At 43.2% G+C, this 57,671-nt stretch carries 44 protein-coding genes, 2 pseudogenes and 1 CRISPR repeat array (1 of these 47 running past the window's edge); of the genes and pseudogenes, 25 read left to right on the top strand and 21 right to left on the bottom strand.

Translation table 11 applies throughout. The features are described from left to right. Together WS42_RS01180 and WS42_RS01175 are read right to left on the bottom strand one after the other, a co-directional pair. Positions 1-969: the 5' portion of a sensor histidine kinase gene (locus WS42_RS01180; protein WP_022160744.1), read on the bottom strand. It extends 354 nt beyond the left edge of the window; the window shows 969 of its 1,323 coding nt (coding positions 1-969); it begins with the start codon at positions 967-969; its stop codon lies off the left edge, out of view. Next, positions 969-2,327 (bottom strand): sigma-54-dependent transcriptional regulator, encoded by a 1,359-nt coding sequence (locus tag WS42_RS01175; protein ID WP_013611591.1) that lies wholly within the window; start codon positions 2,325-2,327, stop codon positions 969-971. Before WS42_RS01175 ends, WS42_RS01180 begins: the two co-directional genes overlap by 1 nt. Positions 2,328-2,526: 199 nt before the next feature. On the opposite strand from WS42_RS01175, the gene WS42_RS01170 reads away from it, so the two are divergent. The 4 genes from WS42_RS01170 (at position 2,527) to WS42_RS01155 (ending at position 10,259) form a co-directional block, all read left to right on the top strand. Next, the gene (locus WS42_RS01170; RefSeq protein ID WP_022160745.1) at positions 2,527-4,041 is read left to right on the top strand and encodes a TolC family protein; all 1,515 of its coding nucleotides are present in this window, start codon (positions 2,527-2,529) and stop codon (positions 4,039-4,041) included. A 5-nt stretch (positions 4,042-4,046) separates the two neighbouring features. Next, the gene (locus tag WS42_RS01165) at positions 4,047-5,297 is read left to right on the top strand and encodes an efflux RND transporter periplasmic adaptor subunit (protein ID WP_022160746.1); all 1,251 of its coding nucleotides are present in this window, start codon (positions 4,047-4,049) and stop codon (positions 5,295-5,297) included. Between the two features lie 128 nt (positions 5,298-5,425). Beyond that, positions 5,426-7,837 carry an ABC transporter permease gene (locus tag WS42_RS01160; RefSeq protein WP_195426742.1) on the top strand — a complete coding sequence of 804 codons (2,412 nt, stop codon included), beginning with the start codon at positions 5,426-5,428 and terminating at the stop codon, positions 7,835-7,837. A gap of 31 nt (positions 7,838-7,868) precedes the next feature. Continuing rightward, positions 7,869-10,259: an ABC transporter permease gene (locus tag WS42_RS01155; RefSeq protein ID WP_046450655.1), complete on the top strand. Its 2,391-nt coding sequence runs from the start codon at positions 7,869-7,871 to the stop codon at positions 10,257-10,259. A 149-nt stretch (positions 10,260-10,408) separates the two neighbouring features. On the opposite strand, the gene WS42_RS01150 is transcribed toward WS42_RS01155, so the two are convergent. Next, positions 10,409-10,741 (bottom strand): translation initiation factor, encoded by a 333-nt coding sequence (locus WS42_RS01150; RefSeq protein WP_046404985.1) that lies wholly within the window; start codon positions 10,739-10,741, stop codon positions 10,409-10,411. Positions 10,742-10,959: 218 nt separating this feature from the next. On the opposite strand from WS42_RS01150, the gene WS42_RS01145 reads away from it, so the two are divergent. Next, on the top strand, positions 10,960-13,242 hold the full coding sequence (locus WS42_RS01145; RefSeq protein ID WP_022159422.1) for a bifunctional dihydroorotate dehydrogenase B NAD binding subunit/NADPH-dependent glutamate synthase: 2,283 nt from the start codon (positions 10,960-10,962) through the stop codon (positions 13,240-13,242). Between the two features lie 55 nt (positions 13,243-13,297). On the opposite strand, the gene lepB is transcribed toward WS42_RS01145, so the two are convergent. Next, positions 13,298-14,176 (bottom strand): signal peptidase I, encoded by an 879-nt coding sequence (lepB, locus tag WS42_RS01140; RefSeq protein ID WP_046404983.1) that lies wholly within the window; start codon positions 14,174-14,176, stop codon positions 13,298-13,300. Between the two features lie 900 nt (positions 14,177-15,076). Here lepB and WS42_RS01135 point away from each other — a divergent pair. After that, a complete protein-coding gene (locus WS42_RS01135) occupies positions 15,077-16,357 on the top strand; it encodes a sensor histidine kinase (protein WP_046450654.1) in 1,281 nt (426 codons plus the stop codon). Between the two features lie 9 nt (positions 16,358-16,366). Further along, complete coding sequence (locus tag WS42_RS01130; RefSeq protein WP_013611582.1) at positions 16,367-17,032, top strand: response regulator transcription factor; 666 nt, start codon at positions 16,367-16,369, stop codon at positions 17,030-17,032. Here WS42_RS01130 and WS42_RS01125 read toward each other — a convergent pair. The 3 genes from WS42_RS01125 to WS42_RS01115 form a co-directional block, all read right to left on the bottom strand. Continuing rightward, complete coding sequence (locus tag WS42_RS01125; RefSeq protein ID WP_022159419.1) at positions 17,008-18,063, bottom strand: O-antigen ligase family protein; 1,056 nt, start codon at positions 18,061-18,063, stop codon at positions 17,008-17,010. The two genes, WS42_RS01130 and WS42_RS01125, sit on opposite strands and share 25 nt — an antisense overlap. Before the next feature lie 1,050 nt (positions 18,064-19,113). Continuing rightward, positions 19,114-20,184, bottom strand: coding sequence for a BF3164 family lipoprotein (locus tag WS42_RS01120; RefSeq protein WP_022161355.1), 1,071 nt, complete (start codon positions 20,182-20,184; stop codon positions 19,114-19,116). Between the two features lie 8 nt (positions 20,185-20,192). Then, entirely contained in the window at positions 20,193-20,438 is a 246-nt protein-coding gene (locus tag WS42_RS01115) for a hypothetical protein (RefSeq protein ID WP_046404977.1), read from the bottom strand. Between the two features lie 95 nt (positions 20,439-20,533). On the opposite strand from WS42_RS01115, the gene WS42_RS01110 reads away from it, so the two are divergent. Together WS42_RS01110 and WS42_RS01105 are read left to right on the top strand one after the other, a co-directional pair. Continuing rightward, positions 20,534-21,880 (top strand): sensor histidine kinase, encoded by a 1,347-nt coding sequence (locus WS42_RS01110; protein WP_022161356.1) that lies wholly within the window; start codon positions 20,534-20,536, stop codon positions 21,878-21,880. After that, positions 21,868-22,539 carry a response regulator transcription factor gene (locus WS42_RS01105; protein ID WP_013611576.1) on the top strand — a complete coding sequence of 224 codons (672 nt, stop codon included), beginning with the start codon at positions 21,868-21,870 and terminating at the stop codon, positions 22,537-22,539. Before WS42_RS01110 ends, WS42_RS01105 begins: the two co-directional genes overlap by 13 nt. A 133-nt stretch (positions 22,540-22,672) precedes the next feature. Here WS42_RS01105 and WS42_RS01100 read toward each other — a convergent pair whose 3' ends face one another. The 10 genes from WS42_RS01100 to WS42_RS01055 all read right to left on the bottom strand — a co-directional run bounded on the left by WS42_RS01100 (position 22,673) and on the right by WS42_RS01055 (position 36,201). Beyond that, positions 22,673-23,212 (bottom strand): redoxin domain-containing protein, encoded by a 540-nt coding sequence (locus WS42_RS01100; protein WP_022161357.1) that lies wholly within the window; start codon positions 23,210-23,212, stop codon positions 22,673-22,675. 58 nt (positions 23,213-23,270) lie between these two features. Beyond that, entirely contained in the window at positions 23,271-24,452 is a 1,182-nt protein-coding gene (locus WS42_RS01095) for a hypothetical protein (protein ID WP_013611574.1), read from the bottom strand. A 59-nt stretch (positions 24,453-24,511) separates the two neighbouring features. Beyond that, the gene (locus WS42_RS01090) at positions 24,512-25,012 is read right to left on the bottom strand and encodes a hypothetical protein (protein ID WP_022161358.1); all 501 of its coding nucleotides are present in this window, start codon (positions 25,010-25,012) and stop codon (positions 24,512-24,514) included. A 20-nt stretch (positions 25,013-25,032) separates the two neighbouring features. Then, positions 25,033-26,082 carry a TolB-like 6-bladed beta-propeller domain-containing protein gene (locus WS42_RS01085; RefSeq protein WP_022161359.1) on the bottom strand — a complete coding sequence of 350 codons (1,050 nt, stop codon included), beginning with the start codon at positions 26,080-26,082 and terminating at the stop codon, positions 25,033-25,035. A 449-nt stretch (positions 26,083-26,531) separates the two neighbouring features. Then, positions 26,532-27,725, bottom strand: coding sequence for an FprA family A-type flavoprotein (locus WS42_RS01080; protein ID WP_046450652.1), 1,194 nt, complete (start codon positions 27,723-27,725; stop codon positions 26,532-26,534). 133 nt (positions 27,726-27,858) lie between these two features. Further along, positions 27,859-29,052: a C1 family peptidase gene (locus WS42_RS01075; RefSeq protein ID WP_013611570.1), complete on the bottom strand. Its 1,194-nt coding sequence runs from the start codon at positions 29,050-29,052 to the stop codon at positions 27,859-27,861. Between the two features lie 125 nt (positions 29,053-29,177). Further along, positions 29,178-30,095 carry a CPBP family intramembrane glutamic endopeptidase gene (locus WS42_RS01070; RefSeq protein WP_046404971.1) on the bottom strand — a complete coding sequence of 306 codons (918 nt, stop codon included), beginning with the start codon at positions 30,093-30,095 and terminating at the stop codon, positions 29,178-29,180. 40 nt (positions 30,096-30,135) lie between these two features. Continuing rightward, positions 30,136-32,766 carry an FtsK/SpoIIIE family DNA translocase gene (locus WS42_RS01065; RefSeq protein WP_013611568.1) on the bottom strand — a complete coding sequence of 877 codons (2,631 nt, stop codon included), beginning with the start codon at positions 32,764-32,766 and terminating at the stop codon, positions 30,136-30,138. Positions 32,767-32,820: 54 nt separating this feature from the next. Next, positions 32,821-34,467: an AMP-binding protein gene (locus WS42_RS01060; protein WP_013611567.1), complete on the bottom strand. Its 1,647-nt coding sequence runs from the start codon at positions 34,465-34,467 to the stop codon at positions 32,821-32,823. Between the two features lie 87 nt (positions 34,468-34,554). Beyond that, positions 34,555-36,201 (bottom strand): AMP-binding protein, encoded by a 1,647-nt coding sequence (locus tag WS42_RS01055; RefSeq protein ID WP_022161363.1) that lies wholly within the window; start codon positions 36,199-36,201, stop codon positions 34,555-34,557. Between the two features lie 297 nt (positions 36,202-36,498). Between WS42_RS01055 and gad the strand changes: the two genes are divergently transcribed. Beyond that, positions 36,499-37,896 carry a glutamate decarboxylase gene (gene gad / locus WS42_RS01050; protein ID WP_013611565.1) on the top strand — a complete coding sequence of 466 codons (1,398 nt, stop codon included), beginning with the start codon at positions 36,499-36,501 and terminating at the stop codon, positions 37,894-37,896. 359 nt (positions 37,897-38,255) lie between these two features. Then, positions 38,256-38,390 carry a hypothetical protein gene (locus tag WS42_RS15225; protein WP_157741830.1) on the top strand — a complete coding sequence of 45 codons (135 nt, stop codon included), beginning with the start codon at positions 38,256-38,258 and terminating at the stop codon, positions 38,388-38,390. 9 nt (positions 38,391-38,399) lie between these two features. On the opposite strand, the gene WS42_RS01045 is transcribed toward WS42_RS15225, so the two are convergent. Both WS42_RS01045 and WS42_RS01040 read right to left on the bottom strand, forming a co-directional pair. Continuing rightward, on the bottom strand, positions 38,400-38,987 hold the full coding sequence (locus WS42_RS01045) for an acyl carrier protein phosphodiesterase (protein ID WP_046450651.1): 588 nt from the start codon (positions 38,985-38,987) through the stop codon (positions 38,400-38,402). Positions 38,988-39,058: 71 nt separating this feature from the next. Beyond that, a complete protein-coding gene (locus WS42_RS01040) occupies positions 39,059-40,432 on the bottom strand; it encodes an FAD-dependent oxidoreductase (RefSeq protein WP_013611563.1) in 1,374 nt (457 codons plus the stop codon). A 139-nt stretch (positions 40,433-40,571) separates the two neighbouring features. Between WS42_RS01040 and WS42_RS01035 the strand changes: the two genes are divergently transcribed. From WS42_RS01035 to WS42_RS01010, 6 genes are all read left to right on the top strand, one after another. Beyond that, positions 40,572-41,399, top strand: coding sequence for a PepSY-like domain-containing protein (locus tag WS42_RS01035; RefSeq protein WP_013611562.1), 828 nt, complete (start codon positions 40,572-40,574; stop codon positions 41,397-41,399). A 776-nt stretch (positions 41,400-42,175) separates the two neighbouring features. Then, complete coding sequence (locus WS42_RS01030) at positions 42,176-42,475, top strand: sugar phosphate isomerase family (protein WP_140398583.1); 300 nt, start codon at positions 42,176-42,178, stop codon at positions 42,473-42,475. A gap of 92 nt (positions 42,476-42,567) precedes the next feature. Next, entirely contained in the window at positions 42,568-43,827 is a 1,260-nt protein-coding gene (locus WS42_RS01025) for a metal-dependent hydrolase family protein (RefSeq protein ID WP_041557234.1), read from the top strand. A gap of 674 nt (positions 43,828-44,501) precedes the next feature. Further along, positions 44,502-45,272 (top strand): CRISPR-associated endoribonuclease Cas6, encoded by a 771-nt coding sequence (gene cas6 / locus WS42_RS01020; protein WP_022161367.1) that lies wholly within the window; start codon positions 44,502-44,504, stop codon positions 45,270-45,272. A gap of 242 nt (positions 45,273-45,514) precedes the next feature. Next, positions 45,515-47,335 carry a hypothetical protein gene (locus WS42_RS01015; RefSeq protein WP_197699709.1) on the top strand — a complete coding sequence of 607 codons (1,821 nt, stop codon included), beginning with the start codon at positions 45,515-45,517 and terminating at the stop codon, positions 47,333-47,335. Between the two features lie 16 nt (positions 47,336-47,351). After that, positions 47,352-47,594, top strand: coding sequence for a type I CRISPR-associated protein Cas7 (locus WS42_RS01010; RefSeq protein ID WP_046450650.1), 243 nt, complete (start codon positions 47,352-47,354; stop codon positions 47,592-47,594). Here WS42_RS01010 and WS42_RS01005 read toward each other — a convergent pair. Continuing rightward, a complete protein-coding gene (locus WS42_RS01005) occupies positions 47,568-49,007 on the bottom strand; it encodes an IS4-like element IS943 family transposase (RefSeq protein WP_007844251.1) in 1,440 nt (479 codons plus the stop codon). The two genes, WS42_RS01010 and WS42_RS01005, sit on opposite strands and share 27 nt — an antisense overlap. Before the next feature lie 123 nt (positions 49,008-49,130). Between WS42_RS01005 and WS42_RS01000 the strand changes: the two genes are divergently transcribed. From WS42_RS01000 to cas2, 6 genes are read left to right on the top strand one after another with little or no spacing between them, the layout of a single operon-like run. Continuing rightward, positions 49,131-49,856: a type I CRISPR-associated protein Cas7 gene (locus WS42_RS01000; protein WP_286728028.1), complete on the top strand. Its 726-nt coding sequence runs from the start codon at positions 49,131-49,133 to the stop codon at positions 49,854-49,856. After that, a complete protein-coding gene (gene cas5b / locus WS42_RS00995; protein ID WP_013611556.1) occupies positions 49,853-50,632 on the top strand; it encodes a type I-B CRISPR-associated protein Cas5b in 780 nt (259 codons plus the stop codon). The genes WS42_RS01000 and cas5b overlap by 4 nt, the downstream gene beginning before the upstream one ends. Before the next feature lie 2 nt (positions 50,633-50,634). Further along, positions 50,635-53,358 (top strand): CRISPR-associated helicase/endonuclease Cas3, encoded by a 2,724-nt coding sequence (locus tag WS42_RS00990; protein ID WP_046450649.1) that lies wholly within the window; start codon positions 50,635-50,637, stop codon positions 53,356-53,358. Beyond that, positions 53,355-53,867: a CRISPR-associated protein Cas4 gene (gene cas4, locus WS42_RS00985; RefSeq protein WP_013611554.1), complete on the top strand. Its 513-nt coding sequence runs from the start codon at positions 53,355-53,357 to the stop codon at positions 53,865-53,867. The genes WS42_RS00990 and cas4 overlap by 4 nt, the downstream gene beginning before the upstream one ends. A gap of 41 nt (positions 53,868-53,908) precedes the next feature. Further along, positions 53,909-54,913 carry a type I-B CRISPR-associated endonuclease Cas1b gene (cas1b, locus tag WS42_RS00980; RefSeq protein ID WP_013611553.1) on the top strand — a complete coding sequence of 335 codons (1,005 nt, stop codon included), beginning with the start codon at positions 53,909-53,911 and terminating at the stop codon, positions 54,911-54,913. Beyond that, positions 54,913-55,173: a CRISPR-associated endonuclease Cas2 gene (gene cas2 / locus WS42_RS00975; protein WP_013611552.1), complete on the top strand. Its 261-nt coding sequence runs from the start codon at positions 54,913-54,915 to the stop codon at positions 55,171-55,173. Before cas1b ends, cas2 begins: the two co-directional genes overlap by 1 nt. A gap of 218 nt (positions 55,174-55,391) precedes the next feature. Continuing rightward, positions 55,392-56,609: direct repeats of the CRISPR family, unit length 30 nt; unit sequence CTTTTAATTGAACTAAGGTAGAATTGAAAC. A gap of 62 nt (positions 56,610-56,671) precedes the next feature. On the opposite strand, the pseudogene WS42_RS15220 reads toward cas2, so the two are convergent. Then, a pseudogene (locus WS42_RS15220) lies at positions 56,672-56,944 on the bottom strand (AraC family transcriptional regulator); the annotation flags it as partial. Positions 56,945-56,952: 8 nt separating this feature from the next. Here WS42_RS15220 and WS42_RS00965 point away from each other — a divergent pair. Together WS42_RS00965 and WS42_RS00960 are read left to right on the top strand one after the other, a co-directional pair. Continuing rightward, entirely contained in the window at positions 56,953-57,153 is a 201-nt protein-coding gene (locus WS42_RS00965; RefSeq protein ID WP_286728025.1) for a nitroreductase family protein, read from the top strand. 170 nt (positions 57,154-57,323) lie between these two features. Then, a pseudogene (locus WS42_RS00960) lies at positions 57,324-57,671 on the top strand (maltose acetyltransferase domain-containing protein); the annotation flags it as partial.

Genomic DNA, 57,671 nt, shown 5'->3' with positions numbered 1-57,671 from the left:
AAATTCACAGGGAATAACAGAGGTCGCATGGAGTTTCCGAAGACCGGTGAATAATTCTTCCAGCGAGAGCGGGACTAATTCGGGAGCCGGGATACGGGTAAGTTTCCGGTAATTTTGTACAAATTCGAGTAATCCCTTACTACGCCGGTGGATCGCTTCTAAAGCCTGGAGCATGACCGGTGAGGTCGCATCTTCGGTCGTTGTCCGGGCAACCCGTTCCGTCAGGGTTTCGGATAGAGAAATGATGGGGGCCAGGGAGTTCATGATTTCATGGGTCAGCACCCGGATCAGTTTTTGCCAGGCTTCGATTTCATTGTTTTCCAGTACCGAATGAATGTTTTTCAGGCTGATCAATAATAATTCTTTGCCCTGTATTCTGAAAATGACCGGATTCAGAGCGATTTCACGGACACGCCCGGATTGTTCCAGACGCAGAATATGAGTTTCTCCGGGGATAAGCCGCAGCAATAGGTCGGGTAAGTCAGGGGTAATCGCTGCCAGTTCTGAAAGTTGGCGAAGGCTGGTCAGGCCGAATTCCCGAAGCACGGTTTTATTATACCATTCGATGGTGCCGTTCCGGTTGAGGACCAATATGCCCGAATCGATGGTACTCAACAAGGTATTATAATATAGGTGTTGTTCTTCGAGGGTGTACATTTTTTCCCGGAATTGCTTTAAAGCTTGTTCCATCGCCTGCGTTAACCGAGGGTCTGCCTGTTTTTTACTCCCCGGACGGAAAGATAACGAAAAATCTGAAAAACGGATAGCCGTAATGAGCCGCATGACCATTTCGGTCAACTTTTGTTGCTGCTTGTCGATATGGAGGATAAACAGGAGAATGACGAAAAAAGTAAAGAGCGAACAAAACCAAAGCGATTTCATCAATAGGCTTCCCAACAAAACAGAAAGGAAGACCAACGATCCGCTTTGTAAGAGTAAGATCAGACGGGAGTTTTGGAAAGATTTCATCAGATTTCGTATTTTTCCAGTTTACGGTAAAGGGCAAAACGGGTGATGCCCAGCATTTCGGCAGCCCGGCTGATATTACCTTCACATTTTTTCATCGCTTTCTCTATCGCTTTTTGTTCCAATTCCATCAGGTTTAAGGTTTCCAGGTCACCGGTAGTACTACTATATGGGGGACGTAACATAAAATTGTCCGGTTCTAACAGCTTGCCCGGGGCCAGGATAACGGCCCGTTCGACAGCATGCTGTAATTCCCTTACATTACCCGGCCAATTGTATTGGAGCAATTTTTGTTGGGTGTCTCGTGTAAAGCCGGTAATTTCTTTTTTGTATTTATAGCAATAGCGGTTGAGAAAATGCCGGGCCAGGAGTAAAATATCCTTTCCCCGTTCCCGGAGGGGAGGAATCGGGATTTCGATGGTATTGATGCGGTAAAGAAGGTCCTGGCGGAATTTTCCTGTAGTGACCATATTGTGGATATCGGCATTGGTGGCACAGATCAAACGGATATCGATGTTTTTAGGCTGAGTAGAACCTAAACGGGTGATTTGACGTTTCTCGATCGCTGTCAATAGCCGGGCTTGCATGGGAAGCGAGAGATTTCCGATTTCGTCCAGAAACAGGGTTCCCCCCGAGGCGGTTTCCATACGTCCTGCTTTGTCTTTCCGGGCATCGGTGAAAGCTCCTTTTTCGTAACCGAAAAGCTCGCTTTCGAATAAGGTTTCCGGGATTGCCCCCAGGTCGATCGGGACAAAAGGAGCTCCGTTGCGGGGAGAGTTTTGGTAAATGGCTCTGGCTATCAGGTCTTTCCCCGTACCGTTTTCACCCAATAGAAGAATGTTGGCGTCGGTGCCCGAGATCTTTTTGATGGTGTGAATTACTTCCAGTATGGCCGGCGATTCACCGATGATTTCTACTCCTTCGTCCGGAGCGGAAAGGGCTGTCAGCTGCTCTTTCAAAGCCACTACTTCGGTCCGGGTTTGGCGGAGACGGATAGCCGAGGAAATGGTGGCCAGCAGTTTTTCGGTTTCCCAGGGTTTAGGAATAAAATCGATCGCGCCGGCACGAATAGCTTTCACGGCTTTCTCGGTGTCGGCATATGCGGTGATAAACAACACGACGGCTTGCGGGTCTTTTTGTAAAATTTTTTCCAGCCATAGAAAGCCTTCTTGTCCACTGCTGGCATCCCGGCTGAAATTCATGTCCAGTAAGATAATGTCCGGGTTGAAATTGTCCATAAAATATTCTATACGCGCAGGAGAAGTAGTGACCTTTATTTTTTCCACATAAGGCTCTAATAATAGATTCAAAGCAAAAAGCACATCTTCATTATCGTCTACAATCAGAATTTTTCCATCCATGGTTTTAGGATTGAACAGGTGTTGTTATTCATTTCAAACAAATGTAGGAATAATATTTACAGCTTGTATGTGCGGATTCGAACATTTTTTGTGCGGATATGCACATCTATTTTATCGCTTTTGTTTTGTAAGTTGTTGATTATTATATTATTTTGTTTATGGCACGTTGTTTGCCTCCCTGATTTGTAAAAAGAAACCTATGAACCTGAAATTATGCTATATCACAGGATGGTCATTACTGGTAGCTACCGGGCTTTCGGCCCAGAATAGGGGCGATCTTGCGGTTAAAGTAGCCCGGGATAGCGGTCAGGTGATCGAATTGACTTTGCAGGAGGCTGTCGACATGGCCCGTACAAATTCACCCTCGGCAGTATCTGCCCGTCACACTTTCCGTTCGGCTTATTGGAGTTATCGTTCTTTTCGGGCGAATTATCTGCCTTCATTGACGTTTTCGTCTAATCCCGATCTGACACGAACGATTAGTAAAGTCACCTTGGGGGATGGTTCGGAGAAATACGTCAGTCAGAATATGTTGACGGTAGACGGTGAATTGTCGATTTCCCAAAATGTCTCCCTGACCGGAGGTAGTTTTTTTGTACAGAGTTCGTTACAACGGATGAAATTGTTCGATTCTAATTCGGTATCCTTCCGTTCTTCCCCGATTATTATCGGTTATAGCCAATCCTTGTTCGGATACAATAGCCTGAGATGGGACCGCCGGATCGAACCGGTACGTTATCGGGAGGCGAAAAAGGCCTATGTGGAATCGCTCGAGCTGGTATCTGCTGAAACGGTGAATAAATTTTTCGCTTTGGCACAGGCTCAGAGTAATTACGATATGGCCCGGTTCAATTACAATAATGCGGATACTCTGTATAAATTCGGTAAAGGTAGGTATGAGATCGGACGGATCACAGAAAACGAACTTTTACAGTTGGAGATCAATCGGTTGAACGAATCGACCAACGTGATGGATGCTTCCATTGAAATGGACAACTGCCGTCAGGCTTTGTGTGTGTATTTGGGTCTGGATAAAAATGTTATTCTGAAAGTCCGGGTAAATGTCGAAGTTCCCCGGATCCGGGTGAATCCGGAGCAAGCCTACGAATTATTCAACCGTAATAGTCCCGATATAGATGATCTCGAACGGCAATTATTAGAAAGTAAGAGTGGTGTGGCACAGGCCAGGGCGAATGCCGGATTGAAGGCCGATCTGTATGTGCAGTGCGGATTGTCACAGACGGGGACCACTTTTAACCAGGCCTATACAAATCCCAACGATCAGCAACAGGTTCGTGTCGGGATTTCCTTACCGATCCTCGACTGGGGCCGTGGACGCGGACGGGTGAAAGTGGCGAAATCCAGGGAAGAATTGGTGAAAATACAGGTGGAACAACAACGGAACAACCTGGAAATGAATGTCCGTAAATTGGTATTACAATTCAACTTGCAGGCCGAACGGGTACAGATTGCTATGAAAACAGACCAGACAGCCCGCCGCCGCCATGAGGTGGCCCGTAAACTGTACTTATTGGGAAAATCCACTATTCTCGACTTGAATGCATCGGTCACCGAGAAAGACAGTGCCAGCCGTAATTTCCTTTATGCTTTGAGTAATTACTGGAATTTGTATTATATGCTCCGGAGTATGACGCTCTATGATTTTGCCCGCCATTCGGAGATCAGTGTAGATTATAAAAAACTTGAAAATTAAATAGTATGGACCGGATTCTTGAAAAAAAACCTTTTATCATCCGCTATCGGAACTATCTGATTGCCGGTGTCGTTTTTCTCGCCTTTTTGATTTACGTGGTCGTAAATTCGATGGGAGGACGCAAGCTTCGTACAGAGGCCGATAAACTGTCGATCGAAACGGTGAGACAAGATAAATTCCTGGAGTATGTGGATGCCGAAGGGATTGTACAACCGATCCTGACGTTGAAAGTAAATACCCGTGAAGGGGGAAGTGTCGATAAGATCATCGGCGAAGAAGGGGTGATGCTGGAAAAAGGAGATACTATCCTGGTACTGACCAATCCGGAACTGATCCGTTCTATCGACGACCAAAGGGATGATTTGGATAAACAAATTACTGCATTCCGCGAGAAAGCGATCGAGATGGAACAAAAAAGCCTGAATTTGAAACAACAGGTATTACAGGCCGCTTATGAATTGGAGCGCCTCGAAAAAAGCTATGTTTTGGATCAGGAAGAATATAAGATGGGAGTGAAAAGCAAGGCGCAGCTCGAAGTTGCCCGGGATGAGTACGAATATAAAAAGAAAAGTACGGCTTTACAACTCGAGGGATTACAGCACGATTCTACCGTGACGGTGATCCGGAAAGAATTGATGCAAGGCGATCTCGAACGCGAAAAGAAAAAATTTGCCCGGGCCTGTGAACGTCTGGATAAATTGGTGGTCAGAGCTCCCGTGAAGGGACAACTGAGCTTTGTCAAAGTGACCCCGGGACAACAGGTAGGCCCGAATGAAAGCATTGCCGAGATCAAAGTGCTCGACCAGTTTAAAATCCACACTTCTCTAAGCGAATATTACATCGACCGGATTACTACCGGACTACCCGCCACCGTCAATTATCAGGATGAAAAATATCCGCTGAAAATTACCCGGGTGGTTCCTGAGGTGAAGGATCGTACCTTTGATGTCGATTTGGTATTTTGTGAAAAGATGCCCGATAATGTACGCATCGGGAAAAGCTACCGGGTACAGGTCGAACTGGGACAGCCCGAAGATGCCGTCGTTATTCCGAAAGGCAATTTCTTCCAGTATACGGGAGGACAATGGATCTACAAATTGGACGAATCCGGTAACAGAGCGGTGAAAGTACCCATTACGGTAGGCCGGCAGAATCCGCGTCAATATGAGATTATCGAAGGATTGAAAGCAGGGGATCGGGTGATCACCTCGGGTTACGATACTTTTGGAGATGCCGAAGAATTGATTCTCAAATGATAAAAGAGCAGGCAGGCATGTTGAGACAGGATTTGTAGATCGTCTGGCGGTGGCTCTGCAAATGGACAGGGCTGTCGGTAGCGATCCTGCAAGGGCCCTGAAAGAAGGAAAGTAGAAATTACAGAAAATTGAATAAAGAGATGAGTTGTCATGGACTGAAAATGGCATACCGGAATTTATTGAAGTACAAGTTACAATCGGTGATTTGTGTACTCGGGTTAGCCGGAGGATTATCCTGCTTTACGGTATGTAATTATATGTTGAGGAAAGAGTTGGCCTGGAATAAACAGTTACCCCATTACGGGGAGACTTATAAATTGGTCACTATCCGGGAAAATGGGGAGGTCGACGGGTTGGTCAGCCTGGATCTGGCTGAACAGTTGAAACAGGAGTTTCCTGAGATTGAAAAATCGGTATATTATGTCGGTATGTCCGGGGTCAGCGATAAATTATGTGTCGTCGGGCAGGAAAATGGGAAACAGACAGCTGCGAAGGCTTTCTTTGTGCTGACGGATAGTTCTTTTTTCGATTTTTATGATTTTCGGCTGACGGCGGGGAATGGGGAGAAATTGAAAAAGCAACCCGATGTTTTGATACTGACATCCGAAGGGGCCGATAAAATTTTCGGTACTTCGGAAGCGGTCGGAAAGAGTTTTACAGAAGTAAATGATTTTAAGAATACTGAGCGTTCCTGGACTGTGGCGGCGATGATGGAAAATTTTCCGCATCGTACGGATTTTCAGTATGGGGACGGGGTGGTCCTGAATTCCGATGTATTGCGTCAGGCCCGATACAGGGATTATGTTTTCGTATACTATCGCTTGCGGGAGGGGACTTCCTATGAATTGCTGAACCGTAAAATCGGTGTTTATATGGAGAAACATCCGGAGTGGAGGGGAAATACACCTTTGACTGTGAAAGTTTATCCTTACAAAGACTATAAGAAACTGACCGGGAAGCCTCTATTGAGTAAGGCGGGATTGATATTTTCCGGGATCGGGTTGCTGGTCTTGCTGACAGCGCTGTTCAATTTCCTGTTGTTTACGGCCGGCAGGATGTTCAACCGCAGGAAAGAACTGGGTATCCGGGAACTCCACGGAGCGACATCAGGGAGGCTGCTTCAGCTGTTTATGGTCGAAATAACCCTGACTTTGCTCATCACCGGAGTGATAGCGGCGGCCATGCTGGAACTGATTTCGATGTATTTTGCCGGGGAATGGACCTATTATATGAATTTTTCCGAGGGTGGGAGTTGGGTGATTAAAATGGGAGGTGATTTAGCCGAATACCTGATCGGAGTGTGGCTGTTGATGTTGGTTGTCGGATACGGAATTATCCGGCAGGTACGGCAAGCGACTATGTTACGTAATTTACAAGGAGGAGGGATTGCTTACCGTGCCCGTATGCAGACAGTGCTATTGGGAATCCAACTGGTCATTTGTATGTTCCTGATCGGTCTCTCCTGGTTTATGCAGAATCAGCAAAAAGCCTTGGAAAGCCAGATGGCCGGGGGGATGACCCGGGCGGAGATGGAGCGTATTTATGCCTTTAATCTGAATGGTGAGAGTCTCGAGCCGATCCGGAAACAAATGCGCGATATGCTGGCGGCGAATCCCTATGCCGAAGAATGGTGCCGGAGTGGTACCGGATTACTCGCTCCCTGGATGATGTATCCCAAAGGCTATCGGATAGAAGGTGTGGAGGAAGAGAAAGAAGTGACGTTGAACTATAATTGTGTCGACCCGAACTATACCGATTTTATCCATGCGAAAATGGAGGAAGGGCGTTTTTTCAAGACCGGTGAACCTTATGTGATGGTCGTTAACCGGGCATTTGCCGATTGGCTGGGTGAAAATCCGATCGGAAAGTCTGTGACTATCGATGGGATGATGGGAGTGATTACTTACCGGATTATCGGTATCATGGAGAATCTTTTACCCGTAGGAAACGAACCCCGGATCATACCGGGAATTTATCTGCCTTTCCCGGAAGGTTATATCAACGAAACGCTTTATGTGAAATTCAGGCCGGGATATGTTCAGCAAGGGATACAGCCATTGAAAGATAAAGTGCAAGCTCAGTTGAGTTCGTTTACCCCTCTATATATTGAAAATCTTTGGGTAGATATGGAAGGTTATTTAAGTAAGGTGATCGAACTCGGCAGTATGATCTTTTGGCTGGCTGTTTTTTGTATACTGATCAGTGCTTTGGGTGTGTATTCGGCAATGATGCTGGCCGTGGAAAAACGAAGCCGGGAGATGGCTATCCGTAAAATCAACGGAGCTGCTTTGACGGATATTGCCGGAATCTTTTGTCTGCATTATCTGAAACTCTTGATCTTTGCCGCCTGTATCGCTTTTCCGCTGATATACGGGACGATGCACCGGTGGCTGGAAGAATATAGCCACCGGATCACGTTGAGACCGGATGTGTTTGCTGCGATTTTTATTCTGATGATGATCATTATGCTGTTGACAATCGGGTCTCAATTGCTGAAAATCATCCGGGTGAATCCGACCGAGGTATTGAAAAACGATTGAAGATATTATTTTTTGTGATTGGTATGAAATTATGATTCGACACATTTTGATTGTTGCCTGGCGCAATATCTGTAAATATAAAGTATCGGCCGGAATTGCGGTAGTCGGTCTGGCGATGGGATTACTCTGTTTTGTATTGTGTAATTTTTGTGCCCGTTTGTTCTTTTCGATAGATAAGGTCTTCCCTAACTATGACCGGATGGCGGAGATACAGATCAAGGTAGGAGAAGGCGGGGAGTTGCAGGATTATTTTGCCGGGACACCGCCGACTTTGGCCGGGGATATGGAAACGGCTTTTCCGGGACAGATCGAGTGTTGTACGGCAGTATCCTATGGGGGACAAATGAATGTAACCTTCGAACGCGGAGAGAAAAAACCTTTGGTCTGTATGCTTTATACGATCGAGGTCGACAGCAACTTTCAGAAGGTTTTCTCGGTGCAACTGACCGAAGGAAATTGGAGGCAGTTGTTCCGGCAAAAGAATGCTGTAGTATTGAGCCGGTCTGCTGCACGTCGGATTTTTGGAAAACAAAATCCGGTCGGTAAGGTATTCCATCCGAATAAATTGACAAGAAGGTCCGAAAGAAATTATACTCCGGAAGAATTGACCGCTATCGATTATGTGGTGTCGGGAGTGATGGAGGATTTGCCGGTGAATGCCAGTTATAGTCTCCTGAATCGGATTGATGCCCTGTTGATTAACGATCAGCAGGGCCGATTTGCCGGGTATGTACCGGGAGAGGGAACCGGATGTACGACGTTTGCTTTGCTATATCCCGGAGTGAAAAAAGAAACGGTGAATCAAAGGATCGATCCCGAAAAAAATAAGGTTTTTGTCTCGGGAATGGAAGGAAGACCGCAGTTATTGTCACCCGGAAAGAACAGTACGGAATATTATCATGATCTCGGCTATGGGTATTTATGCATCGGATTATTGATCCTGTTGGTGGCGGTACTGAATTTTTTTATTTTCATCAGCGGTAATTTTCTGAATCGACAAAAGGAATACAATATCCGCCGGGCTATCGGGAGTAGCTGTCGACAGGTATTGGGGTTGTTGTTTGCCGAAACGGTGATCATGCTTATGGCTGTCGGGATTATCGTGGCTTGTTTGCTCGAATTACTATACGATAGGTTGGATTTTAGTCTGACGAGGCAGGTGATCGTTTTTGAGCCGGCTATGCTGTACCGCCATTTGTTACAATATCTGGGGGGCTGTGTCGTCCTGTTTCTGGGAGTTTGCTGGGGGATTTCCCATCGGCTGAATCGTCAGAGCATACAGACCGGTATAGGAACCTCCCTGAAAATAAGAAAAAACAGATTACGGAATTGGATGTTGGGTATGCAATTGGTGATTTGTTTCCTGTTTTTTACCGGCGGACTGGCTGTTTATTTACAATCGGAAATGAATATGAAGAATATTTTTCCTTTTCTCGATAAACAGGAGAGGGAGCATATCCTCGAAGTTAATCTCACCTATCCGCAGTTGCAGGGATTGGAAACGGCTTATATCGCCCGTTTCGGAGAGATTGCCGGTGTCACCGATGTCTTGCCGATGGATAAGGATTTGTTCGGCGGATACTTTTCGACGACGACGGTTCGGCTGGGGGAAGGGCAGTACCGGGAATTCTGTGAGGTGCGGACCGGACCGAATTTTGCTTCTTTCTTTCATATTCCCGTACTTGCCGGCGAAATGTTTAAGTATCCGGGGCAAAGGGTGGCTGACCGGATTATCGACGGCATATACGGAGGAAAGGTCATCACCGATGGATTTGAAGATATCGATGGGAAAAAAATAAATATCTGTGGGGTGGTGGAAGCTATTCCTCAGATTTATACAGAAAATCATACGTGGGCACGTTTATGGATGTTGAGTGAACATCCCAGGTGGTGTTATCTTAAAGTACTTCCCGGCTCCAAAGCGAAGGTCATGGAGACGGTGCAACGTATGCTGGCCGAAGAAGTGCCGGAAAGTCTGGACAACCGGATTTTTACACTGGAAGAATTGGTGCAGAAAGAAAATCACTCCCAGGAACAGATGAAATCGATGTTGCTGTTTTTCACGCTGGTGTGTCTGTCGATTACTGTTCTGGGGATTTATTCGGCGATCAGTATCGATACCGAAAGGCGACGAAAGGAAATCGCTATCCGTAAAATCAACGGAGCATCGGCTTATGTGATAGTACGTCTCTTTGCCCGGTTATACCTGAGGTTATTAGTGGCGGCGATGGTGCTTACTTTCCCTTTTCTGAACTGGATCATGCATTTGTGGCTTCAGGGGTTTACCCTGCATTTCGATCACGGTCCGGCCTTTTGGATTTTTATAGTCTTTGTGATGGTAACGGTGGTGGCTTTGACCATTGCCTGGAAAATACGCGCGATCATCCGGGTGAATCCGGTGGAGGCACTGAGGGATGAATAAGAGGTAAAAGGCCGGGAGGCTATAGGCTAAGGGCTGAAACAGAAAGGAGAAGGCTGAAGTGACTTGACAAACTCCTCTGAAAGAAGATAATATCGTCTTTCAGAGGAAAATTGAATTGATAAAATCGCTGGAACGTAATGGAGCAACCTTTATTTGGCCCGGTATTTATTTTCCCGGAGGATATTCAGGACTTTTTCTTTCACTTCTCCCTGAATGATGATCTCTCCGTCTTTTACCGATCCGCCGACTCCGCATTTGTTTTTTAGCAGTTTGGCCAGTTCTTTCAGATCGTCTTCCCTGCCTACAAAGCCCTGTACTAAGGTGACCGTTTTCCCTTTACGTTGTTTGGAGTCGAGTATTACTCTCAGATTTTGTTTTTCCGGGGGTAATGTCTCGTCTTCTGTCTCGTTATTGTATTCGTAATTATAGTTCGGATCAGTGGAATAAACTACATGGATTCGGTTCTTTTTATCTGCTTTCATAAACTAATATCTTAAATTCCTGAGATGATACATCCCTAATCTTTCATCTTCACTTCTCTCCCATCTCTTAATAGAAATACAAATATAGAACTTTTTGTTTAATTTTCTGTTAAAGGGTTGTTTGTGAGAAAATAGCCACTAATTTTGTATCACCAAAAGGTGGAATTGAAAAATATTCCATACGGCCCATATAACAAAGAACTATAAACGTATAAAAAATGAATAAGATTCTGAAAAAAACGTACTTCTCTGAGAAGGTGGTGCAAATGGTCGTCGAGGCTCCTTTAATAGCTAAATCCAGGAAACCGGGTAATTTTGTGATTGTACGGGTAGGTGAAAAAGGCGAACGGATGCCGTTAACGATTTCGGACGCTGATCCGGTGAAAGGTACGATTACGCTTGTGATCCAGAAAATGGGAGTTTCTTCTACCAAATTATGTAATCTCGAAGAAGGAGAATATATAACGGATTTGGTAGGACCATTGGGCAAAGCGACTCATATAGAGAAAGTGGGAACCGTGTTGGCTTGTGGAGGTGGTGTCGGTGTGGCTCCTCTGTTGCCGATTATACGGGCCTTTAAGGCTGCCGGTAACCGGGTAGTGAGTATTTTGGCTGCTCGTACTAAAGAACTGATTATTCTGGAAGATGAAGTGCGCAAAGCTTCCGATGAAGTGATCATCATGACCGATGACGGAAGTTATGGTAAACAAGGAGTTGTAACCGTGGGGATGGAAGAAGTGATCGGCCGTGAAAAAGTGGATCTGTGTGTAACTATCGGACCGGCTATCATGATGAAGTTTTGTGCTTTACTCACTAAAAAATATGAAATCCCGACCATTGCCAGCTTGAATGCTATCATGGTGGACGGTACCGGTATGTGTGGTGCCTGCCGGGTTACTGTCGGTGGAAAGACCAAATTTACTTGTGTTGACGGCCCTGAATTCGATGCCCATCAGATTGATTTCAATGAGATGTTGTCTCGCTTGGGAGGCTTTAAAGGGGCGGAAACCGAAAAAATGGAGGAATTCGTACATCATGGCGAATGTGCCCTGAGCGATCGGAATGCCGATTGGCGGAAAGCACTGCGCGAAACTGTGAAAGCGAAAGAGCGTACGATGATCGAAAGGGTGAAAATGCCCGAACGTACTCCTCAGGAACGGATCTCTAGCCAGCGCCTGGAAGTGAATACCGGGCTGACGAAAGAAATGGCTATGCAGGAAGCCCGGCGTTGTCAGGATTGTGCTAATCCGACCTGTATGGAAGGCTGTCCTGTTGGGATCGATATTCCAGGATTTATTAAAAATATCGAGCGTGGAGAGATTCTTGAAGCTGCTGCCGTATTGAAAAAGACCAGTGCTCTGCCGGCAGTGTGCGGACGGGTATGTCCACAGGAAAAACAATGTGAATCGAAATGTTTCTATCTGCAAAAAATGAAAAAAGCACCGGTAGCTATCGGTTATCTGGAACGTTTTGCAGCTGATTTCGAACGCGAATCCGGTCAGATGGCGATACCCGAAGTGGCTGCTCCCAACGGAATAAAAATAGCAGTGATCGGTTCAGGACCCTCGGGACTTTCATTTGCCGGAGATATGGTGAAGAGAGGCTATGAGGTTACGGTTTTCGAAGCGCTCCACGAGATTGGAGGGGTATTGAAATACGGTATTCCTGAATTCCGTCTGCCGAATCATATCGTAGATGTGGAAATCGGTAACCTGAAAAAAATGGGTGTGAAGTTTGTAACTAACTTTATCGTTGGGATGACCGAAAGTATCGAAGACCTGAAAAAGGAGGGTTTCAAAGGATTTTATGTCGCTTCCGGTGCAGGCTTACCTAATTTTATGAATATTCCGGGAGAGAATGCGAATGGGGTGCTTTCCTCTAACGAATACCTGACCCGGGTGAATTTGATGGGGGCTGATAACGAGTTTTCGGATACGCCGGTCTACCGGGGAAAAAATGTAGTCGTAGTCGGTGGTGGAAATACAGCGATGGACTCTGTTCGTACCGCTAAACGTTTGGGAGCCGAGAGAGCGATGATTGTTTACCGGCGCAGTGAAGAAGAAATGCCTGCACGTCTCGAAGAGGTGAAACATGCCAAGGAAGAAGGATGCGAATTTATCACTTTGACCAATCCGGTAGAATATATCGCTGATGAAAAGGGAAGAGTAAAACAAGTCAGGGTTCAGAAAATGGAACTTGGTGAACCCGATGCCAGCGGACGTCGTCGTCCTGTGCCGGTTGAAGGGAGCGAATACCTGATCGATGCCGATGTGGTAGTGGTAGCTGTCGGAGTTTCGCCTAATCCGATCGTTCCCCGTTCGGTGGCCGGACTGGAAGTTTCTAAGAAAGGTACGATTGTCGTGAATGATGCTACCATGCAGTCGAATCTGCCGGAGTTTTATGCCGGTGGGGATATTGTCCGGGGAGGAGCTACGGTGATCCTCGCTATGGGAGACGGACGCCGGGCAGCTGCTCATATGGATGCTCAGCTAAGATCGTAATCGGTCTTTATAGAGAAGGAGCTGGTCCAAAAGTTTTAGCTTTTGTGGTCAGCTCCTATCTGTTCTTTACCTCTTTCCTGATCCGGGTAAAAAAACGCCTCCAGCGATAGGCTTTCGTTTCGGGATCTTTGGCTGTCAGAATCAAGGTCGCTTTACCGATGATAAATTCTTCGGGGATAGGCCCCAGATAGCGCGAATCCTGAGAATTCCACATATTGTCACCGCCCATAAAATACCAGTTGGTACGGAAAGTATAACGCTCGACCAGTGAATCGCCACACCACACCTGACCTTCTCGCTCTTGCAAGTTCAGCCCACTTTCGTATTTAATCATTTTATAATAGATCCGGACAGCTGAAGTATCGATCGGTAAGGTATCCCCTTTACGGGGCAGATAAAGGGGACCGAAATTTATAAAGTTCCAGCCTAGCCGGTAGTCGAATGGATAAGTGTTGTATATTCCCTGCGGATATTCACCCCGATAATTGGAAAGCATCTCCTGATCGTTCAGATTGCCTATTCCCCGCCTACCGTTGATTTCATAAAATCCCCCTTTGATTTGCAGACTATCGCCCGGTATACCGATGCAGCGTTTGACATAGAAACGGGAAAGGTGCATACTGATCCTGTCCCATCCTCCTGAATAGGGAAAATTAAAAACCAGCACATCCCCATTATGAATTTTCGAGAAGCCTTTGATCCGGTAAGTTTCCGGTTCTGTTCGGTCTTTCAGAAAATCGAAATTTTTATACATCCGCGCACCGAAACTCAATTTATTTACCATAATAAAATCTCCCGGTTCTATCGTCGGTTGCATGGAGTCGCTGGGGATGGAATAAAAATCGACGACAAACAGTCGTAACAAGATTGCTATCACTAACGAAATAACGATGACTGCAATATATTGAAGTATATTTTTGATAATTTTTTTCATTATAATCTGATCGGAAACACCGTTTTATTGAACGGTTGAAGTTAACGATAATTTTAAGAATATATCACTTTCCACTATTTTTTTAACAATAGCCCGCTTTCTCCCTTCCCCGTGAGTTACAGCCTGAGGGGACCGCTTGCAAAAAATGTTTAAATTTGAAGAGAGTTTAAAGGAAAAATATGAAAAAGAACTGGTCGGTATGCCTGTGTATGTCAGAAGGGAGAAGTGAAGAATATGTTGAAATAGTGACAAAAAGAAAGGGAGGTAGAATCTGTAAGGATTAACTTGGGAATACTTTCCTTGGTTTCTTTTCCTCCCATGTAGATGAGTCGGCAGTGATCATCTAGTTATGCTTTCTATTGCTTGATTCATTATATAAAACTTTCAAATTAGCTCAGACCGGGCAAGAGCGATAATGCTTGCTTTTTTCGTTACGGAATAAACAAGAACGCTTTGCAACGTCTTTATAGTGAGGTCGGCAATCCTAGGTAACTCAAATATAGCGTTTGTTCTTGCCGGTCTGGCTATTTCAATACCTCATTATATTTTGAAATATGGGTAATTCTACAAAATATTCTGATGTTGTTTTTCTTTTTCTAATAGGTTAAGTCGGTTTATGAACTGTAGGCACGTAAATATTACTTGTTTGTATTTATTTTTTATATATTATTTTTAAATTAATTAATTTCTTTACTGAAATAAGAAAACTGATATAATTATATCATTATTTATAAATGTCAGTTTTTTCTCTTTTTTGAATATTGTTTTTTGTTTTTTCAAAAGCAAAATTATAAAAGATTTATATTTTTGTGCTAAAACAAGTATTCTATAATATTCTTTTTACAAAACTTTTATGTGGTGAATAATAATATAAAGATTATCAATGTATTAACGCTCCTTATGTTATTCTTGTTTCTCTTAGGACAAGGAGTCTGGATCTATCATGTGCGTGAATTGAAAGTTAAAGAATTCAAAATGCGGGCAGGTTATCTTCTTTCGGAAGTGGCGGAGGAATATATTGCAGACGAGGGGCTTAAGTATTTGGCTTATGGTAGAGATTCTTCTTTCCGTAATGGGAGATTAAGAGAAAATAAAGATGAAAAATGTTTTCCGGTAAATCATTTCTATGTGTTTTCTGAGGATAAAATCCACTTGGTATATGATGATTTGTACGAGAATCGGGAGCTCGATGTGAGACGACTCGATTCTTTATTGCGGAATGCCTTGACCGAACGTTCTATGCCTCCGTTGGTTTGTTGGGCCATCTCAGACCGGAATACAGGTCATATCTTACTCACTTGCGGGAAAGTTTCCGGCTCCGATAAGTTAATTCAGGCAGTGCCGGCAAATTTGGGATGCGGATTTCAGCATCACCTGATCGCTTCCTTCGAACTCCCTTTTGTATTCAACGCTTTTATGGGTATCTTGCTGGTGGAAGTTATTTTTTTACTCGGTTTTATATTGAGTTTATTGTGGCAATGGCATTACATTCACACTTTTTGGAAAACTTCGGAAGTAAAGATGATGGGGGCTGCTCATCTAGAACATGAGCTGAAAAAACCGATAGCGATTTTATTGAATGCAGTAGAGGATCTGATGGAAAGTAACAAAGATATCCTGACCGCACGGGAGCAGCTGAAATTGAAAATGATGCGGGTAAGATTGATCAAAATGGCTGATATGACAGATACTTTACTCATGATTTGTGGTAATTCCACGCCCCAATTCAAGTGTGCCGATTTGAATGTCAGACAAGAAATGGACATGGTACTCGAACTTTTCGAGATACTCAAACCCTATGCCAAAGTGAGTTTTCATATCACTCCCGAGGCTGCTTCGGCCTGTCTGGATCAGGTCTATTTCTTTTATATGGTGGTCAACCTTGTAGATAATGCTATAAAATATAGTGGTGATCATCCTTGTGTAACCATTGATTGTTGGAAAGAAAATGATAATTTTGTAATCGCTGTCAGAGATAATGGGATCGGCATTCCAAAACGAGAACAGAAGCGTATTTTCCGGGCATTTTATCGGATGAATACTAGGTGCGTGCGTAGAACGACGGGCTTTGGCTTAGGATTGACCTTTGTCCGGAAGGTGGTGGATACCTATGGGGGAGATATTCAGGTGGAAAGCAAAGTTGGAGTAGGCAGCAGCTTTATCGTCGTATTACCACAATAAAAACGGAAAATGACAATTTTGTATGCAGAAGATGATTCTATGACAGTCATGGAAGTTCAGGAAAAACTGGAGAATAATGGTTATGAAGTTATTGTCGCCTACGATGGCAATGAAGCCCTGGAAAAATTTATTGCCTGTAAACCCGATCTGATCGTTCTTGATGTGGATATGCCTGGAAAAGACGGACTCGAGGTCTTGCAGTTTATACGGCTTCAGGATAGTCAAACACCTGTCATTATTTATAGTTGCCTGATTGATGAAGAAAAACAGATCAAAGGTTTGGAATGGGGCGCTAACGTTTACTTACTGAAAAATTATAGTCCGACGCTGCTGTTAGCCCAAATCCAGCGATGCATTGCCCGAAGTGGGGAGGAAGTGATCCGTTTGAGTAAACAGGTCGAATATGATTTTTCGGCTTGTAACCTGAGGGTGTCGGATGTTGTCTATCACCTCACCATGTTGGAGAATAAGATATTTTCCATCCTATGTAAAAACCGCAATACCCTAGTTGCTCGCGAAGATTTACTGAAAGCAGGTTGGAATAGTCAGGCCCCTAACTGCAGTCTGCAACTCAACAAAATGGTCAGCCGTTTACGAAAATTGCTGAAAGGTGATCATTCGGTATATATCCTTACCGAAAAGCCCCTGGGTTATTGGCTTAAAATCGAACAATAAGCGGGACGTTTCCTGCAATGAGGTTGCAGGAACGGTAGCCTTCTACCGCAGAGTGCCGGTATAATTGTCAAGATTATACTCAAAGGAATAATATCGAAAATGTTCGAAAAATAAGCAAATATACCGAAAGCTAACAGACAACCGCTAAGACCGATTTGTCCGCAGCGAAGGGCATTGTAAAAAGCCGTGATCAGGAATAAGAGAAACCAGAGGAGACCTGGTATTCCGTTTTCTACCGTGATCCGTAAATATTCGTTAAAACAGTAGGAAGTATGGTTGTCGATAGCCCATATTTCAGGAGAATCGGGCGAAATAGAACCTTTTTCAGAAAGATGAGGAGTGGATACCAGTTGGCTGAAACTTCCTAAGCCATATCCCTGATCCGGAGATCGACGGATAAGTCCGACGCTTTGTTCCCATAAAAAAGTACAATCTGCTTCCGGATTTTTCATCGAGGTGTACATCGAGTCTCCGATCTTAAATAGGAGGACAAAAAGGAGTAGGGTAAAGAAAATAACCCTCTTCGGATACCAACGTAATAATAACTTATAGCTACGGAAAGTCCGGAAATGGTAGAGAACTACAACATAACATCCTATTCCTGCAATAAACCAGCAACAAGGATTCATGCTGGCTGGAATTAGAGTGAGCACCAGAAATGTACAGAATCCCGATAACACAGGTACAACGAGATACCTTTTACTCGGAGCATCGTTCGCCCGGAGAGCCAGGGAAAGAGATAACGGGAGCAGACAAGCCAAAAGACCGTCATAGCTTTCAGAATTTTGGAAACTGCCGCTCATCTGAGCTATAAGATGGCGGGGAGCTACGAAATCGTGGATCTGACCGAAACCTGCTATTGCTTCACCTAAGAGGAAGAAAAGTAACCCTAAGACTACCGTTAGCTGAATATATTGGGAAAGTCCTGACAATATCCTTACCGTAAGATAAAGAATTCCCAACAGAATGAGATTAAATGCCTGTATATCTGAAAAATGAGAAGACTCACTGTTGAGAAAAGCATTTCCCATAAACAAAATACCCCATAAATCTTGGAGATGAAAATAAAACACCAGCTGCCGTACTGGTCCCAAATTTTTGTTAATCACTTGATTGCAAAACTAGAGTTAATACTTTGCCGACTCCATTGCAATTTAAAAAATCGCTTTCTGTTATCTAAAAACAAATGAAGAGGAACTTCAGAAAGATTGACTTGGGATTTCTATCTAACTTCGGTTCACTCTCCACCAAATAGTTGCTGTGTGTCAACTATTTAATCTTAGGGTTTTATCACCTACCTGATATTCTCCCCATCATTTATCATCTATGCTTCATTATTTGTTTTTGTCTTTACATGACAAACTTAGAAAAGATTATTTTTTCTAAAGAATGGTCTATGTTCTTTAATATACCAAAAATTAAAATAATCGATAATCTATTTATTGTGAGTTGTTTGTTGCTAAAACATTTTGATAAGAAGGAACTAAAAAAGGAGAGGAACAAGAAAAGTGGGCTTGGGAAATGTTTTTTTCCACTTTTACTATGCTCTCTCCTTTGCGTTGTATTTAGTTTTAACCGGCTGACTTTATATAACTAAAGTGATAAGCTACGGTTTACTTCTTCTTCATCTGTTGTTTATTTGTTTCTACACTGTAAATGTAGAAAAGATCTTTTTAACTAAAAAACAGTCTATATTCTTTAATATACCATTCTAAAAAATGATCATTAACTTGTTGGTAAACAGTGGTATCTGGTACAGACCACTCTTGAATACGTAGAGATCAGAGCCAAAATGTTACTGGTATAAAACACTTTTTAGCGTGTCGGTTATAGTGGAGTCGGTACAGGTGGAATGACTCGGACTATAGAAGTTGTGTTTTGTGATCTGGCTAATGCAATAAAATCCTTCGTGAGGGACCTGCGGACTATACCATTTATAAAAATAATTGGCAATTATAACTTTTGCCTGGAGAAATAAAAAAGGAGAGGAACGAGAAACGCAGCCCTTAGGAAAAAATAGTTAACTGCTCAACTTGCTCTCTCCAATACTCGTCGTCGGGTAGAATATCCCCTGCTTGAATCTATAAATTCAGCGTAATGATTTGAGGTTTGTTGCCTTCTTGTGACAGCGCATAAATTGTATTGTCCGCTGCATCATAGCTGATTGCTGAACAAGCATTCTGTAATTGATAAGTCCGGACATGTAAACCATTCCAATCGAATACTACGATTGTTTTTCCTTTGTCCACATCCAGATTATAATCTTTCAGGGTTCTTCCTGAATACAGAGCGAAAATATAATTCTCCGATACCGCCAAATCGCAGAATCCGAACAGGTTATTTCGGGAATAAGTCACCGGATGAGTCAGGCCACGACCTTTCGGACGATGTCTGTTGAATTTAACTCTTGGGGTAGTCATATGGACTTCATTGATACGACTCAGTTCGTTATCATGAATTTCACAGATATCCAGACAACCGGATTGCATATTAGCACAGGCGACTTTGGAATGCATAGGATTCAGAGCCAAAATATTACTGGCATAGAAAATACTTTTTAACGTGTCGGTTAGAGTGGGGTCGGCACAGGTTGGATAACTTACGCTATAGGAGTTGTACCCTGTGGCCTGACTAATACAATAACGCCCTGCAGTGTAGAGACCTGTGGATAAAATTCTTTCATCGAGTCGGATTGCTCCGAATGGAGTCTTTCCATCTTCTGCAAGACTGGTGAAAACAGGTCGGTAACCTGGCGTGGCATATTCGTTTAGGTCGATTTCAACCAATCGCCCGGAACCGAAATCAAAGGCTGAAACGATATCGCCTTGTAGATTCATGCTAATATAGTACATCCCTTCACCTTCGTTTTTTCCTGCCGGCACTAAACGGGTGACGTTGCCGCTTTCACTGTCGTATATGGCAAAACGATAAGCACTGTTCGGGGTCAGGATGGCATATAAGTTTCCTTTCTTTACAAATTTAGAAGGGGATACAATGTTTAATGCCTCTAAATCGATATTATCCGATTGAGCGTAATAAAGCTCTGAAACTTTCGTCCGTACCAACGGCGAAGCTTCACTCTCTAATCTCGGATCAGATTGACAACCTCCAACCAGGAGGGCAGAGATGATGATATAGTGTAATTTTTTCATAAGGCTATTTAATCCATGTCTATGCTTAACCCGTCAAATGTTCCTATATTACCATTCTTGTCTATACCCGTACATAAGTAACCTGCTTTTATGCAGGTAGGAGTAAAATCGTCTCCGGATTCTTTTTCTGCAATCGCATTTATATTATCAAAATATAGAATAGTTTCTTCAGAATTTGAGGAAATAATGAAATTGATAGATAAAGAAATAAAAAAGACTATTCCACCAATTAAAAATTTTACTTTTTTCTTCATTTTGAGTATTTGTTCGTTTTCGGATGGCAAACTTAGGAAAGATTCTTAATTTTGTAAAAAAAAATATATTCTATAATATTCTATAAATTAGGTGTATGAAGAGTAGAATACGTATAATGGGGCGTTTATCTGTGGTACTGTTAATATGTGTATTATTAGGACAAGGGGCATGGATGTATAGAGTGCGTGAAATGAAAGTCGATGAGTTTCGAAAAACTGCTGATTATGTATTGCAGGATATTATTCAGATTTTTTTGGATAATCAAGCTCCTTTTGCTATTAAGAAATTGAAATTAGGGTATAGTTTAGCTAATGAGGATGAATTTTGTTGGAAATACAATAATACAGAAAAAAGGCTTAAAATTAATTCAATGGAGAAATATATTAGTTTAGGCCGGCAAGTTGTTTATGATTGTTTATTTGAGAACAAATGTTTAGATATACAGAAGATTGCTGTTTTATATCATAAAGCATTACAAGAAAAAGGTATATCTGAAAGTCCTTATTTAATAATTAAGGGGTTGGATGGAAATAAGTTATTATTGTCAGATAAGCTTAATGTAGAACCTAATAATATTACTACTTCTCCGCTAAATTTAGGATACGATTACAAACACCAAATCACGGCCTCCTTCAAACTTCCCTTCGTTTTCCGAGCCCTTAAAGGAGTATTATGGATTGAATTACTTTTTCTGATTGGTTTTGTTATTTGTTTAGTTTGGCAATGGAATTCGATAAAGATGACGCTAAGAAGTGTACGGGTACAGACCATGGGAATTGCCCATTTGGAACATGAGCTGAAAAAGCCTTTAGCTACGATGATTTCGGCGATAGGAGGGATGTTGAAACGGAAGGAATCTGTTTTATGTCCTACAGATGAAGTAAAGTTAGGGATGATAAAGGCACGTTTGATGAAGATGGCCGATATTACCGATACTATGCTGACCTCTTTAAAAACTTCGGTTTTGGAGGTGGAACGCGAACCGATCGACCTGCAACTGGAATTGGAGATGATCACAGAAATGTTTACGATGATCCGAAAACATGCCCGGGTGGAGTATCACATTGCCGAAGGACTCGGATACCCTTGCCTCGATAAAATATATTTCAATTATATTGTTATCAATTTAGTGGACAATGCTATTAAATATGGAGGAGCTCATCCGGTCGTTAAAATTAATTTCTATGAAGAGGGGACTGATTATATTTTGGTTGTTGAAGACAATGGCATGGGAATTGCACCTAAAGATCAAAAACAGATTTTTAAACAATTCTATCGTGTCAGAAATCAGCAAGTCACGAAAACAACAGGATTTGGTTTGGGGTTGACCTTCGTACATAAAGTGGTTTGTGCTTACGGAGGGAAAATACATATAGAGAGTGAAATAGGAAACGGTAGCAAGTTTTTAATTATTTTACCACAGGTATCATGGAAAAATTGAAGGTTTTATATGCAGAGGATGATCCTCTGACTGTGATGGAGGTTGCGGAGCAACTCGAAGAGAGGGGATTTGAAGTAATCGTAGCTACCAATGGGACGGAGGCACTGAAGCTGTTCCGGGAGCGGCAACCGAATGTTGTTTTGCTGGATGTCGATATGCCTGGTCATAATGGGTTTGAGGTGCTGCAAATTATCCGGCTTACCGACCACTATACACCGATAGTGATCTACAGTTCGTTAGGGGATGAAGCCAACCAGATGCGTGGACTCGAAAGTGGCGCCTATACCTATCTGGTGAAAAATTGCGCGCCTGCCGTTGTGGCAGCACAGGTGTATAATTGTCTAAGTAAAAATGGCAGTGATAAAATCTGCTTGGGAGAAAAATCATTTTTCGATCTGCTTTCCGGAGAATTATGGATCGGAGAAAGAAAAGAAAAATTGGTGGGATTGGAATTTAAAATCTTTACCATGCTTTGCCGTAACCGCGAGAAAACAGTTTCCCGTGAATTATTGATCAAAGCAGGATGGGATAAGGATGATTATAAATTGCATTTGCAGTTGAATAAATACATCAGTATTCTACGGCATAAAATTTCACTGACTTCGGCTTCCATTGTCACTGACAAATTTAACGGCTATATGCTCAAAGTGACCCGCTAGGGATTCCGGGACGGACCTTTTGTCCCGTTTTCTTCGATTCAGCGTATTTTCTCGTCGGGTAGGTTAGGCCTGACAAGTGAATCGTATAGATAACCGATATTGGGACAAAAGGTTCGTCCCGGAATCCCGGAGTTTAAAGAGGAGAGGAGGAGAGGGAACGTTGGTAGAGGGTCCAGATTTTATCGTTTTCGACCGGACTACCGATAAGCAGGACCCGGTTGAGCGAATCGAGCAGGAAAGTTTGGAAAGCCGGTTCGGCAGGAAACTGGTTGATTTTTTGCATATCCCCCTGCGGATCGTATAGGAAGGGTAGCTGACAACGATTGGCACGTTGCAGGATTTCCAATTCGTCGTAATTGTGGACCCAGGCAACGAATAGGATGTCGACATCGTAGCCCAGACTATCGATTTCCTGTTTCAATAATTGCCATTCGGCCAGTTTCATCCGGCATTCCGTACAACCACTGGTGTCGATGTAATTCAGGATTTTATATTTGCGTTCCTGAAAATCCGGGAGGATGGTATCCCGCCCTTGTACTTTTACCAATAAGGGATCCGGAAAAATAACTTCTTTATTTTTCCATTCTTCAACGATTCGAGCTATTTCTTTCCGGCGTGAATGGCAACTACAGAGGAGTAATACCACCAGGCAAATACTAAAAAATTTTACCATAATCGATAGAGGTTTTCTATTTATGAATGCAAAATTAGAAAAGTTTTGTCAATCGTGTTTAAATTTCCAATTTGAATTTGTAAATAATCATATTTTCGGTGTCGAGATCTGGTTTGCCATACGCATAGTAATAAGGGGCTGAATAACCGAATATCCGAAAGTTGTCGGGTACATTGAATTCTGCTACCAGGGTCTGATTTTTATAGGCTTGAACGGTTTCCCCGCAAGAAGGTTCTCCATGGTAAAAGTTTCTGAACAGGACTTTGGTTTCAGGGATGTATTTCAGGTAACGGTAAGAACCGAATTTTTTATAATCTTCCTTGTAATTGTTAGTGGCTTCTTCGAAAGTATTGGTTTCTCTGTAATCCGTATTCATCGGATGGCCGGCTAGGCCGAAAGATTGCAGGGTGTTGTTCTTAAAGTCCGTTTGATAGATCAGGGAGTCGATCTGGAAAGAATAAAATAAGGTATTTTCTGTATCGGTATCGAATAGAATCGACTTGAAATTAGGAATATAACGGTACTGTTTATAAATGGGAGAATGGGTACACATCATCCGTTCTACTTTGCCGGTACGGGGATCGATGAGTCCCAGGGTATAACTGTTTTCATAAAAATGAGCTGCCTGGCTGTTCGAACGGAAACCGTTGTAAGTAATACAGTCGGTAACGATAGCGATGGCCAGATAGTTTCCCAGTGGGCATAATCGACCGGTAAAGTGTTCAATTTCGTAAATTCCACTTTCGTCAGGACCTGGAGAAGCGAGCAGGATTTCGGGGGTTTTATCGTTTTGCCAGTCGATCCGTAACTGTTGTTTCCCTCCCCAACTTTGATCGAAAATATTCAAATGCCAGTCGTTTATAATTGCATAACCTCCTTGTGGGAGTGCGGTAATCTCATAGATCCCCTGTATTTCCTGCGGACCTCTTCCGTAGGATAGATGGGTACCCAAAAAACGCCCGTCCCGATCGTAGAGGAATAGGGTAGATTGTTCCCGGTCGGCAAAACAAAGGGTATCTCCCAGAAAAAGAAAACTCCCTAGCAGGGAAGTCATTTCGTTTTCATTACCGGCATCGATTCGTATGGTATCGAAATTGACGGAAGATATCGGATGAGCGGAACGTGACGAATAATGAGTAATTTGTGAATAATCGGTCTTATTCCGGGCTTCCGGGATGTTGCTTTTACAATTTATGAGGAAAACGAGGAGCAGACAGCTGTAGATAAAGACTTTTATCATGACGGATTAGGGTTTAAAAAAGTGATTGAAAAGGATGGTTCTGGCCGTTTGGACTTTCATCAAATGAAAAGCCCGTATTCATGGCGTAGATTTACACAATGGCCTTTACATTCTACCGATTTATAGTAGGAGGCAGGGGCATAATACCGGACATATTCTTTTTTCGCCGGGTATTTTTTGTAAAGTTGTTTGTGAGTGAGAGCGAGAAGTCGAGGCAGTGGTTGTGCGAGGACTACTGCTTCGGGCAATTCGGTGATTTTTTCTTTTAACCGGACGTTCGGATGTTGTTTCACTTCTTGAAAAGGCAGGGCTTTCATCTCATATCCCAGGCATTGAAAAACGAGTTGTTGCCGAGCGGGGATATGGAGCCCCTTTATTTCTACCTCACCTTTTTCATTAGAGGCTCCGAGAAGATACGATTCGGGATATTGCAGGACTACGGCTCCGATGATGATCTGGCCTTTTTCGTCTGTAATCCGTAAAGTCAATGAATCTTGTTGGGCTGTTCCAGACTGATTCAACAATAAGAGAGGCAAAAGGTAATAAAAAATTTTTTTCATAGATTTTCAGTAATAGGTTATCAGAGTGGTAACCGATATTTGTTGACTGCATTTTCTTCAGAAGAACTTACGGTATAAAGTATATTGCTGTCTTCGTGGACATCTATACCATTGGTATAGTGATCGAGCAAAAATTTCCGGATCAGCTTACCGTCGAGGTCGTATACTAAAAACAAATTGCCACCATCAGGAGTAGGCTGCCCCTTCATCATTTTTTTGAGTTCTTCTTGGTGATCGGTGCCCGAGAATAAGGTGTAGATGGCTTTTTTCCCGACTTGTACATCCTGATAACCCTTGATTTTGCCGACAAGGAGTCCGTTTTTATCACTCAAAAAATCAGGTTCACCTCCTTTGCCGACAATGAACCGGGAAGAATCCGACGCCAGGTTATGGATTTCCAGTAATTCTCCGTTTTGGGTGACAAGGACTAATAGGTGATTGTCGGGATTATAGTCAAGATAAGAGTTCCATAGTGAGGCTGTCATCGTCGGGTAGGCTTTGTTTTTTGCGGTATTTCCCCACGGAATCTCGTATTTTTTGTTCAGCAGATGTCCACAAGTATCGATAAATGCAATCCGTTCCGGTCCGTCGAAATTGAGCAAGGCAAACCCTTGGTCCGTCCGGCAAAAATTCAGTATCGGAATGCCGGCTTGAGGGTAGTCGATTATCCGGGCAGGGGAAATGCGTTGTTGCATCAGACTGTCTTTCCGGAAGATCGAAAGGCGGGCCCGGCTAGTGTCGAAAACATAAATATGTTGCTCGTCCATACAAAATCCTCCTGTCGAAATATATTCTTCCGGCCCGCGGCCGTTCACGGCAAAGGAAGTGATGAATTGCAGCTCAGGATAAGAATAGAGATGATAGAACCGATCTCCTCCATGCAGGTCCCAAATACACATTATAGAATCCTGTACTTTTATTTTATATGGATATTTCATATATAGGTCACTGTTTTTTAACAAACATTCCGAAGTCAGGGGAACGATCTCCCCGTTATCTCCGGATGGGGGAGTGGGTTTACAGGAAATCAGGAGTCCTGGTAACAGCAGGAAAAGTAGAGTTTTATTCATATGCTTGATTTTATTCATTTGTAACCTGGTGGTCCATTTGATCCGGTCAAAAACCGAGATATCACATGTAGGACGGATGGACGAGCTGATTAGTTACAGCTTAAAATCAGATAATGAATAAAGTTTTAAAAAGGATTACAAGTTATATTAGTTAAGGGAGCCTGGTTTCGGTTTTGGGGGATTTTGGGAATAGGTGAAAAGACGTCGGCTACATTCATCTATGACCAGAAAAAATTCGGATTGGGGATAACAGTAACAATCTTCTTGGAGAGTTGCTGAGTTACTGAGTTAAAAGAGTTGCTGAGTTAAATAAGTTTTCAATAAAATTACACTGAATTGAAATAAGTATGGGGATTATAAACTCTTCTCAACTTAATAATTCTTTTAACTTCTCCAACTCATATCTTAGTTTCTCAGTAACTTAGCAACTCTTTTAACTCATCAACTTATCAACTCTTTTTAATTCTTTCTGCCATAGCTTGGGCGATAGCTTTACATTGCTCGATGTCGGAAGATTTCATAGCTCCGAGTGCTTCATTGGGTTCTGCTACCACTTCCCACTTCATTTTTTCTGCAAAAGCTTTCAGGCGGGGGATGGCTCCGCCTCCCCAGGTTTTATTACCGAAATAGGCCAGAAGGTGATTTTTAATGCCCATATTTTCCAGTTCGCACAACAGGGTTTCCATAGTTGGGAAGATACCGCCGTTATAGGCACAACTGCCGAGGATCACTCCTTTGTAGCGGAAAATATCGTTGATGATATAAGAAGGATGTGTCTTCGAAGTGTCGTGGATCCGTATCTTTTTAACGCCTTGTTCGGCGAGGAAACGTCCGATTGTGTCTGCCATCTGCTCCGTGTGACCGTACATACTGCTGAAAGCGATCACCACTCCTTCTTCGGTTTCGTATTTACTCCATTTTTCATATTTAGCGATGATATCACACACATGTGAGCGCCAGATCGGACCATGGGTGGCACATATCGTGTTGAAAGTGAGTGTATTCAATTTCTTCAGGGCTGTTTGTGCCGGCATACCGTATTTCCCGACGATATTCGAATAATAACGGCTGATTTCCTCTTCCAGGTAATCCAGATCGACCTGGTCATCGAAAATACCACCGTCCAGGGTTCCGAAAGCTCCGAACACATCCCCGCTGAATACGATATTCTCGCCCGGTAGATAGGTAACCATGGTTTCGGGCCAGTGCAACATCGGAACCATATAAAAATTCAGGGTACGTTTACCGATGTTCAGTGAATCGCCTTCCTTTACTTCGAGCAAGTTGGAATCTACTCCGTAATAATTTTGGAGCATGGGGAAAGTTTTACAGTTGCCCACTACCGTCAGGTCGGGATAATGGCAGAGCAGGTTTTTGATTGCTCCCGTATGGTCCGGTTCCATATGATTGATGATCAAATAATCAACCTTCCGGCCTTGGAGCACAGCTTGCAGACTATCCAGATAATCATCCATCCGGCTGCGTTCGACGGTATCTATGACGACTACTTTTTCGTCTACAATCACATACGAATTGTAGGCTACTCCTTTAGGGAGAGGCCAGTAGTTTTCGAAAATATGAGTTCTTCTGTCATTTACGCCGATCCAGTAGATGTTGTCTTTGATTTTGATAGCATTATTCATATGTCGTTGATTTAATCTTATATTCTTTGCAAAGTTAGTTAAAAGGTCGAAAACCTCAAAGGCGTAAAATAGAAAAGGCCGAAGAAGTTATCATAACTTCCTTGGCCTTTCAAAACTTTTATGTCACAAATGTCTATTTTATACCCAATTTCTTTTTCAGGTCTTTGGGAAGAGCATCTTTGTGAATCATCACTGAAGTAGTCTTGTAAGCTACAAAAGGATAAGAAGCATACAGGTATCCCTTGTATTTACCATAGTCACCCCAAGAGTTTTTCACGATGAAATATTTATTTCCGATTTGATCGACAGCTTTACCTATTACATGCATGCCATGGTCGTCGGTAGTCAGTTTATTGTCGAATTCTTGCTGACGCAGTTCCTGGGTAATTTCTTTTTCTTTACCCGGTTTCTTTAGCAATTCGGCTTGTTGTTGTGTTTTCGGCATTTTCACCCATTTCGCGATTTCAGCGTCGCTCATTTCTTTGATGTTCACGTCCGGAACAACAGCCAGGCCGTCGCGTGTGAAACCGATTTCAGAAACGTCTGATCCCCAGGAGAAAGTGTAGCCTTTGTCGATCGCTTTGTCGAGTACATCCATCAATTCATCCAACGGAAGATTGTATGACATTTCGCCGATCCAGTTATCTTCTACTTCCAGAGCGAATTGAGTATAGAACGGATGGTGGGTGAAAGAAGTCAGGCTGACATAATCGTCCATATTCAGCCCACAGGCATCTGTTGCGAAAGTCATCGGAGTATATTCTTTTCCTTGCCAGGTGAATTTTTCCGGTTTTTCGCCCAGATAAGCATTCAGTATACCGTCATAACCTCTTAACCACGCAGTGCTTAATTTTTTGTTAGGATTGCTGACAACAGCGTCCAGATAACCTTTCAGGATAGCATCCAATTCGCCGTGTACATGTACCTCTTCGCCGTAGTTCAGGCCGCTGTATAAAGACAACGGAACAATACCGTAGTTCCGGATTGCCCAGGTCACATCGGCAGAAGCGCCTCCCTGTCCGAAGTTTACATGGCCGTTCATCCGTACATATTTATCTCCTTTGGCATGATAGGTGTTCCATACGACATACATCGGAGACAGGCTGAGCGAATCTTTGCCCATACGCATGATTTCAGATTCCAAAAAAGAAATAGTCGACCAGGACCAACAGGTTCCGGCACGATCCTGCGATTTAACACTTGTTGTCGGAAGGCGTTTGATATCCGTAAATTTGTAACCTTCCTGATCATTCTTTTGTTCCTGGGCATTCACGGTCACTGCACAAGCTAACAGTAAGCCCAAGGTGAAACAGGTAAATTTTCTCATGTTTGTAAATAGTTATTGATATAAAAAAAATCTAACGTTTGCGATGCTGCCAAAGGTAATCAATTGAAAATTTAAAAATAAGTCTCAGCACGGAAATGCCGAAGTTTTAAGAAAAAAATAACACTTTACATTTCGTTGCTTTCCTTTTGGATCTTTTTCCATAAACAGATCTTTCCCCAAAAGTGATATTTCCGGTTGCAAATCCAGATGAAGATCACACCGGCGACAAGCATCGTCAGCGTGTCGAAATGCGAAGCTGTCGGATGCAGGTCTTTGAAAAGGGCGTGGGTTTGCAGGGTAGAAGAATCGGAGGTTATGGTGATGGCTGCTATAATATTATTGGCCATATGCAATCCCAGGGATAATTCCATGCCGTCGTCTTTCACCGCTACAAAGCCCAGGATCAATCCCATCAGGATGTATTGGGGAAGGGCCACCCACATGCCGAATTCTTCGACTTCGGGGTTGGCGCCGTGCAGGATGCCGAACAGGACACCCGTGATAACGACAGCTACCCAGCGGTATTTGAAGAGCAGGGCCGACCACTGCATGAGGTACCCCCGGAAAAGCAACTCCTCAAAAGAGGTCTGAAAAGGAAAAAGGAGTAGCGAGATAACGACCAGAATCAGGAAATGAACCGGTTCGAATTGAAATACCAGATGGGAGGTATCCCCGAAAAGGAAAGGGAGGGCCAGGGTGATCAGGGATAAAATACCCCAGACAGCAGCACCGAAAAAAATCCTGCCCCAATCTATCCGTTGCCGGCCGGTTACGATATTTGCCGTTTTTTTATGATGGATATATTTAACACAAAATAAGATGGTGAAGAAACCTACAGCAAAACTGAGTAAGGTTAAAGCCAACCCTGTATTCGTACTTGTGGCTGCCGATATATCCCCTCCTTGCAAGATGGAAGGGTCTTCCATAATCATATATCCCACCAGGGGAAGACTGCCGATTTGTGTTGCAGTGAAAATAATCAGTAACGAAAAAATGTAGAAATACCATTGATTTCGGCCGGAGTAAACTTTTTCTAGGAACATCGGTAAAAAATTAAAAATTAAAAGTTGAAGAGCAAATGCCTCATTTTAGCATTTGCTCGAGTGAATATTCGTCGGATATCAACACTTGCCGGGCTTTGCTTCCTTCGAAGGGACCGACGATGCCGGCTGCCTCGAGTTGGTCCATGATACGGCCGGCCCGGTTGTAGCCGATAGAAAACCGCCGCTGGATGGAAGAGGTGGAACCCTGTTGGGTGCTGACTACGAGCCGGGCTGCTTCTTCGAACAACGGATCGCGTGATCCCGGGTCGATGTCGTTGAGGCCGTTCCCTTCGTTTTCAGGTACATATTCCGGTAGGGCAAAAGCACTCGGATATGACTGTTGGCTGGCAATATGGTGGGTGATCGCATCTACTTCGGGAGTATCCACAAAAGCACATTGCACCCGTGTCATCTCACTACCTACCGATATCAGCATATCACCACGTCCGATCAGCTGGTTGGCACCCGGTGAATCCAGGATTGTCCGGGAGTCGATCATGGAAGCGACCTTAAAAGCGATTCGGGCCGGGAAGTTGGCTTTGATCACCCCGGTGATGATATTCGTAGAAGGCCGCTGGGTAGCGATGATCATATGAATACCTACAGCACGTGCCAGCTGGGCGATCCGGGCGATCGGGGTTTCTACTTCCTTACCGGCAGTCATGATCAGGTCGGCGAATTCATCCACAACCACCACGATATAGGGAAGGTATTTATGTCCATTATTGGGGTTCAGTTGTCTTTTGATGAATTTTTCATTATATTCTTTAATGTTTCTTACCTGTGCCATTTTGAGCAGGTCGTAACGGCTGTCCATTTCAATACACAGGGAGTTGAGCGTATTGACTACTTTAGCGGTCTCGGTGATGATCGCTTCTTCTTCATCCGGCAATTTGGCCAGGAAATGTTTTTCTATGATAGAATAGATACTGAGCTCTACTTTTTTAGGATCGACCATCACAAACTTCAGTTGGGACGGGTGTTTCTTGTAAAGCAGTGAAGTGATGATCGCATTCAATCCGACCGATTTACCTTGTCCGGTAGCTCCGGCAACCAAAAGGTGGGGCATCTTTGTCAGATCGAAAGTATACGTCTCGTTAGAGATGGTTCTGCCCAAAGCTACCGGCAAAGCGTATTTGGATTCCTGGAATTTCTTGGAAGCGATGATACCGCGCATGGAGACTACCTCCGGATTTTGGTTCGGCACTTCGATACCGATCGTTCCTGCTCCGGGAATAGGGGCGATGATCCGGATGCCCAAAGCAGAAAGGCTAAGCGCTATGTCGTCCTCAAGGTTTTTGATTTTGGAAATCTTGACACCCGGAGCCGGTACGATCTCATACAAGGTGACGGTCGGACCGATGGTTGCTTTGATCTTGGTGATTTCGATTTTGTAATTACGCAACGTTTCTACAATCCTGTTTTTGTTAGCATCCAATTCTTCCTGGGTGACTTTCGGATTACCGGAGGAATGCTCTTCGAGGAGTTCTAAACCGGGATATTGGTAATTGGACAGGTCGAGGGTCGGATCGTAATCTTCGGTCGGCTGGTTCTGATCGACGGTTTCTTCCTGATCCTTATTGCTGATGGTCAAGGTGATGTCCTGATCGTTTCCGGCCGGTAAGTCGGTATCTCCTTCTTCTTCATCATCGGTAGACGATTTTGCTCGGTCATCCGATAAATCCGATAGTTCCTGGCTGAATTCGAAATCGTTGATAGAAGCGGACATGCGGTTGAAACCTTGTTGCAAGGTGATTGCTTCCGGATTTTGATCCGTTGTTTCTTTCGGTGCTAACAAACGCTCCGGTTGACTGGAAAAATCGGTATCCTCCGGTTGGAACGTACCGTCGTTGTCGTGGGGAAAATCCTCTTGTTCTTCGTCTGCGTTCTCCTTGTCGGAATCGCTTGTTGTATCTTCGTCTTCGGGATCTTGTTGTGCGTCGGCTTGCCGTTGTGCTTCTTCACGGGCAGCTGCAGCACGGGCTTCCCGTTCGGCTAGTGCGGCCAGTGCCTTTTCCTGGTGACGGCGGATTTGTTCTTTGATATAATCGACACATTTATAGAAAGTCCGTTCGAATCCGAAAAACAGAATGGCGATAAAAGTGAGGATCAGAATCAGCATAGTCCCGATACGTCCTACCAATGAGTTCAACCAGACGCTGACAAAATGTCCATGGCCTCCCCCCGGGAATAGGTAGCCTGTGCCGACTTCGAAAAGATTGGAAATACTCTCCGAGAGAAAACCCAGGAATAAAGAGATCCAAAGAATAATACACATACCGATGAATAACCTGCGGCTGAAGTTTTTTACTTTGATACTCCCCAGACGGAAACTGCATAATAATAAAAGATAGCAAAGAATGAAAGAAGATATACCGAACCACCGGTTGATCAATAGGTCCGAAATCCAGGCTCCGATCTTTCCGGCAGGATTACTGACTTCGATTTCCGGATTGGTAATGATTTTCCCCCAGGGACCATCGACCAGACTTTGATCGATACCTCCCGAAAAGAAGAAACCGATCAGGGCGAAGAGAATATACAACGATACCAAAGCCAACGCAATTCCCAGAAGGATACGTGTCCGTTGTTCTTTTAAAAATTCCGGTAGCAAAGAAACCTGTTTTTTCTCCGTTTTGGAGGAAACAGGTTTATGTTTTATTTTTTTCATCTTTACAATTTTTCAGCCTACGAAGGTACGAAAAATTGAAAATTTATCTTGCTTTTACTGATACAAAAATCGTTTAATACTCCGTTTCGGGGTTTTCTCGAACTCTTCGTTATAGAGCTTGTAAGTATTCAGCTGGCTGTAAGCCGGGAGCTGTTGGTTGATTTCTTTCAGGTTGGCGGTCATCAGTTCGTCCAGTTTCTCATCGGTAATTTTTTCTTCGTTTACCAGATCGAAATCGGGGTAGATCAGGGCTACGAGTTTTCCTTCTTTTTCGATAACGATGGATTCGCTGATATAGGGCATGTTGTTGAGTTTATCCTCGATTTCTTCAGGATAAATGTTCTGACCGTTTGAGCTGAGGATCATGTTTTTACATCGTCCTTTGATAAACAGGTAGCCGTCTTGGTCGATGATTCCCATATCTCCGGTATGTAGCCAGCCGTCCCGGTCGATGGCGGCAGCCGTAGCTTCCGGATTTTTGTAGTAACCGGTCATCACACAAATCCCTTTAGCCAGGATTTCCCCTACGATATGTTGGGGATCGCCGGAGTCGATCCGAAGTTCGACACGAGGCACTGCCTTGCCGCAGGAGCTCTGACGGAAAGTTTTCCAGTTGTCGTAAGTGAGCAGAGGACCACATTCGGTCATGCCGTATCCCACCGTGTAAGGAAAACGAATCGAGCGGAGAAAGATCTCTACTTCCTTGTTCAGGGCTGCTCCTCCGATGATTAATTCTTTGAATTTTCCTCCGAAGGCGTCGATGACCTTTTGCCGGATGCTTTCCCTGATTTTATCGTTGATGATCGGTATGTTCATCAGTAATTTCATATGCGGTTTCTCGATGGTCGGGAAAACTTTCTTCTTGATGATCTTTTCAATAACCAGGGGAACCGTAATGATCAGATCGGGCTTTACCGTGGCGAAAGCATCTGCTATGATTTTCGGTGACGGGGTACGGGATAAAAAATGGATGTGGGTCCCGTTGACAAATTGGTAAATAAATTCAAAAGCCAGGCCGTACATATGAGCCATCGGGAGCATACATACGATTTGTTCACCCGGATTGATCCCGTAGGTATCGATGGCAAATTGCAGGTTGGTCCACAAGCTACGGTAAGGCAGCATCACTCCTTTGGAAGAACTGGTGGTGCCCGAGGTATAATTGATCACGGCCAGCTGGTCGGGCGTATCGTATTCGTAATGAACATCTTCGGCACGGAAACGATCGGGGAATTTTTTTCCGAACAGTTCGTTTAATCTGGCTCTGGCTTCGGTCAGTTGCTTACTATTCGAGGTGCGGAGCGAGTAATCTTCGATCCGGAGTACGCCGTCGAGGTCGGGCATAGCCGATTCGTCGAGATTTTCCCAGACCACATCTCCGGCAAAGAGCAAACGGGCTTCCGAATGGTTCACGATGTGATGGACATTATCGGGTTTAAACTCGTTGAGTATGGGTACAGCTACAGCTCCGTAAGAAAGTGTGGCCAGAAAAGCGATACCCCAACTGCTGGTATTCCGGCTGCAAAGAGCGATCTTATCCCCTTTACGGATTCCGCAATGTTCGAAAAGAAGGTGTAATTTCTCGATTTTACGGGCTACATCTTTGTAAGAACTGGTAGCTCCCTTAAAGTCGGTCAAGGCAGGCAGATCCCAATGATCTTTAATGCTCTGTTCAATATATTTTATAAAATTTTCTTCCATAATCATGGGTTTATTTGAGCAAAGATAGAAGTTTAGGTATTAAACCGGAAACGTTGGAAGAAAAAAATGAGTCCGTATTTTTCTATTTTATTGATACAGATAACGTTTTATACTTCGTTTTGGCGTTTTCTCGAATTCGGTTTCCTGGATTTTTAAACGGGCAACCTGGCTGTACATCGGCAGCATATGGTTGAGGAGTTTACGGTTTTCGTCCATTTTAGTTTTAAGCTGCTCAGGGCTGATCTTTTCTTTTTTCACTACTTCATAATCCGGATAGACGAGGGCGATTAATTTACCGTCCTTTTCAATGACCAGCGATTCGGAAACATAGGGTAGGGCATTCAGCCGGTCCTCGATTTCTTCGGGATAAATATTTTGTCCGCTGGGACCCAGGATCATGTTCTTACTTCTGCCTTTGATAAAGAGATAACCCTCACTGTCGATAATTCCCAGGTCGCCGGTATGCAACCAGCCGTCTTCGTCGATAGCGGACGAAGTGGCTTCGTGGTTTTTATAATAGCCGTCCATGACATTCGCTCCCCGCACTAATATTTCTCCGACGATATTTTCGGGGTCGGAGGAGTTGATGGCAATTTCCATCCGGTCGACAGCTTTACCGCACGAACCGGCTTTGAAGGTGTGCCAGTCGTCATAAGAAATGGCCGGACCGCATTCGGTCATACCGTAACCGACGGTGTAAGGAAATTGTACGGAAGAAAGGAATTTCTCTACTTCGAAATTTAATGCTGCGCCTCCGATAGCGATCAGTTTGAAACGTCCCCCGAAAGCATTGACGATTTTATCCCGGATCGACAGCCTTAATCTGCGGTTCAGATAGGGGATTTTCAGGAATAGCTTGATATGAAATTTTTCCAGTTGTGGCAGTACCCGGTGTTTGATGATTTTCTCGATAATCAAGGGTACGGCAACGATCAGGTTGGGACGGACAGCCGAAAATATTTCATTAATGATTTTCGGGGCCGGAGTTTTGGAGATAAAATAAACGTGTGTACCACTGGCAAAGGGATAGATCAGTTCGAAGGCCAGACCGTACATATGAGCCATGGTCAGTATGGAGACCAGCCGTTCGCCCGGATTGTAGCCCATTTTGTCCAGGGCATACTTCAGGTTCGACCACATACTGCGGTAAGACAACATCACTCCTTTCGAAGCGCTGGTTGTACCGGAAGTATAATTGATCATGGCCAGCTGGTCAGGTTGATCCGGCTCGTAATGGATATCTTCCGGACGCAGGGCGGCGGGGTATTTTTGCCTGAATAACTCTTCCCAATGTCCGTGAGCTTTTGCCAGTGCCGGATTGGTATTATAGAAAAGAGAATAGTCCTCCATCTTGATGACGGTTTCCGGTTTCGGCATTTCTTCTTTTTGCAGTTCTTCCCAGATGGGAGTACCGGCAAATAGAATCCGGGCTTCCGAATGGTTGACGATATGGCGGATATTGTCGGCTTTGAATTCGTGTAAAATAGGTACTGCTACTGCTCCATACGAAAGGATTGCCAGAAAAGCGATTCCCCAGTTGGTCTGATTCCGGCTGCAAAGAGCGATTTTATCTCCCCGGCGGATTCCGCTTTCTTCGAATAACAGGTGCAAACGGGCAATATGGTGGGCTACATCTCCGAAGGTATGGGTTTGGCCCTGGTAGTCGGTTAAGGCCGGTTCTTCCCAATGGATTCGGATACTATGTTCTATATAGTATAAAAAATTCTCTTCCATCTTGTTATAGATTGATGAGAAAACGCATCTCAGGTCCGGGTGGAATGTGCTTCAGCACGGTCGTGTTTAATTTCGTCCATAATTCCACCGTTGAGGGGGCTCGAGGTGCGTTCTCTGTGTATGTATACTGAATAGGGAAAAGAAGGTTACAAAAAAGAGGTAAAAGGTAGAAAGTAAAAAGTATAAAGTTAAATATTGTGAGAAGTCGAAACTAAAAAACGACGGTGGGCGTAGTTATTGACGAGTGAATGCAAAAAGCTCATTATTATTACGTTACAATAATTTAACTTTATTATTATGAAAACAGAAAATCCAAACACTCCAATTTTCGGAACACCTGAAGAAGCCCGTGTAGCTCCTAAGTTTGAAATGCCTAAAACCTCTATGCCGGGAGAGGTGGCTTATCAGTTGGTACACGATGAAGCGATGATGGATGGAAATGCCCGATTGAATCTGGCCACTTTCGTTACCACTTGGATGGACGACTATGCCCGCCGGGTGATGACCGAAAATATGGACAAAAACATGATCGATAAAACCGAGTATCCGCAAACTGCCGAGATAGAAAGACGTTGTGTGAACATTATCGCTAAATTGTGGCATTCACCCGAACCTCCCTATTGCACCGGTACCAGTACCGTCGGTTCATCCGAAGCTTGTATGCTGGGAGGTATTGCTGCCCTGAAACGCTGGCAAAAACGTCGTCGTGCCAAAGGTTTGCCTACCAATAAACCTAATTTTATCATTTCCACCTGTATGCAGGTCGTTTGGGAAAAATTTGCCATCTATTGGGACGTTGAAATGAGAATGGTTCCCGTGACGATGGAAAAAATTACCATGGATCCGCAGGATGTGGTCGGTATGTGTGATGAAAATACCATTTGTGTCGTTCCGATTCAGGGGGTTACGATCACCGGATTGAATGATAATGTAAAAGAGATCAACGATGCCCTGGATAAACTGAACGCAGAAAAAGGATGGGAAATATGTATTCATGTGGATGCTGCTACCGGTGGTTTTATCCATCCGTTTATCGATCCGGATACCGTTTGGGATTTCCGTTTGAAATGGGTGTTATCTATCAGTGTTTCCGGCCATAAGTTCGGATTGGTATATCCGGGTGTCGGTTGGGTGGTTTGGAAAGATAAACAATATCTGCCCGAAGAGATGAACTTTGCCGTGAACTATCTGGGAGCCAACATTCCGAGTATTTCTATTAACTTCTCCCGTCCGGGCAATCAGGTATTGGCACAATACTACCAGTTCCTGCGTTTAGGTATGGAAGGTTACCGGCAGATCCAGCAGAATTGTATCGATGTATGTCTCTATCTGAAACAACAGTTAAAAGAGATGGGGATCTTTGAATTTTTCAGTGACGATATGCCTAATCCGTTGTTTATCTGGAAACTGAAAAATGATTCTTCCCGGAAATGGACGTTATATGACCTTTCGGATGCTTTGCATGCCCAGGGATGGCAGGTACCGGCTTATACCATGCCGAAGAATATGGAAGATGTCGTGATCATGCGTGTCGTTGTACGGCAGGGAACCGGTAAAGACCTGGCCGATCTATTGGTGAAAGATATTAAAACCAATATTGCCCAGTTGAATCAATTGCAGGAACCGACTAATAGCGCTATTTTGTGGAATAAGAGAGAACCACAAAAGCCCAGAGGATTTAATCACTCCAGATAATCTCTTTTAGAGAAAAGAAGGAGCTGGTCCCCAATGGGACCGGTGTTCCTTTCAAGAATGGATAGGCGTAAAAGGAATCGACAAAATTAGAATGATCGGTACGAATGGATCAGAGCCGCAGATTCGCCGGTCAAAATTCTGAAAGAATTCGCTAACCCAATTTGTAAACCGCTAATCTATCTGAAAAACTTTGCAGACAGATTAGCGGTTTTTATTTATTCTGTCACACAAGAAAGATTCAGATATTCAAACCAGTTGATATTGGTTTTACTTAGAAGGTAAATTGGGGATAAGCCTAATAAAAAGTACCATAAAAAGCTCCGTTTGCTTTCCATCTGGATGCGGGAATGAATAAGGATATGATGAAATTCAATTATCAGGCCGAAAGAATTCATATCGATACCGTTTATCCGAAATGCAAGAGTCGGGCTGCTTACCGAGGAAAAGAGGATAAAGATTGGTATTTGTATCCGGCAAAGTTTGCAGGTAATTAATTTGGGGGATTACGACTTTAGATAAATCGATTGTTTGCATCTTTCGTGTAATTCCGGGAAAAACTCCCGGAATATTTTTTGTAATCGTTCTCCGTGCTCCTGCATAAATAGCGGCGTTTGGGCAGGATCGATCTGCAATCCCCGGTAGCGGGTCATGATTTCCAGGGATTGCTGGATTCCCGTTAGGGAGGCATAACGGCACAATCGGTCAGTCAGGATGAAATGCCATATGAACCCCTGAAAACGTTCCGGCAGGTGGCGGTAGTTCCAGGCTATGGCGGTATAAAACCTCCGGCTGAACCGTTTGAGGGGAAGACCGGCATAGTCCTGAAACCGGCTGGCCAGGAAATAATCGAACAAGATGTCGTTCACTACAGCCGAATAACGCCCGAAAGTTTCCCGGCCTATCCCTACGGCTTCCCGGACCAACGGATGCCGGTCCGAGAAAGCATCGATTTCGCGGTGTAACAAAATTCCTTGCTGGAATTTCCGGGGATATTGTTTATACCCGTCCCCTTTGACCCCATCCCCGATAAAATTACCGATCTGAATACAACGGTCATTACCCGAAAGGAAAATGTGGGCGAGATAGTTCATAATTCGTTCAGCTTATTTGTAAAGGACAAATTTGCACATTATAAACGATACTACCAAAGCCCCTTTGCGGGTTAAAAGCTGAAAAGATCGTTCAAGGCCTCACTCATAGAAGGATGCGTATAGATCTGATCCCGGAGCGACGAATAGTCTAGTCCGGCTTTCATGACCAGGGCCACATTGTTGATCACTTCGCCCGAATCGATACAAAACAGGGTACATCCCAGAATTTTTCCGTTTTTGGCATTTACGACAGATTTCAATACCCCGTTGGTATTACCTGATACCCGCGCTCGGGGGATGGCCTCGACCGGAATGGTTTTGGTCATCACTTCGTATCCTTTGGCGATGGCTTCTTGTTCTGTCAAACCGATGCGGGATAGAGGTGGATCGATAAATACCGTATATACGACAGGTTCCCGGTCGACAATGGTCCGGCTGCCTTTACCGAACAGTTGATCCCGGATAATCCTGTAATCGTCCTGGGAAATATAGGTGAATTGTTTCCCTCCGCTGACATCTCCCAACGCCCAGATATCCGATGCGGTTGTTTGCAGATATTCGTTTACGATGATCGCTCCATGTTCGTTTAAATGTATTCCGGCCACTCCCGGATCGAGGCTTTCGGTGTTGGGCTGACGGCCTGTCGCTACCAGAACAGCGTTGGCAAAGAGGCTGTGTTCGGTTTTATCGGTCGTATCCCGATAGGTCACTACGGTCTCTTCGTCGGTATCCTGGATCGATTGCATTTCTATACTGAAATGAAATTCTATTCCTTGGTTTTCCATTACTTTCCGTACAGCTTCGGCAATGGTTCTGTCTTCGCGGGATAAAAATTCCGTTGTGTTTTCCAATACGATTACCTTACTTCCGAAAGCCGCAAACATAGAAGCGAATTCCAACCCGATGTATCCTCCTCCGATGATGACCAGGGTTTCCGGTAGCAGGTCCAGTTCCAGGAGTGAGGTACTGGTATATACCCGTCGGCTTTCCCGGATACCTGATATCGGCGGGATCACCGGAAGAGCTCCGGTATCGATAAAGATCCGTTTCCCCTCGATCTCCAGACGGTCTGTTTCGGTGGTTACCTCTATTTTACGGGATGAGCGGAATGAGGCGACTCCTGTATATACCGTTATATTCGGATGGTCGTTGAGCCGGTCGAAATTTAATTTTCGTAAAGCGGTGGTAATTTCGTTTTTCTTTATGATAGCTTTCCGATAAGCTGCTGCCTTTTCTTCAAAAGAAGCCAGATTCAGTTCCTTTATCATTTGGGCCTGATGGATCAATGCTTTGGTCGGAATACAGGCGATATTGATGCAGGAGCCTCCGTACATCGCAGCCGAACGTTCGATTATGGCTACTTGCTGTCCCCGGTTAGCTAAATCAGCAGCCAGTAGTTTACCCCCTTTTCCAAATCCGATAATGATTGCGTCAAAATGTTCCATAAAATGGGTGATTGATTAAAATTTACAGAAATCTCCACTACTTACGAAAATCAAAGGTGAATTGTTTGATTACTCCTTAGAACATCCCTTCCGCGATTATCGTATACAGCAGACAAACGATCACATAAAAATGAAAAATATGAAAACCAGATTGATTCTTTTTATTTTGTTATTCATCAGTGGCTTTGCAATAGCCGGTTGTAAACAACAAAACCAGTATCGTCCCGATGCGAAAATCGTTGCGGCATTTAATAACAAGTATCCTCAGTCCGATAAAGTAGAGTGGGAACAAAAGCAGGGGTATTATGTCGCAGAATTCCGGGAAGACGGTATCGAACACGAGGCTTGGTTCGACGGAACCGGTAAATGGGTGATGACGGAAAGTAATCTGAGGTATAGTTCCCTGCCACAGGCCATCCGCGAACAATTCGAGAAAAGTGTTTACAGTACCTGGAAAAAAGACGATATCGACAAGATCGAACGGGCTGGAATGGAAGCAGTGTATATCATCGAACTCGAAAAAGAAGGATTGGATACCGACCTGTATTATGTCGGTAACGGCAATCTGATCAAAACCGTGAATGAAGTGTCTAAAGAGAAACGGAGTTCTTATATGCCTGTCGCTTCGGATATCCAGATTTGGATCAAACAAAAATATCCGGATGCTACCATCATTGAAATGGATAATGAAAAAGGTAAATTGGAAGTGGACATCCTGGATGGAGGAAAAGCTAAAGAATTGATTTTTCAGGGAAACGATTGGTTGTCGACTTCCTGGGAAGTGAGCAAGGCCGAAGTTCCTTCGGTAGTAATGGAAACTTTCCGGCATTCGAATTTTGGAAAATACCGCATCGACGATATTCATTTTTATGAGACGCCGAACAATTCGTATTACTATTTCGATCTGGAACAAGGAAATTCTGAAGTACATCTGTCTATCGATCCTACCGGAAATATCCTACAGTGATCCGATTTATCGGGACGATGAAGGTTAATTTATAAAGTCTGTAAAGTTTATGAAGTTCGAAGAATCCGATGACTATATAAACTTTACAGACTTTATAACTCTGAATTTAATTGGAATAAGGGTCCCGCTTTACGCATGTGTGTGTGTATGTGTGTATGTATGTAAGAAATGCATAAGTAGAATTTATCGTGTGAAATATCATAAAGAGTGTATGAATCGATTTCACCTGATTAGAAGATAATTCCGCGGGACCCTGTCTTTTTATGCAGCCTGTTTCTCTTATATCTGGTCAATTCCCGGCGACGTCACCGGAAGAATCTTTTACGTCCAAAACATTCAAAGATCTTGAATACTAATGATGTAGAAAAATGGAAAAAGTTACTTTTTGAGGAAATTTATTTATCGAAAAGTCCGTTACCGGCTAATTTAATCGACGTTTATTTTCTTCTCAAAATAAACAAATATTTCCTTTTTTAACATTATTAAGTAACTCTTATTCAGTCAATAAAGTATTTTGGTTTTGTGACCTATCCCTTTTTACATCTAACTATTTAAACGTCCATTTTTTATTGCAAGGAACTGTTTGAAACAGTACTTGATAGCGATGACAAAAATAGTTTATTTTTTATTATTCGCCAAATAAATTTGTTGATTTCAATTATTTTCTCTTGAAAGGCTTTTTGAAAGCCGGCCGCTCTATTTTTGTTTCTATTTAATTTATCTGAGTTTGTTAATGATATTTTTTGTATTTATTATTGTCGACAACACTAGGTTGATTGGACGGTTGGGAACAAATTTTCCTGTACCGGTGGAGGTATTTCCTGTTGCTCTGGGTCGAGCAGGAAATAAGAAAATTAGGGGCTACGGAAATTATGCTCCGGCTGGCAAAAGGGAAAGACGGACCGGTGGTGACAGAAAACATAATCTGGTTCTGGATGTTCGTTTCCGGGACATCGGTCCCGCATCGGAAAAAGATCACCGGTGTCGTGGAGAGTGGGGGGATATCGGCCCGAAGTGGTAGTTACTGGGTGAGAGTAGGTGGAAATAAACTTTTCTGGGATGATTACGTACAATAAATTCGATGAGATCGTTCATTTGTAAACTTGTATATTGGATTATGTTGAAGTTGTACGTATTTATTTTATGGGCTTTATTGCCGTTACTGACTATGGGAAAGGGAATTCTGATTCAAAATGTCGTGATTTTCGACGGGAAAAGTGAAAAGACCGTCACGGGAAATGTATGGATCGAGGACAATGCGATCCGGAAAGTATCGGCCGAACCGATTGTTGCCGGAGCAGAAGTAGAAGTGATCGATGGGCGGGGAAAATTTCTGATGCCCGGATTGATCGATGCACATTGGCATGCTTATCTGGCTGCTAATACGATGGTCGATTTGTTGACCGCTCATGCTTCTTATACACAGCTGAGAGCCGGAGAGGAAGCCGGGAAGACTCTTTTGCGGGGTTTTACGACGATCCGGGATGCGGGGGGACCGGTATTCGGACTGAAAAGGGCGATCGATGAGGGAACACTGCCGGGACCGCGTATTTATCCTAGTGGGGCGATTATTTCCGAAACAGGCGGACATGCCGATTTTCGTATGGTATACGATATCCCTGAGCCTTTCGATTGTTGCGGCCTGACTCATACCGAGAAAATCGGGGCTGCTATCATCGCCGACGGGGTGGATGCCGTGATCGTCGCTTCGCGGAATAACCTGCGTCTGGGTGCGAGTCAGATCAAGCTGATGGCAGGCGGAGGGGTCTCTTCGTTGTATGACCAGCTGGAAGATGTGCAGTATTTCGAAGATGAACTGCATGCGGCGGTAATGGCCGCCGAGGATGCGGGTACTTATGTGATGGTGCATGTCTATGTGCCGGAGGCGATCCGCCGGGCTATCCGGGCTGGGGTGAAAAGTATCGAACACGGTCAACTGATCGATGAACCGACGATGAAACTGATTGCAGAGAAAGGCGTGTGGTTGTCGATGCAACCCTTTATCGGAGAAGGAAATAATCATTATACCAATCCTGTACAGCAGGCGAAACACGAACTGGTGGTACAAGGCACCGACCGGGCCTATCAGCTGGCGAAGAAATACGGGGTGAAGCTGGCATGGGGTACCGACTTGCTTTTCAGTCCGGCCAATGCACGGAATCAAAACCTGAATATCGAAAAGATGACCCGCTGGTTTTCCAACTTTGAAATCCTGAAGATGATCACTCACGATAATGCCGAACTGTTGGCTCTGTCCGGCCGCCGTAATCCTTATCCCGGTAAACTGGGGGTGATCGAAGAGGGGGCTCTGGCCGATCTGATTGTGGTGGATGGAAATGCACTCGAAGATATAAAAGTGCTGACCGATCCTGGCAAGAATATGCTGTTGATCATGAAAGACGGCAAAATATATAAAAACGATTTATAATATCCGCTACCCCAGAGCCTTTTAGACCGGGATTTTTCCCCGGTTATCGATTAAACACTGCTTTGTATATTTGGAAAAAACAGAGCAGTGGTTAATCGATAACCGGGAGATTTATGTGTGTAGACGATACAGATAATCGGGGTATCCGGGTAGTTTTGTCTTCTAGATTTCAGGATATGAAGGCAGAAAGAAATTATCTTGTAGAGAAGATATAATTGGGGGGCATAAAATTGGATTTATGTTAGGGGATAACGCAAGAACAGACTGGCAACGGTAAGGGAACCGAAATTTACTTGTACGGGATTGAATATTCCCGCCCTTTGGGGCGAACGGTATGTATTTCCACTCCGGAAAAGAGGGGGCGTGCGATATGTTTTCTATGTGCAGAGTCTGGAAGTATAAGTCTACAACTCTATCATGTTTTGGGGATGATCCTTTGTGGTCTTCAGACATTCAATCTAACCTTGCAGTTAATGAAAAAACGTATGGAGTTATCAGTACCAGATTCTGATTTACGACAGCATGAAGATCGTAGTGAAAGAGTCCGGTATTCCGGTTATACATGTCTGTCACAAATGAGGATTCGAATACATTTTCTGATAATTTTTGTTCGATATAGTTGTTTGTTACTGCAATTATTTATTATATTTAAGGCATAAATATAAATTATTATTATGCGTTTGAAATTGGTACTTAAAATTGTGGAAGGAACCGTTTTACCTTGTAATTATATGTATGAATTGTCAAGTTGTTTGTACAAGGTATTGAATGAAGGTAATCCGGTTTTTACTGCCTGGCTACATGATAAAGGATATTGTAAGGAAAAGAAAGTATTTAAATTATTTACCTTTTCGAATTTCTATTTTCCGTGTTTCAGAATCGAGGGGGATCGGATTTTTGTTTTGGCGGATACGGCCCAGTTGATTGTGTCGTTCTATCCGATAGAAGCAATTGATGCTTTTGTAATGGGTCTGTTTAAGAACAGGCAATTGGAGGTTGGTGACCGGAAATCGAGGGTCCGCTTTGAAGTCTTTAACTTAGAGCGGCAGGCTGAGCCGGAATTCACTTCCCGGATGTTTTTTAAAACTCTATCGCCTATGTTTATTGAAGAGCAATTACCGGAAACCCGGAAAGCGATACATCTTTCACCGGGGAATCCGAAGTTTGCAGAATTGTTGCATTTGAATCTGCTGGATAAATACAGGGTGTTTTATGGACAGGAACCCGATCCGTCCTGGCCTCTGACCCGCTTGCATTTGTTGTCTGAGCCCAAGCCTAAAACAATTGTGCTGAAGGTAGGTACTCCGGAGGAAACCAGAATGAAAGGATATACTTTCCGCTTTGAGCTGGAAGGACAGCCGGAATTATTGCGTCTGGGTTACGAAGGTGGTTTCGGACGATTGAACAGCCAGGGATTCGGTTGTGTGGAAGTGTTGAAACAGTGATAATAAGTTTAGTGTGTGTGGTGTTTGAGTTTTTATTCTGTTGTAAACGGGAAAACAAAACTTTTAACTCCTTGTTTGGGTATCCAGGTTGTTTTGGGTGAATTTGTAATAGTAGTGGGATAGAATTGAAATAACCCGCCGATGTCCATCGGGATACCGTAGGTACTTATTTTAATTGACCTAAGTAGATTTTTACAGAATGAAAATAAAACAATAATATGCTTCAGGAAATTAATAACTTTATGAATAGTTTGCCTGCTGAGTTAAAGCAGGCGGGGCTGAAGCCTAAAGAAGGACTGCATGTTTTGCTGAAAATCCAGGAAAAGGAGGGAACTCATTTTATGGACGAACAGTCTGTCTGCCGGGTTTGTCTGACCCGGAAAGCGACAGAATTCGATTATCCTTTTTTACAGCATTGTGCTGAGCTGGCTCAGGTGGGATGGTGTGTGAATACCAATAAATGTTTCGATCTTCCGGCTAAGGGGCTGCATTCCTGTTCTCCTTATTGCATTGCCTTGAAACGGGAATCTCTGGAAGGAGGAGGAAAATATGCGAAAGATAAGACTAAAATCTACGACCGTATCGATACTTATTTTGCTAATGCTTTATCCTACGTCGAAGAGGATAGCGAGAAAGAAAGAATAAGGGTTTTTCAGCATTTTATCAACTCCAAAGAGAAACTGAATGCTTTATTTGCCTGTTTTCAGTCAGAGGTTGATGAAGTCAAGGATAAGGAGTACATTATTCTTTATTTGGAGGAGGAGATGGAAAAATATCGCCGGGTTCATGAAAAATATTTGTCGGACAAATTATTCAATACCAATGAATACAATATTTCGGTAGAAAATCAACTCTATGGGACCAGCGATTTCCTGAATGGATTTCCAACTAAAAAGCCTTTTTTATCCCATCAGTCGGCTGTTTTCGATATTGCCGGGCGGATTACCGGAGAGATGGCTGGAAATCTCCATGATTTTCAGGAAATCATGCGCCGGAATGTTTTACCCCGTCCTTTGCCGTTGTTTGTTTACCGGGAAGAGTTGCAGACCGAAATGCTTGCGGTTTTCTCCCGGTATTTGGCGGATGGCAAGAGGATCGGTTATCAGGAGATCATACGGGAGCTTTATAAAAATCATCAGGACGATATCGGTGATTATTATTTATTGTATTACTATGGCGATACGGTTTGTGATTTCGATTTTGTTTCCCGTTTCCGCTATCGTTTGCAGAGTGGGGATAAAGAAGGTTGGATGGTAAAAGATCATTTTCAGATCGGTTTTACGGAGAAAATAAGCCATGTATTTGAGTTGGAGGAAAAAGTGTTACGCGAAATATTTAATAACTCGTTGATTACACGAACGAAAGCCGGAGATACACAACGTAAATATTTCGATGAATTAGAACCGAAATACTGTAAATCGGAAAATAACTATTTATTGGTATTGAAGTATCGGCAAGCTTTTTATGATTATATCTATAAATCCAGATTACAGGCTGTTACCCGTCCTATGTTCGATCATATTTTATTGACCGGTATTTTGGAGGATATCCGTTTGGATGAATTAAAAGGAAACCAGCATACCCAACGCTGGGGGATTTTGTCTAAAATGAACATTTGGTTCAGTTTGGCTGAACGTTTTGATTTACAATTTAAAAATACAGATACTATGGCAAGTAAATTGGAAGAACAGAGAGTGTTTATGGTTGCCTTATCGCAAGGTGAGGCTATATTGGAAAACGACGAACAATATGCTTTTGCAGCCGGACAGGTGATTTACTATTTATTACATAAGAGTAAGACGGCAGACAAAAGTTATAAACGGCTGGAGCCTTTTTTGCAGCAGGTGCACGCCTCTGAATTGAATAAAGCGATTGCCCGGCTTTTCGATACCTATAAGCATGAGAATTTTTCAGGCAATTTCCGTCATCCGTTTGCATCGGTTATGGCCTATCAGACCCAAGCGAATATGCGGGACTACCTGCCCATGATGCTGGCCGGGATTTTTTCGGATAATCTGCTTTTTAGCGTTAATAAATCAGAAGAAACAAATGAAGAAAACTAACTTAAAATAAAACATTATGAGTAATACATTTAAAAACAGAGTGTTTGGTTGTGTGGTAATCAAATCTGTCAATTCCAATTATAATGCGGACTTTTCACATCAGCCCCGTACTTTGCCCGATGGGTCGGTATATGCAACAGATAAAGCATTGAAATATACCGTTCGGAATTATATAGATAAAAATTATCCGGAAGACAAGGTATTTTATTTTATTCAAGTTTCGCAAGTAGCCCTATGCCGTCTTTTTCACTCCGCATAAATCTTTAATGATGTTGATTTTTGGATTGTCATAGGCAATCATCCTGATAATTTCCTCTTCATCTGCCGAGAATAGCTCTGCGATGACAGCTACAATCTGCAGGATCAGTTCCCATATCCGTTCGGTCACCGAGAGTTCCATCGCTCCGTTGACAGTCCGGTCAAACAATCCCCCTATGGTTTCATAGGCTTCAAACCTCTTGATGTGGGAAAGGATGTTGTATTGCATCAGTGTCAGGCTTATGCTTGCTATTTGTGAAGAGAAGTTCCTGCATTGGCATTTCCCGAGCCTGAGCAGCCCTTTCATTTCCGAGAAGCAGACTTCAATGGCCCAACGCATGGAGTAAATCCGGTAGGCTTCAAAGAAGTCCAGTCGGGTGTCAGTGGAAAGGAATGCGTTCCATGCCCCTTTCCTGCCTCTTTTGCAGAAGAAGATCCGGATTTTCCGGTTGGCGTATTCGGCATCCATGTGGGCATAATAGCAGTTCAGTTTGCGGCTGTACCTGACCGACTTTTCCTTCTTCAGCCTGTCGATGATGACGGGAGCGTTCAGGTTTCCCGCTTCGGTCCTGTATCTGGTTTTCCCCATCTTTAGCATGCCTATCAGATGGCATTCCAAATGTCTTGAAGTGATGAATCGTATCAGGTCTGCACAGGTGAACCAACTGTCAACAAGCAGGTAATCAAACCGTATGCCTTTCTTCATGGCATGCCTCACCATTTCAATGGAACGCTCAATCTTGCTTTGTTTATATTCCCGGATACGGGTGTTGACCACGGATTTTTCGTCACGGACTTTGCAAAAGCGGGCATTCCGCTGCTTGCTTGTCAGCCCTTGTATTTTTTCAGGGTTCTTGCCCTCCTCGCCATGAAGCGAAAAGTCAAGCATGGTCTGTGTCTTCCCGTCGGTATGGCACAGGAACAGCCCCTTGAAGCCGAGGATGCTCCTGTGTAGCACATGGGAATAGATGCGGCCTATCAGCTCTGTCTTGAAGCCGGTCTTGGGCAAGTCCGTATCGTCAATTATCAGACACTGAAGGGACCCTTCCGAGTCGCTCCTCGCACCGGTCCGCCTCAAAAGGCGCAAGGACATCCTATAGACCAGCTTGCGCCAGTCGATGTGGTCCTGTTCCAGGAAACGGTAAAACATATCCTTTCGACAGGAAAATAACTTCGAGAGACCGGAATGGCTGTATTGGAAAGAGTTCCTCACCATGAAGAAAGGGAAGAGCAAAAGCAGTTCCAACACTTGGAGACTGGTGAGTTTACAGTTATGCCGTTTCTCAATTCCAATGCCGGAGAAATTGAGGTTCAGGCGGGAGATTGTACCGATTATACAATTAATGGCCCTGTTACAATCATTTTTAGAGAAAAATGAGTCTATTTCTGAAATAATATGTTTATCTTTGACCATAGCTTTTAGTATTGAGTCCTTTTTGATAGCACTTAAAGATACTCATTTTCTGCGAAATACAGAACTAAAAGCTATACTTTTTTACTTGCGAAACTTGAATATTTTAAAAGCCTGAATGGAGATATGCAGCCCCGGGATTTAGACCAGAATTATGCCCGTTTCTTCGGCGATTATCCGAAAGCGGATAAGAAAGAGGCGGTCAAGGCGCGTAAAGTGATTCTGGGAAATTTGTTGAGCTGTCTGGATGTACGGTTATTTGGCGGAACTTTTGCCAGTAAAACGGCCAATTTGTCTATTCATGGTGTTGTACAACCGACGCATGGGGTGAACCGATATGTGGAAGGGATTATCTATTCAGAGCAGATTGCTTCGCCTTTCCGGAACTCCAATGATAATAGTACGGATTCGATGCAAACGACTTTAGGAACCCAATTTAAATTACAGGAAGGCCATTACGTACATCATTTTTCAGTCAATCCCGGTAATTTAGACGAACTGACTGAATTTGTCGATAATGGAAGATTAACGGGGGAGGATATTGCCAAATTGAAAGAAGCTTTACGTTGCGGAGTGACATATTATGATTCCTCTTCCAAGGCAGGAACGGAGAATGAGGCCTTGTTGTGGGTGGAATTGAAAGAAGAGTCGAAGCTGGTATTACCCTCTTTCGTGGATTTGATAGAGGTAAATGCAGAACGGGAAATTGATTTTGCGAAAGTGAGTACCTTATTGTCCAAAGAAAAAATCAAAAATGAGATCTCAAAAATTGAATTGTTTTACAATAAGGGAATTACAAAAGTGATTCATCTGCCGGAAGGAACAGTCGAACTTGAATTGAACGGGTTATGAATAATCAACGACTGATTTCATTTGATATACAGGCTGATTTCGGTTTCTTCAAAAAGCCCGATTACAATGATGGGGTGTTGCTGACCTATAATATGTTACATAAGCCCGCCCTGTTAGGCATATTGGGGGCTATTATCGGTTTGCGGGGTTATCGGAAAAAAGGAGAATGGCCGGAATATTACCAGCGGTTGGCTGCCCTCCCGGTGGGAATAGAACCTTTGGAGGGGAGACATGAGAAAGGGAATTTTCAGAAAACGATAGTCAAGTATACGAATACGGTCGGATATGCTAATCAGGATGGTAACCTGCTGGTTGAAGAGAGTATGCTGATTCGTCCGGCCTATCGCTGCTATCTTTTGTTGTCGGAAGAGCATCCGGATCACCGGAAGTTGTACGAGTATATCCGGGAAGGATGGGCCGAGTATATTCCCTATTTGGGTAAAAATGAATATCCGGCCTGGTTCGGAGATTCGTTCCGGGAATATGCTTTTAAAACTTTTGTACCGGAAACTGATTTTCGGGTTTCATCCTTGTTTATCAAAGAAGGAGTATTGAAAGGACAGCAGGTAAAGGCCAGTTTTTCGTTTTCGCTGAAAGGCATAGTGAATCGAGGTAGTTTTGTGTATTTCGAACGTTTGCCTGTTGGTTTTCATCCGGTTCTGATGCAATATGAATTGGCCGACTTCGCTTTTACGGATTGGACCTTACAGGCTGCCACGCAGATGGTAAATTTGTATCAGCTGGAAGAGGAAGGAAAGATTGTTCAATTGTTTTGAATATGAAAGACTGTAAAGAAATAATTCAGGGCCAGATGGAGTTATTGTTCGGCAGGTTGAAAAATGATTCTTATCTGGCACATATTTGTCCCGGAAAATCTGCCGAATCTTTGCAGGAACATACGGCCAAAGTGGTTGAAAGGGCTTGTTGGCTGATCGGCAAGCACGGTTTGGAGAAGGTCGTCGATCGTTTGATTCCGGGGATTGCCGGAAAATACTCGGAGAATGTGCAGGAAGAGTTGAAACGGATGTTTATGGCGGTGTTTGTTTTTCATGATACAGGTAAGGTAAACGATAATTTTCAATATTCCAGGATGTTGAATCGGTTGTTTAAACATCGGAAGACGGAAATATTGGTACCTGCCTATGGACATTCGTTTTTGAGCGCCTGGCTGTTTCTGGCTTTTGAATTGGACCGTGTGTGGCAAGATCCGTGCCTGACGGAGGAAGAAAAAAAGATGCTGTTTGTCTATGCTTTTTTCTTTGCCTATGTTATCCGGCAGCATCATAGCGGCGGTTTGGGATGTGCCGATGAGGAGGAGTTTTTTAATTCATTTGCCGGGGGATATGAAGAATTGCATACTTATCTGACGGTTTGGGGATATGAAGGGGATTTTACTTGTGTCGAAGCTGTATTCGAGCATATTGTTGCTATCCGAAAGGAAACGGATGCGCAACGGGAAGCTTCTTTTGCTTTGTATGCGCTGATTAAATTGAATTCTTCTGTTCTGGCGGCTGCCGATTATCTGGCGACTCATGCATATATGACTGGGAGACAGGTGAAAGAGGCCGGAATTTTTGAAGACCGTCACCGGGTAGAGGAAATGATCGGGCATCTGCGAAATTACAAGCATAACCGGGGGATATATGAACAATTGGATAAATTTGTTTTTGAGTATCCGCAGGAAAAATCCGGTGATCACTTGAATCGGCTGCGAACCGGAATGGCTGTGGAAGTCATCCGGACCGTTCGTGAACATTCTGATGATCGTTTGTTTTATATTGAGGCTCCGACGGGAGGGGGAAAGACAAATTTATCCATGCTGGCGGTGACTGAATTAATGGCCGTCCATCCTGAGATTCAGAAAGTATTTTATGTATTTCCCTATACGACTCTGATTACCCAGACAAATCAGACACTGAAAAATGCTTTGGGCTTGACTTCTACGGAACTGGCGGAGTTACATTCCAAAGCCGGATTTAATGAAAAAACGGAGGAAAGAGAGGATGGACTGTATGCGGATAAAAAGCAGGATTATATCGATCGTTTGTTTGCCCTTTTTCCTGTGTGCGTTATGTCGCATGTGAAGTTCTTCGATATGTTGAAAACAAACCGGAAGGAAGCGAATTATTTACTCCACCGCCTGGCGAATGCGGTGGTGGTTATCGATGAATTGCAGACCTATAATCCGCTTTTGTGGGATAAAATGTATTATTTGATTGAACATTATGCCCGCTTTTTTCAGGTTCGTTTTATTCTGATGTCCGCGACTTTACCTAAGATCGGTAAACTGAGAATTCCTTTGAAGGAAAGAACCGGATTTGTGGATTTGTTGCCTCAGGCAAAATCTTATATGCAGAATCCAAATTTTGCCGGGAGAGTGGAGTTCAGGTTTGAGTTGTTCCAGGAAGAGATCGATATGAACGATTTAGCGGATTTTGTTCTTGGGAAATCAGTGGAATATCGGGATAAACCGGGGAAGAACGGGACGGTTCATACCATAATAGAGTTTATCACTAAAAAATCTGCCGCGGAATTTTATGCTTTCATACAAGAAAAGGAGCCCTTTTTTGACGAGGTATTCCTTCTCTCCGGGACAATTCTGGAACCCCGGAGGCGGGAAATTATCAATGAGCTGAAAAATCCGCTCAGCCGGAAGAAAAATATATTGCTAATCACGACACAGGTTGTTGAAGCTGGGGTCGATATCGATATGGATTTAGGATTTAAAAATATATCCTTGATCGACAGTGATGAACAGTTGGCCGGGAGGGTAAACCGGAATGCCTGTAAAGTGGGCTGTGAAGTCTATTTGTTCCGACTGGATAATGCAAGTGTCTTGTATGGAAAAGATAAAAGATATCAGATGGTCCGGGAACAAATTTCTGTCGGTGAATATGAACGTATTCTTCGTGAAAAAGATTTCGGATGTTTGTATGAATTGGTTTTTGAGAAGATAAATTGGATGAACGAACAGACTTATGTGCAGAATTTCCGTTCGGGATTTTTGAGATTTGTCGAAGGGTTGGATTTTCAACAGGTAGATCGTAATTTTCAGGTAATCGAGCAGCAGAATGAAACTGTTTTTGTCCCTATACCGTTGCCGGTAGAAGTGGATTCGATGACAGAAGGTGTTAAAGAGCGTCTGTTTTCTGACCGGGAACTTCAATTTCTGGAAGATTTTGGGGTTGTGCCTTGTGAGGGACTGTTGGATGGAAAGGAAGTGTGGGAGGTGTACGAACGTCTCGTATATCGTGATCATCCTGCAAAATTTGATCTGGAAGAAAAGGTCGGTTTTAAAATCATGCAGCGGATATTGTCGTGTTTTACTTTTTCTTTGGTTGGTTATTCGAAAGAATTGCAGGAGTTGAAAGGGGGGACGGGGGAAGAAAAGTTGGGGTATTTTTATTTATCCCATTGGGAAGATGAGGGGGTGAACGGAAAATTGTACGACTATAAAATGGGATTGAATAACAGAGCATTGAAAGATATAACTTTTATATGATAAATGTGACAGGAACTTTGATTAATCTTTATCAGGTGTGTAAACGGGAAACGTGGTTACATGCCAATGGTATCCGGATGGAACATACCTCGGATGTAGTCACGGAAGGAAAGCTGGTACATGAGACTTCGTATCCGAACCGGGCAGCCAGATATGAAGAAGTGAGAATCGGTGGTTCTGTGATTGATTTTTATGATCCGAAAGAGAAGGTGATTCATGAAATCAAAAAATCTACATCGAAAGAGGAGGCGTATATCTGGCAGGTGAAATATTATTTGCTTTTGTTTGAACGGGAAGGAATAGCCGATGTGGTGGGGATGTTGGAATACCCTTTACTGAGGGAGACGATGCGGGTGGAGTTGGAAGAGGGGGACCGGGAAATATTGCGTCAGATGGAGGTGGAGATCCGACAGCTGATCGGGGAGGAGGCATGTCCGCCTGCTTTATCCAAAGGAAAATGCGGAGCCTGTTCATATTATGAATTTTGTTATTCCGGAGAAGGGGAATGAAACAGGGAATAAATGTTTTTTAATGGACTTAAAATTGTTTTATGAAAAGGACGTACTATTTATTTAATCCCGGGCGGTTGAGCCGGAAGGATAATACGCTGAAATTTACTCCGGTAGACGAAGAGGGACAGGAAGGGCAACCCCGTTACATTCCTATTGAAACCGTAGATAATCTCTTTGTATTCGGTAGTTTGGATACCAATAGTATGATGTACAATTTTCTGGGTAAGCATCAGGTGGCGGTTCATTTTTTCGATTATTATGAACATTATACCGGTTCGTTTATGCCTAAAGATTACCTGTTATCCGGCAAGATGCAGATTGCCCAGATGAAGCACCATATCCGGCAGGAAAAACGGATGGCAATTGCCCGAAGTTTTATCGATGGGGCAGCGTTTAACATGTTGAAGAATCTGAGATATTATACGAATCGGGGAAAAGATACCAGGCAACAGATTGAACGGATAGAAGCCTATATTCCATTGATTGCTACTGCAACCGATATTCCGATGTTGATGGGAATCGAGGGGAATATCCGTCAAACCTATTATGAGGCATTTGATACGATTATCGATGGTTTTTCCATGGGAAACCGGACAAAGATGCCACCTTCCAATGAGGTGAATGCGATGATTTCTTTTGCTAACAGTATGTGTTATTCGTTATGTCTGGATGCCATTTATCATACCCAATTGAATCCGACGATCAGCTTTCTGCATGAGCCGGGGGAAAGGCGTTATTCTCTGGCTCTGGATATGGCAGAAATCTTTAAACCCATATTGGCGGACCGATTGATTTTCTCCATGTTTAACCGTAAACAGTTAAGGGAATCGGATTTCGATCAACACTTAAATCGATGTCTGCTAAAGCAATCTTCTATGAAAAAAGTAGCCCAGGAATGGGAAGAGAGGACGAAAGAGACGATAAAACACCGGAAGTTGGGAAGAAGTGTCAGTTACAGGCATTTGATTAAATTAGAATGTTATAAACTGACCAAGCATTTATTGGGGATGGAAGAATATAAACCTTTGAAAATGTGGTGGTAATGTATGTCATTTTAGTATATGATGTCGATCAGAAGCGGACGGCTAAAATGTTGAAATTGTGCCGGCGTTACCTTTCATGGATACAAAACAGTGTATTTGAAGGGGAGATTTCAGAAGTACAGTTGAAGCAATTAACATCGGAAGCCCGGAATCTTATGGATGAAAAGGATAGTTTGATTTTCTTTAAAAGCCGGGACGAAAAATGGCTGGAAAAAGAGATTATAGGAGATGAAAAAGCCAGCGTTTCTAATTTTTTATAGCGTCGACCTTAAAAAAATGATTGGGGGTTGAGAGAGTAATTACAATAGAAATGGAATAATAGTTCTTTGACATGTTGAAAATGAATAATTTAAAAGTTGTTGTCGAAGGTCAGGGTAAATTTAAGAATTGAAGGTCGACTGCAAATGTTTGTAAAAAATGAGAATAAATGGATGATAAATCATTGATTTTGAAGTATATTTGTTGGCGTTTTTAACGGCTTTTAATTGAACTAAGGTAGAATTGAAACGAAAATGATAACCCGGAATTATGCCAAAATTCTGCCGCTTTTAATTGAACTAAGGTAGAATTGAAACAACTAAACGGCCTTACTTTTGAGCCTACTGTCCGGCTTTTAATTGAACTAAGGTAGAATTGAAACCTGTACACGTCAAAGGGCCTGAAATCATCGTCCGAACTTTTAATTGAACTAAGGTAGAATTGAAACAGCGGTACTTTTGCCGCCACATCTTCATGTTCCAGTCTTTTAATTGAACTAAGGTAGAATTGAAACTCTGCCCCGTCATAACTATATGGATATTTAGGTATGTCTTTTAATTGAACTAAGGTAGAATTGAAACGTGAGGAAAAACTGATGGAGAAAATGCAGGAAAAATCTTTTAATTGAACTAAGGTAGAATTGAAACAATCTTCAAGTGCTGTTTCTGACCAAAGCCCGGCTACTTTTAATTGAACTAAGGTAGAATTGAAACTTTTTTATGCGTAACTTTAAAGTGTAAAAGAAAGAGCTTTTAATTGAACTAAGGTAGAATTGAAACTTGAGTTTAACAACAAGATAGAGGCGAATACATTAACTTTTAATTGAACTAAGGTAGAATTGAAACTTACCAGAATATCCAATGCCGATGTTTGCAAGAAACTTTTAATTGAACTAAGGTAGAATTGAAACTGATTAAATTCGACAAGGTTGGACACCTCGATAATTCCTTTTAATTGAACTAAGGTAGAATTGAAACATGACACAAACCCTGTTGCACATTTTGCGGCTTATGCTTTTAATTGAACTAAGGTAGAATTGAAACCCGTAAACTCCAAATACAACCCCTTTATAGAGCATCTTTTAATTGAACTAAGGTAGAATTGAAACTCTTCTTTTAATACCTGTATTTCTTTTACTTTAAGCTTTTAATTGAACTAAGGTAGAATTGAAACCCGAATGTCCTTGATACTTCACTTACCTCGATTAACTTTTAATTGAACTAAGGTAGAATTGAAACCCGGAGGAGCCGATCTTAGCGCCATTGCCGGAGGAGCTTTTAATTGAACTAAGGTAGAATTGAAACTCAGGGAATCGAAATCAGGTATCCCGGCTTTCGGTAGCTTTTAATTGAACTAAGGTAGAATTGAAACCGTATATGGCTACGTGGTTGGGTACGGTTTATTCCTACTTTTAATTGAACTAGGGTAGAATTGAAACTGGACTCAACCTGGCATGTTTTTATTAACCGTCCCGGATAAGGGTGAGATTCCGAAATGTCAGTTTGTCGCCGGGGTATTGATCTTCTCGGAACGATGAATATTGGATTGAATATATTGCAGGATATTCAAAGCTCTTTCTTCCGGACATTTATTCATTTGCCGGGGAAGAAACAGGGCGATATTGCGGGCGACAACAATGATGGTGGTATTGATTACCTGGGCGATAATCTTTTTACTGTAGAGATTCCGGTTTACGTACTTCCGGATGATCGTTTCTACCAGCGATTTATCCGTTTTATGGCGTAAAATACAGCCGGGTTGATGATTGGCATGTTATAAAAGTGAAGCACGAAAACAGCAAGTACGGCAATGCTACGATCGGTAATGGTTTGCCGGCGCTCCGGTGTATATTGTCATTTTGTATCGATAAAGTGGTTGGCTGGGTACGGAATCCGGATAAGAAGAACCATGCAGATATCGGTGCGGCGATAGCGGCCGAACATATTTGTTTGGCTGTAGCGGTACAGGGATTTTGGAGTTGATGGGGTTATAATTTCGATCCGGACGGGTGAAATCTCGATTGTAGTTACCGGATGGCAGGAGCCTGTCGTGATCATCTCCCTGGGGTATGTAAACGCTTCCCGGCATGTGTTTCTGTCAGGAAACCGGTGAATGAGATAGTGACTGTACTGTAAACCGGATAGTTTGGCTTATGAAAACAGAACTGGAAAAATGTCTGGCCGGTGAGTGGTATGATTGTCATGTTCCCGTTTTTCCTGAGCTGAAAAGAAAAACACATTGTTTATTGATGAAGTATAATTTCTTACCTTATGAAGGGAAAGAGGAAAAACAAGTTTTGTTGTGCGGGATGTTCGGAAGTATCGGTACAGGGGGGAGCGGTCGGGCATGCTTTTAGTTGAGGTTATGGTTGTAATATTCATATAGGTGATCGGGTGGTGGTAAACACTGGTTGTACCTTTGTCGGTTTTAACCGGATCGCACTCGGGAAGCGGGGGCTCATCGCTTCCGACGTACGGATTTATACGGCTAGGTATCCTGT

The sequence above is a fragment of the Odoribacter sp. N54.MGS-14 genome (assembly GCF_000980295.1).
In the GTDB taxonomy this organism is placed as follows: domain Bacteria; phylum Bacteroidota; class Bacteroidia; order Bacteroidales; family Marinifilaceae; genus Odoribacter; species Odoribacter splanchnicus.
This window is presented reverse-complemented; position numbering and strand designations above follow the sequence as displayed.

Coding starts and splice junctions, on each gene's coding strand:
- WS42_RS01040 (WP_013611563.1), bottom strand. CDS start 40,432: ATGGAACATTTTGACGCAATCATTATCGGATTTGGAAAAGGGGGTAAA.
- WS42_RS01150 (WP_046404985.1), bottom strand. CDS start 10,741: ATGAAAGCAGATAAAAAGAACCGAATCCATGTAGTTTATTCCACTGAT.
- WS42_RS01035 (WP_013611562.1), top strand. CDS start 40,572: ATGAAAACCAGATTGATTCTTTTTATTTTGTTATTCATCAGTGGCTTT.
- WS42_RS01080 (WP_046450652.1), bottom strand. CDS start 27,725: ATGAATAATGCTATCAAAATCAAAGACAACATCTACTGGATCGGCGTA.
- WS42_RS01100 (WP_022161357.1), bottom strand. CDS start 23,212: ATGGTAAAATTTTTTAGTATTTGCCTGGTGGTATTACTCCTCTGTAGT.
- WS42_RS01060 (WP_013611567.1), bottom strand. CDS start 34,467: ATGGAAGAAAATTTTATAAAATATATTGAACAGAGCATTAAAGATCAT.
- cas1b (WP_013611553.1), top strand. CDS start 53,909: ATGAAAAGGACGTACTATTTATTTAATCCCGGGCGGTTGAGCCGGAAG.
- WS42_RS01000 (WP_286728028.1), top strand. CDS start 49,131: ATGCAGCCCCGGGATTTAGACCAGAATTATGCCCGTTTCTTCGGCGAT.
- WS42_RS01135 (WP_046450654.1), top strand. CDS start 15,077: ATGTTATTCTTGTTTCTCTTAGGACAAGGAGTCTGGATCTATCATGTG.
- cas6 (WP_022161367.1), top strand. CDS start 44,502: ATGCGTTTGAAATTGGTACTTAAAATTGTGGAAGGAACCGTTTTACCT.
- gad (WP_013611565.1), top strand. CDS start 36,499: ATGAAAACAGAAAATCCAAACACTCCAATTTTCGGAACACCTGAAGAA.
- WS42_RS01115 (WP_046404977.1), bottom strand. CDS start 20,438: ATGAAGAAAAAAGTAAAATTTTTAATTGGTGGAATAGTCTTTTTTATT.
- lepB (WP_046404983.1), bottom strand. CDS start 14,176: ATGAAAAAAATTATCAAAAATATACTTCAATATATTGCAGTCATCGTT.
- WS42_RS01125 (WP_022159419.1), bottom strand. CDS start 18,063: ATGGGAAATGCTTTTCTCAACAGTGAGTCTTCTCATTTTTCAGATATA.
- WS42_RS15225 (WP_157741830.1), top strand. CDS start 38,256: ATGATGAAATTCAATTATCAGGCCGAAAGAATTCATATCGATACCGTT.
- WS42_RS01175 (WP_013611591.1), bottom strand. CDS start 2,327: ATGGATGGAAAAATTCTGATTGTAGACGATAATGAAGATGTGCTTTTT.
- WS42_RS01010 (WP_046450650.1), top strand. CDS start 47,352: ATGAGTAATACATTTAAAAACAGAGTGTTTGGTTGTGTGGTAATCAAA.
- WS42_RS01070 (WP_046404971.1), bottom strand. CDS start 30,095: ATGTTCCTAGAAAAAGTTTACTCCGGCCGAAATCAATGGTATTTCTAC.
- WS42_RS01045 (WP_046450651.1), bottom strand. CDS start 38,987: ATGAACTATCTCGCCCACATTTTCCTTTCGGGTAATGACCGTTGTATT.
- cas5b (WP_013611556.1), top strand. CDS start 49,853: ATGAATAATCAACGACTGATTTCATTTGATATACAGGCTGATTTCGGT.
- WS42_RS01085 (WP_022161359.1), bottom strand. CDS start 26,082: ATGAATAAAACTCTACTTTTCCTGCTGTTACCAGGACTCCTGATTTCC.
- cas4 (WP_013611554.1), top strand. CDS start 53,355: ATGATAAATGTGACAGGAACTTTGATTAATCTTTATCAGGTGTGTAAA.
- WS42_RS01025 (WP_041557234.1), top strand. CDS start 42,568: ATGGGAAAGGGAATTCTGATTCAAAATGTCGTGATTTTCGACGGGAAA.
- WS42_RS01130 (WP_013611582.1), top strand. CDS start 16,367: ATGACAATTTTGTATGCAGAAGATGATTCTATGACAGTCATGGAAGTT.
- WS42_RS01095 (WP_013611574.1), bottom strand. CDS start 24,452: ATGATAAAAGTCTTTATCTACAGCTGTCTGCTCCTCGTTTTCCTCATA.
- WS42_RS01155 (WP_046450655.1), top strand. CDS start 7,869: ATGATTCGACACATTTTGATTGTTGCCTGGCGCAATATCTGTAAATAT.
- WS42_RS00990 (WP_046450649.1), top strand. CDS start 50,635: ATGAAAGACTGTAAAGAAATAATTCAGGGCCAGATGGAGTTATTGTTC.
- WS42_RS01075 (WP_013611570.1), bottom strand. CDS start 29,052: ATGAGAAAATTTACCTGTTTCACCTTGGGCTTACTGTTAGCTTGTGCA.
- WS42_RS01145 (WP_022159422.1), top strand. CDS start 10,960: ATGAATAAGATTCTGAAAAAAACGTACTTCTCTGAGAAGGTGGTGCAA.
- WS42_RS01170 (WP_022160745.1), top strand. CDS start 2,527: ATGAACCTGAAATTATGCTATATCACAGGATGGTCATTACTGGTAGCT.
- WS42_RS01065 (WP_013611568.1), bottom strand. CDS start 32,766: ATGAAAAAAATAAAACATAAACCTGTTTCCTCCAAAACGGAGAAAAAA.
- cas2 (WP_013611552.1), top strand. CDS start 54,913: ATGTATGTCATTTTAGTATATGATGTCGATCAGAAGCGGACGGCTAAA.
- WS42_RS01110 (WP_022161356.1), top strand. CDS start 20,534: ATGAAGAGTAGAATACGTATAATGGGGCGTTTATCTGTGGTACTGTTA.
- WS42_RS01015 (WP_197699709.1), top strand. CDS start 45,515: ATGAATAGTTTGCCTGCTGAGTTAAAGCAGGCGGGGCTGAAGCCTAAA.
- WS42_RS01165 (WP_022160746.1), top strand. CDS start 4,047: ATGGACCGGATTCTTGAAAAAAAACCTTTTATCATCCGCTATCGGAAC.
- WS42_RS01120 (WP_022161355.1), bottom strand. CDS start 20,184: ATGAAAAAATTACACTATATCATCATCTCTGCCCTCCTGGTTGGAGGT.
- WS42_RS01105 (WP_013611576.1), top strand. CDS start 21,868: ATGGAAAAATTGAAGGTTTTATATGCAGAGGATGATCCTCTGACTGTG.
- WS42_RS01005 (WP_007844251.1), bottom strand. CDS start 49,007: ATGGTCAAAGATAAACATATTATTTCAGAAATAGACTCATTTTTCTCT.
- WS42_RS01090 (WP_022161358.1), bottom strand. CDS start 25,012: ATGAAAAAAATTTTTTATTACCTTTTGCCTCTCTTATTGTTGAATCAG.
- WS42_RS01055 (WP_022161363.1), bottom strand. CDS start 36,201: ATGGAAGAGAATTTTTTATACTATATAGAACATAGTATCCGAATCCAT.